This is a genomic window from Neosynechococcus sphagnicola sy1, assembly GCF_000775285.1.
Lineage (GTDB): Bacteria > Cyanobacteriota > Cyanobacteriia > Neosynechococcales > Neosynechococcaceae > Neosynechococcus > Neosynechococcus sphagnicola.
Genome location: NZ_JJML01000029.1, coordinates 57,672 through 115,342, shown reverse-complemented (window position 1 = coordinate 115,342; position 57,671 = coordinate 57,672). Strand labels below are relative to the sequence as shown.

Sequence of the window (57,671 nt, the reverse complement as noted above, 5' to 3'; positions counted from 1 at the left end):
TCATTCATAAGGAGGGTAATATGAGAGTTACTGACCCCGAAGCTGATGGTTTGGTTCTTAACTCTGCATGGACAAATAAGATCGCTTTGCTGATGATGATCTTAGGCATCATTTCGATCCTATTTCCTTTATTTGTTGCTGTTACCTCAATCTTATTATTCGGCTGGGTATTCATATTTGCCGGAATTTCACAAATTCTTTATGCCCTGCAATCAAGAAATTCAGGTCAAGTTGTTTGGAAAACAATCCTAGGTCTGTTGTACCTACTAGCAGGTATTTTCCTGGTGACGAATCCCCTGGAAGGCGTAATTGCCTTCACGGTGGTTTTGGGCATTACAATTTTTGTGCAAGGTATCATTCAAGTATCGATTGCGTTGCAAATGCGGCGATCGTCACTGAACTGGGAATGGATGCTTGCAAGTGGAATCATCGGTATCATTTTCGGTATTTTTGTTTGGTCTAACTTTCCCTTAGGCGCAGCTTGGCTGATTGGTATTTTAATTGGAATCAATCTCTTATTCGATGGATTTTGGATGCTCACCTTTCATTCAGGACGCCGAGGCACATTAGATTAAATCCAGAAACTTGAGCTATAGCAGTCTTCAGTCACTTGTAAATTTTGACTCTTTCTGGGTAAGGATTTTGGGCTGATTTAGTTTGCGACTTATTTAGGGTTGCTGTACCGCACAAACAATTTTTAATAAAGGAACCCCCATGGAACATACACATACAATTCTTGCTCATTTTCCATCCTTTTCAGAATTAGAAAGAGTTGTATTAAAGCTGCAAGAAAAAGGCTTCGATATGCAGAAGCTCTCGATCATTGGTAAAGATTACCAGACCACCGAAGATGTGTGCGGATTTTTTAACCTGGAAAAAAAACAGCCAAAGTTAGTGCCGATGCAGGTAGATATTGGTATAGTTTCGTCGGAGGTATTTTTGGCATTTTAGCAGGGGCTGGAGTGTTGTTTATTCCTGGAATGGCTCCTATCGTCATTGCTGGCCCTATTACTGAAGTGTTGGCGAGTTGGATAGAAGGGAAAAGTACTGGGGGTGATGCTGTAGGAGGTCTGGCGGGGCCATTGGGGGGGCTAGGAATTCCGAAACATGAGATCCTGATGTACGAGGCTCAAATCCATGCAGGCGAGTTCATAATACTTGTGACAGGGAGCGACGAGGATATCATTCAGACCAAACAAATGCTCGACAAAATCAGTTATGAAAATAGCATGTCGGTCACGTTCTAAGAGGATGTTTTAAAAGTCTTTCAGGGTGTGTTTCACCACCCTAGCTACCTAGAAGCTAATACGAGAGAATCAGGGTTCCAGGGTTTGCGATCGCGCCTCTGAGTTGTATTTGAGGCTAAAGCCTACCCTTTTAAAATATCCTCTAAGGGGATGTTTAGAAAGTAATAAATGGCACCTGTATGAAAAAGGCTTCGGAGCTGGCTGGCTGACGCATCTTAGTCAACCATAAGTAACTCAAGGCTTACAGGTTAAAGAGCGAATTCGAGTAAACAGCAGGGCGATGGGGCGTATAGCGATCAATGCAAATACCATATCTCCCTCTAACCGTTCTAAGTCAGTGCGAAGCCCTTGCCCAATGTAAGCACACACCAGAGGTTGATACCCTGAAAAACCAAGCAATGCTGCAACCCGCTTCAAATCCTCAATCACATCTTCGGGAATGCGAATCGTGATCGTGGTCATGGGACGGTTCTTGTCCAGTCGCTTTTTTTCGGAGGCATCGTTCGCGTAGCGTCTCCAAAGGAGAAACCTCACTCAGTTGCCCCTCCTAACTACAGTGCTTGGTTTCCCACAGGAAAAGCTAACCGTTCGCTTCTGTTTTGACGAGTTTGTCCCAACCGAGATCTTTAAGCGAGTTATTCCGGCGTAGCGGCCGGGTCACCAGTTCTAGAATGTCCCGCGCATTTGTGAAGCCATGAATCTGAGCAAAGGTAAACTCCACAGACCACTTGGTATTGATGCCCCGTGCTTCTAGGGGGTTTGCATGGGCCATCCCCGTGATCACCAGATCAACACCCAGTTCTTGGATGCGCTGGATTTGATTGTAGTTGTCAGGCTTTTCAACGATCCGGGGAGTGGGCACTCCCATCTCTTGGCAGGTTTGCTCCAGCAATGTCAGTTCAGCGGCCTGATAGCGCTTATCCATATAGGGGATGCCAATTTCTGGGCAGGTCATGCCGCAACGAATCAGGAAACGAGCCAGGGAAATTTCCAGTAAGTTATCCCCCATGAAGAAGACTGACTTACCCCGGATAATTTTCAGGTAGTCTTCTAAGTTTTCCCAAATCTGTGATTCCCGCTCATCTAAGCCCTTGGGTTCAATGTTAAATACGGAGCAAATCTTTTCAATCCAGGCGCGGGTGCCATCGGGGCCAATGGGGAATGGCGCGCCAATCAGTTTGCACTTCCGGCGACGCATAAAGGTCGTGGCTGTGCGAGATAGGAAGGGGTTGACCCCGATGACGTAATAGCCTTCTTCGACGACGGGTAATTCGGTGTAGCGCTTCGATGGCAACCAGCCAGAGACTTTGATTCCTTGTTTCTTCAGTTCCAGGGTTAGTTGGGTGACCACAGGGTCAGGGAGGGAACCAAACAAAACTAAGGGGGGATGATTCACATACTCAGACTCTTCCGCTTTCACCTCTTCGTGACGACGACCAAAGTTGAGGAGTTTGGAGATGGCATTGCGCTCTTCCCTCTCGGTTTCGGCCACCGGAGTCTTCTCGGGGCAGCGCTGCACCATGGCGGCAAGGACGGTATCTTCCCCTTGGGTGAAGGCATAGTCGAGGCCATTGGCACGGGCAACCACGACCGGAATCCCAATTTCAGCTTCCAATCTGGGAGCTAAACCTTCCAAATCCATTTTGATGATTTCGGTGGTGCAGGTTCCAATCCACACAATGACGCTGGGGTTGCGATCGCGCTTGATTTGTAAACACAGCCGCTTCAGCTCTTCGTAGTCGTTCAGTTGGGCAGAAATGTCCCCTTCTTCCAGCTCTGCCATGGCATAGCGGGGTTCGGCAAAAATCATCACCCCCATGGCATTTTGTAAGAAATAACCGCAGGTTTTCGTCCCAATAACTAAGAAGAAGCTATCTTCAATCTTTTGGTATAGCCAGGCAACACAGCTAATCGGGCAGAAGGTGTGGTAGTTTCCCGTCTCACACTCGAACGTCAGTGCCTGGGGTTGAGTATCAACAACAGATGTCATGGTCTCCCTCTCAAGTTCAGTTCAATCTCTGGTGTAGAATCAGCAGTTTATTCGCGATCATGGACAATTTCAGTGGCTTCTTGGCGACTACCCCGGCAGGCCTCATCCATGGCTGTAGAAAGGCTACTGGCTCTGGTGGTACTGTTAAATGCCACCGCTTGAGCCTCCCCACCTGGTAGGAACCTGACTGATTTGTCCGTCTCAAGTCGATCAACCGAGACTTTCTCTAGCTCTATCTCTGGATTAAAATTCAGACCCAGGACTCGCACAATCCGGTCTGGGTTATGGTTCAGGTCAACAATCAGCGGCAAGATTTGTGTCAGTTGAGGTTCTAAAACCGAGAGGGAGGCCAGGATAAAACTAGAAGATGGACGACGTTGCCCATCACAGTTAACCCACACTCCCATCAGTGCCAACCAGTGGCGATTCTCTCGGTAGTAATTCAACCATTTAATCCTTAGAGATTGGCGAAGCCGTTGAATGTCCACGCAATGCCTCAATGCTTTGAAAGGGGTGCAGCCGAATTATTACAGGCCAACCTCTTGAGTTGTGATGCTGCCTGCAACTATCCGAATGCAGCATGGCGAATCTCCGAGTCATAAGTCAAGCGCTTAAGAACACAACCCCAGACTTGTTCAGGGTTGGGCACCAGAACAACCTCGCTGCTTACCGCCTCACAGTTGCCCCAATTGCCAAGGATCACCATGCCGTTCCCTTTTAAACCATCATCAGGTCGAGTCTTGCTTCTTCCGCCGGAGCGGTCGGCTGGGTCGGATTGAGATAGAAGTCAGACAAGAGGGCAAACAAATCCCGGTCGGGGGAATCATTGGGCACCACCCCTTCCGGTCTGGCCAGAATCTGATCTGCAATGTTCAGGTAGTAGTCGCAAACATAGGTCAGAGAAGGGTCGGTTTCCGCCATCTCAAAGAGGGTCTTACCCTTGACGCGGGACACGCGAATGTCTTCGATCAGCGGCAATATCTCCAGAACCGGCATCGGCACCGATTCAATATACTTGTCGATCAAGTCCCGCTTAGAGGTGCGGTTGCCAATTAGTCCCGCGAGACGCAGCGGATGCGTCCGGGCTTTTTCCCGCACAGAAGCGGCAATGCGGTTCGCAGCAAAGAGGGCATCAAAGCCATTGTCTGTAACGATCATGCAGTAGTCTGCGTAGTTGAGGGGGGCAGCAAACCCACCACAAACCACATCACCCAAAACATCAAAGAGGATGACATCGTACTCATCAAACGCATTCAGTTCCTTCAGGAGCTTGACGGTTTCACCGACAACATAGCCGCCGCACCCCGCACCTGCCGGAGGGCCGCCCGCTTCGACACAATCGACACCACCGTACCCTTTGTAAATCACGTCCTCAGCCCAGACATCCTCATAGTGGTAGTCCTTGGCTTGCAGCGTATCGATGATGGTTGGAATCAGAAAGCCAGTCAGGGTGAAGGTGCTGTCGTGTTTGGGGTCACAGCCAATTTGCAGCACTTTCTTGCCCCGTCGTGCTAGCGCAACGGAAATATTACAACTCGTTGTCGATTTACCGATGCCACCTTTTCCATAAACTGCAAGTTTCACGGGTTGGCTCTCCTAAATAAGGTAGGGATAAAAACAGGGGATTGAATTCAGGGCTGAGTCTTGCAAGTCTGGGTTGATCGTTGCTGCTGGCTGCCCATGCCCTATTCTGCAATGTCTGTCGATGGAAGGGAAGGGTCAGGAAATATGATTTCAATAAGAAAACAGACTTAAATAAATCTATAAGCTTATATTTTTCCTTTAATCCTGACTAATTCTCTCTAAAAGTCTTAAATACTACACAATAATTTTTAAGTTTTATCTATATAAAATAAGGAACAATAAAAATAAATTCGAATCTATGGAATCTATTGATGGGAACGGTCTTTTCAGGGCATCACCCCCAGCTTTGACCCCGTTAGCCACTAAAAATCCCCGACGAGGTGGCCGGGGATCAGTTTTCAGGGGAGAGGGCTCTTCTATGGGCTCCCCAAACTCAGACTTTTGTTAAAAATAGTCAACTTTGTCTGGAGCTGCGACTTCAGCGCTTTGACGAACGGTTAAGACAGGCGGCGTTGGAGCAACGGCTGAATTCCCACTAGGGCGATCGCGTCAAAAACCAAAAGCACCAGCAATGCCCCTCCCATGGTGATGGCACCCCAAGGAGACTGCATCACGACACTTCCCAGGGACCAGTCGCTGTGAATATAGAGGAAACGAATGGCTTCAATGGCGTAACTCAAGGGATTTAAGGTCGCCACCACCTGCAACCAGTGGGGCATAAAGGAGAGGGGAGCTAGGGCGGTGCTGGCAAACAGCAGCGGCAGATTGGTGACAAAAATCACAGCAATTAATTCAATATGCCCAGGGAGGGCAAAGGCCAACCCCAAACTCAAAGCCGTGACACCTAAAACCAGCAATAGCACCACTGCTATCACCACCCCAAGGCCGACTAAATCGGGTAAGCCTGCCCCCAAAAATGCCCCAGTGACCACAATTGCCGCCGATTGCAGCAAACTGAGGGTGGCAATAAAAATGGCGGAAGCCAGCACAATCGAGAAGCGAGAAGCAAGGGGAGCCACTAGGAGGCGATTCAGAAACCCAAATTCTCGATCAAACATCACAGGTAAGCCAGCATTCAAGGCTCCCCCAAAGGCGGTGAACACCAACACCCCAGCACCGAGAAATTGCCCGTAGTTTTGACTGTCCCCAAACAATCCTGGTGGAGCGTTCTGGAACAAGGCTCCAAACAAGACTAGCCACATCAGGGGTTGGATGATGCCAGCAATTAAGGTGGACGGGCGACGCTGTAACTGGATAAACAATCGTCGCGTCAGGGCGATCGTCTCTTGAACAAAATCGCCGACTTGGCTGCGAGGGGCGGACATCTGTCGAGCACTTGCCAGACTCTTATCCCTTGCTTGGGAGGAGGTGACCGCAGGTTGAGGTGTGGTAGTAGGGCTCATCGTAGATCCTCCTTTTTAGAAATTAGGAAAATGACCCGACTGGGTGACGGTAGCGACAACTTGAACCGATGGGTTCTTAAACGATCAAGCACTGCTCCCCGAAGTCTCTGCCGAGATCCTTCCCTGAAGCAGGTACCCCTTATTAGCGCATATTCTGTTTGCGCTCGGCTTTGGGATCGCGGCTACTGGAGGCGGCGATTTCGGCATCTAGTAGGGTGCGTCCGGTTGCCGCCAAGTAAACATCATCTAAGCTCGGTCGAGATTGAGCCACGCCAAAGATCGGCAATCCGGCAGTTTGGAGAGCGGATTGAATGGTTAATAGCGCCTCGCTCTGGGGGGTCACAACCAGATTCAAGGAGTTGCCTTGGGCAGGATTGATGATCACTTCCTGCACTAAGGGCAGTGCCCCCAGCATTTGGCGGGCGGATTCAGCTTCCTCAAGGGACGTAAACTCCCGAATACGGAGGGTAATGCGATCGCCCCCAACCCGATCTTTCAGTTCCGAAGGAGTGCCAAGGGCAATCACCATCCCCCGATCAATAATTGCCACGCGATCGGCCAGGGCATCGACTTCTTCTAAATAGTGGCTGGTGAGCAACACTGTTGTTCCCTGGTCGCGGAGCTGGCGCAAAAAGTCCCAGATCACGACGCGGCTTTCAATGTCCAGACCTACGGTTGGCTCATCGAGCACTAAAACATCAGGTTGGTGGAGCAGACCGGCTGCCAAATCTAGACGCTTCCGCAGCCCCCCCGAGTAGGTGCCGGTCTTTTGGTTGACCCATTCCGTCAGACCCAGCAGTTGCACCATGGTCTGAATCCGCTCCCTGGCTAGGGATCGCGGTAGATGGTAGAGAGCCGCCTGTAACTCTAGAAGTTCCTGGCCTGTGAGCACCTTATCAATGGCAACCTCTTGTGCTACATAGCCTAGGTGTTGTCGGGCAGCCCTGGGATTGTGGATCACAGAAATTCCCGCAACCTCAACGTCTCCGTGATCGGGGGTGCTGAGGCCACAGAGAATCCGTAGGGTTGTGGTCTTACCCGCACCATTGGGGCCAAGTAAGCCGAAAATTTCACCCGGTTGCACTTGAAACGAGACATCTCCCAGGGCGGCTACCAAGCCATAGGATTTGCGGAGACCTTGAATGAAGACGGCCGGAGGCATGGGATTAGAAACAAATCTATACCAGCCTATTCTAAGGGGTAGGGATTCTAAGGCGTAAAACTCCCCGAAATTGGCAGCGCACTGACGAGCATCTGTAAATGATCCGTCAGGCTTGCCGTCAGCCCGTGGACGGCGGGGAGGGTGTCCACGGCCATGCCGGCACAGAGCAACATCAGGTAGAGAATTGAAAACTTAAACACCGATCGGGCCAGGTGGCGATCGCTGGGATCCTGCATCAACCTCCAGGCTTGGTAGATAAACCAACTGCCCAAGAGCACGGCCACCATTGCATAGACGGCTCCCAAGGAGTGGAGGGGGTAGGTCAGCAACAGGGTAACGGGCAGGAGCACCAAAGTATAGTAAAAAACTTTGGCGGGTGGTGGGTGCATCTCCCACTACGACAGGCAGCATCGGCACCCCCACCTGGGCATAGTCATCCCGGATCATGATCGCCAACGCCCAAAAGTGAGGGGGCGTCCAGAGGAAAATAATGGCGAACAAAATCCAAGCCGCCCAGCTTAGCTCTCCGGTGACCGCGGCCCAGCCAACCAGGGGAGGAATCGCCCCTGCGGCTCCTCCAATCACAATATTGAGCGTACTGTGACGCTTCAGCAGATGGGTATAGATGCCGACATAGAAGACAATCCCCGAAAAGGCCAGACAGGCGCTCAGAAGATTGGCGCCGGTGGTGAGTAGGGCGAAAGAGGCTCCCGCAAGGGCAATGGCGAACAGCAGCGCATCCAGGGGTTGCACCCGTCCGGAGGGTAAAGGGCGGTGACGGGTACGCTCCATAATGAAGTCAATATCCCGGTCGTAGAGACAATTAATGGTATTGGCAGAGGCCGCCGCTAAAGCGCCTCCGGTCAAAGTTACCAACAATAAGGCTGGATTTATCTGCCCCTGCGCCGCAACCCACATCCCCCCCGCCGTAGTGATCAGCAGCAACAGAATAATCCGGGGTTTGGTGAGTTGATAGTAGCTCTGAATGACCTGGAGGAAATTCTGATGATGTCGCTGGATCGGAGTCCCAATCGTTTCTTGCATGGAGATTCAGTCCTGAAGATAAAGTCAAAGGGTGGAGTCAGGTTGAAATCGGTCTCTGGGGCGCTGAAAATCCCCAACGCAGGAACCACTGATGCTGAATAACAATGACTATGGCTCCTGGCTCAGTAATGACTCGTCACAGTCTGGAGTCATATCTCGGAGCGCCATCACTGAGAACACGGTCAAGGTTCCCAGCAATGCGGCACCAACAAACTGGTGAGCGACGGTTAATGGTTCAACTTGCAGATGGAGTCGGAAGGTAGCAACTCCCAAGGTAATTTGTGATAGCAACAGCAAACTCACCAAATTCGCCAGGGTGCGCAGCAAGGGGTGCAGTGCGGGTGTCCGCCAAACCGAGACCCCCAAAAACAATATGGCCAGACTGGCCGGAACCACCCCTAGAATGTGGCTATTCATGATTTGGCAGAGTTGAGAAGCATTCAAGCATTGATGTAAGGCCCATTGAGAGGCCACTAAGCCCCCGAGCAGGCTTTGCAGATACACCAGGGCGGCGGCACTGAGGCTAATCCAGGGCAATTTGCCCACAGTACCCATTCCTTGATAAGGCGTCAGGGAGGCCGCGATCGCAACCAGGGTGACAAAGAACAGTAACCCAGTGCCCAAATGGGCCGTCACAATGTCAAACCGCAGCAGTTCTGTGACGGTCAATCCTCCCAAAATTCCCTGGAATACCACCAGACCCAGGACTAAGGAGCTTGCACCAGGGAGCCACCGTGGAAGTTGTTGTCGCTGCCACCAAGACACTCCAAACAGGGCGATCGCCAGAAATCCCATACTCGATGCAATCAGGCGGTGAAACCACTCCAGGAAGACCTGAAGATTCATCTGCTGCTGGGGTAGAAGTTGACCATAGCACAGCGGCCAGTCGGGGCAGGAAAGTCCGGCGTTCATCACCCGAGTGGCACTGCCCAACGCCATCAGAAACAGGGTGGCAGCCGCCATGATCCAAACAAAGTACCGCAATCGCTTCTGTACCAGTGGCTGAGACAGTTTACTTGCTTCTGGGAAGGTGTCTACCAAGGAGGTAACATCAAGGTTCATGGTGAGCGATGAAATTGGATTCAGGACAGAGGAGAAGCTCAGCAGTCAATTGGGAAGCCATGGCTTCAGGATTAAATTCTAGAATCTACTTTAGTCAAGTCATTCCCAGAGTCGAAAACCTTTGGAATTTCTTTGTTTTTGAAGCAGTTTCCAAGAAAATTGTTGCTTTTATAACAAAATTCAAATTTGTTAACATCAGCATGGTTTAGCTCTGATTCAATGATAAGGATAGGTAATTCTCAGCGATACTGGGTATCGAAGGCCGCAGTAGCTGCCACCCCGAAGCCAATTTCGATCCCAAAGAAATGACTAAGAATGGTGAATTCCCATGCTCCTTGGAGTTTGCCTGCTTTAGGGTGTAGGTAGGGTCTAGTGGAAAGTACGGTGACGTTTTGGCGTGTCGTTGCTGTTGCAACTCAGCGTCTTCATCCTCTGAAAGTTTGGCAGGAACCCTGAAGCTGTGAAAATTCCTAGTTCAATTCTGACAATGCTGGCTGGCATTACGCTGACCTTGGTCAGCCTATGGGTTGGTCAAAATCATGGACTGATGCCAACTGAAGCTTCACAAGAGGCCTTTCGGGTCGATCAATTGTTCAACGCCATGATGGTGATTGCCGTTGGTCTGTTCATTCTGGTGCAGGGCACCTTAATTGTGGTAGCGATTCGGTTTCGTCGTCGGGCGGGCGATGAGACGGATGGCTCTCCTGTCCATGGTAATGTCCCCCTAGAAATTCTCTGGACAGCAATTCCCACGGTGATTGTCCTCGCCATTGGGGTGTTCAGTTTTGATGTCTACATGGCTCAGGGGAATGGTCTTGACCCGATGGGACATGGCATGTCCCACCACAAGGCTCCGACCGAGGAGATTGCCCATGGTTCAGGAGCCGCGATCGCAGCTCCCTTGCCCCTAAGTGATGCGCTAGCCCAGACCTCTCCTGCAATGGATGCAGTGCCTAGGAAAACGACACTGACCGATGCACCTCAGCCCTTGATGGTGAATGTCACCGGGTTGCAATTCGCTTGGATCTTTAACTATCCCGACAGTGGGGTGGTTTCCGGAGAACTCCATGTGCCTGTGGGGCGGCTGGTGCAACTGAATCTCTCCGCCAGTGATGTCATCCATGCCTTCTGGGTGCCCCAATTTCGCCTCAAACAAGATGTGATTCCAGGGCGAGAGACCCAGTTACGGTTTACGCCCACTCGCCTCGGTGGCTATCCCGTGATTTGTGCAGAATTATGCGGTTCTTACCACGGTGGGATGAAGACTCAAGTGTTGGTGGAAACTCCTGATGGGTTTAATGACTGGATGCAAAGTCAGCAGGTCGCCAGCAGCGAAGCCCTGGATCAGACCGTGGCCCTCCAACCTGCAACCTCAGCCCCTAGCGATTTTCTGGCTCCCTACGCCGACGAGCTAGGGATTCAACCCTCATCTTTACAGTATCTCTCGACTCCCAGCAGTCATCGATCTCCCAGCCCTCATCTCCACAGTTAGCAGCCTTCAGTAGCATTCATCAGCAGCATTCAGTAGTTGGCACCAACGGCAGACAGAATTCTCTATGACACAACTTGAGATCAAACCCCAGATCGGCACGGGGCAGTTACATCCGCCCCACCCAACCCCCTGGTGGCAGTTCTTCACCTTTAGTACGGACCATAAGGTCATTGGGATTCAATACTTAGTCACCACCTTTTTTTTCTACCTGATTGGTGGATTACTAGCCACTGGCATTCGTACCGAACTGGCAACTCCTGAGGTAGATTTTGTCAGTCGTGAAGTCTACAACAGTCTCTTCACTGTCCATGCCACGGTGATGATTTTTCTTTGGATTGTGCCTGCGGGTACTGGAGGGTTCGGTAACTACTTGGTGCCGTTGATGATTGGTGCCAGAGACATGGCCTTCCCTAAATTAAATGCCGTTGCCTTCTGGATGATCCCCCCCGCAGGCTTGATGCTGATGAGTAGTTTCCTCGTCGGAGCCCCTGGCTCGGGGTGGACATCCTATCCCCCCTTAAGTCTGATGAATGGCAAGGCAGGGGAAGCGATTTGGATTCTCAGCGTCCTGTTGCTGGGAACGTCCTCCATTTTGGCGGCGCTCAACTTCCTGGTGACCATTGTCAAAATGCGGCTACCTGGGATGGGCTTCAATCAGATGCCCTTGTTCTGCTGGGCGATGCTGGCCACTTCGTTGATGGTGTTGATTTCCACCCCGGTGCTTGCGGGGGTCTTTAATTCTGTTGTCCTTTGATCTATTGGCCGGAACCGCCTTCTTCAACCCCGACAGGGGGGGGTAGATCCGATAGTGTATCAGCACATGTTCTGGTTTTATTCCCATCCGGCGGTCTACATTATGATTCTGCCGGTTTTTGGGATGATTTCAGAAATTCTGCCGACCCATGCCCGGAAGCCAATCTTTGGTTATCAAGCGATCGCCTATTCTAGTTTGGCCATCAGCTTTTTGGGAACGATTGTCTGGGCGCATCACATGTTTACCAGCGGCACGCCACCCTGGTTACGCATGTTTTTTATGATCACGACCATGATCATTGCCGTGCCCACAGGGATCAAAATTTTCAGCTGGTTGGGCACCCTTTGGGGGGGCAAGTTACGCCTCAACAGTGCACTGTTGTTTGGGATGGGATTTGTCTCCATGTTTGTGATCGGCGGCATTAGCGGGGTCATGGTTGCCTCCGTTCCCTTCGATATCCATGTCCACGACACTTACTTTATCGTCGCCCACCTGCACTATGTCCTCTTTGGCGGTAGTGTGTTTGGCCTCTATGCTGGGTTCTATCATTGGTTCCCTAAAATGACGGGGCGGATGATGAACGAGACCTGGGGCAGAATTCACTTTGCCCTCACCCTTGTTGGCTTTAACCTAGCGTTTATGCCCATGCACAAGCTGGGCATGGCAGGAATGCCCCGCCGGGTTGCAGAGTATGATCCCCAATTTGCAACCTTAAATCTGGTCTGCACCATCGGCAGTTATATCCTGGCGGTTTCCACCCTGCCCTTTATTGTCAATGCCGTTTGGAGTTGGATGCGCGGCCCTATTGCTGGCGATAATCCCTGGCGAGCCTTGAGCTTGGAGTGGACCACCAGTTCCCCACCCCCCGTTGAGAATTTTGAGGCGGATCCAGTACTTACAGTGGGTGCCTATGATTATGGGGTCGATCTCTTCCATCGCAATCACAATTCCTCGATGGATGGCACAGAGCAGGAAGCCCTCTCAACCAGTTCCTCCACCGTTTAAGCCAAGGGCTGTTAGTTGACGGGGGAATTGCTCACACTTAATGCTGATTGCACCCTAGGTAACGTCCATGCAAAGTCCAACTGTTGATTCATCCAGCTCCACCCTGAATTTTCCTCACACTCAGGAAACCACGGCTGGTCATGCTGGCCATCACCATGACTTCCGCCTCTTTGGGGTGATGGTGTTTTTGGTGGCAGAGAGCATGATTTTTCTGGGGCTGTTTACGGCCTACCTAACCTTTCGAGCAGTGGCTCCCATTTGGCCCCCCGAAGGGACACCGGAACGGGAACTGCTGCTCCCCGGCATTAACACCCTGATTTTGATCTCCAGTAGCTTTGTGATTCACCAAGCGGATACGGCGATCAAGAAGAATCAGGTTTCTGGGTTGCGTAACTGGTTCGCAGCCACCTGCCTTCTGGGGGTCGATTTTCTTGGCGGGTCAGGTGTATGAGTATATGCACCTAGAATTTGGCCTGACCACGAACCTCTACGCCAGTACTTTCTATGTTTTGACAGGATTCCACGGCCTCCACGTTTTATTTGGGTTGCTGCTGATGGTCGGGGTGCTGTGGCGATCGCTCCAACCCGGTCACTACAGCCAAGACAACCACTTTGGCGTTGAAGCAGCTGAACTGTATTGGCATTTTGTCGATGTGGTCTGGATTGTCCTCTTCCTGCTGCTGTATATCCTTTAGGCTCTGTGGTTGAGGGTCAACAGGCAACCCCAAGAAGGTAATATTTCTCTCCCTGCTCTTGGAGGGCTTTAAAGTCATCCTCACCCTTGGTGGGATTGGCATCAGTGCCAACCCGTCCATCCTCAGGCAGGCTGTTCATCCCCATCCCCCCCCGTATCCCAGTCAGCAACGGCTTCCCACCCCAATCCCCGCCGGAGTACCAGGGGAGTTTCTGTCGTCAGCTCTAAAATTGTGGAAACCTGAATCTGGGGTTCAGAACCATCATCGATAATCAAATCTACGAGCTTATCGAGGCGGTCAAACAGTTCGGCACCGGAGATCGGGTGCTCAATTTGTCGCATGGCAGTCTCTGCCATATCTTCATCGGTGGGTAAGTAGGCAGAAGTCGAAATGATCGGGTTTCCCAAGGTCTGCATCAATCCTTGACAAACTCGGTGATCCGGAACCCGAATCCCGGTGGTTTTGCGTTTGGGGTTCATCACTAACTTGGGCACCAATTTGGTGGTTGGGAGTAGGAAAGTGTAGGGTCCCGGAATCAGGTGTTTCATGATCCGATAGGCCGTATTACTAACGATGGCATAGCTGGCAATATCGGACAGGGACGGACAGAGAAACGTTAGGGGCTTGTCGTTGGCTAATTGCTTAATCTGCCGCACCCGAGTGATCGCTGACTTGGCGTTGAGATCACAACCAATGGCATAGACCGTATCCGTAGGATAGAGCATCACAGCTCCATCCTTTAATGCAGCTGTAATCTGCTCCAGGGTGCGGGTCTGGGGAGTTTCTGGATGAATCGTGTAAATCTTCGCCATGGGGGCAATAGGATGTAGGTTAGGTGCCGAGATGCGGCAGTACCTGAAAAAACCTGACAATCCGAATTATGACCAAGCTAGCCTATTTTGAGTGTCCAACTGGGATTGCCGGCGACATGTGTCTGGGGGCACTGGTTCACGCGGGAGTACCCTTAGAATACCTGATTGCACAACTCAGCTCCCTGGGGATCACGGACGAGTATCATCTCTGGGCAGAGCGAGTGCATCGGAATGGGCAGGAAGCCACCAAGGTTCATGTTGATCTGACCCCAGGGGCGGATCACGCGGATCACTTGGGAGCGGTACATGATTCCCCTCTGCCCCATGCCCGACACCTGCCAGAAATTGCCGCGATCATCCGGCGGGCTCACTTACCTCCTCGGGCTGAAGCTTGGAGTCTGGAGGTTTTTGACCAACTCGCAGCGGCGGAGGGGGCGGTGCATGGGATTGCGCCGGAAAAAGTCCACTTCCATGAAGTCGGGGCAACCGATGCCATTGTAGATATTGTCGGTACCTGTCTGGGTCTGGATTGGTTGGGGATCGATCAAATTTACTGCTCCGCCTTGCCTACGGGGGGCGGCACGGTGAAAGCAGCCCACGGGCAACTGCCAGTGCCCACTCCGGCGGTGCTGAAGCTCTGGGAGATGCGCCAGGTGCCAGTTTATAGCAATGGGATTGCCAGGGAATTGGTCACCCCTACGGGGGCGGCGATCGCGACCACGTTAGCAATCAGCTTTGGCTCTCCCCCAGGGATGGCGCTGCAAACCCTGGGCTTGGGAGCTGGTTCCCATTCTCTATCGCTGCCAAATATCCTGCGGCTTTGGATTGGTAACCCCTGTGAGGGTTCGGCAACCCTCGCTCCCGACACGGAAACCATAGCGGTCTTAGCCACTCAGATTGATGATCTGTCTCCCCAAGCGATCGCCTATGCCTGTGAGCATTTGTTCGCGGCGGGAGCGGTGGATGTGTTTTCCCAGGCGATCGCCATGAAGAAGTCTCGCATGGGGGTGTTGCTGACGGTGATCTGTCCACCGGAGCAGATTACTGCTTGTGAAACCGTGCTGTTTCAAGAGACGAGCACCCTGGGAATCCGGCGATCGCTGCAACAGCGAAGGGTACTCCAGCGCTCGATCCAAACCGTAGAAACGGCCTATGGTAAGGTTGGGATTAAAACTTGCTGGCATTGCTACGGATGCGATGGCCGAAGGCTGGTCGGAGACCATCACCAACGTGCAGCCTGAGTACGAAGACTGTGCCAGACTGGCACGACAGCATCACCAACCCTGGCGGGAAATTCATCGACTGGCTTTAGAAGCCTGGTATCAGCAAGGGTACTCCGACGCAAGAAGCATGGGTGGTTGCCACAAAACAACGAATACTCAGGGAATTTGACATGGGTGACCTAGCCTCTCAACCCCCGTTGTATCCCCTCAACCTGGTCAACGCCAAGCTACCTGGAAGCAATGGGTTACACCAGATTCTGATCAATGATCAAGGATTGATTCAGGCGATCTCGCCGATGTCAGCGGTAACCCAGATCCCGTCTCCCACCTTGGATGTTGGGGGAGATTGGATTTCCCTGGGGGGGGTTGGATCTACAAATTAATGGAGCCTTGGGACTGGCCTTTCCTGATCTGACGGCAATGACTGGGGAAAAACTACCGGAAATTTGCCGATTTCTTTGGCACCATGGGATTGATGCCTTCTTACCCACCCTGGTGACGACATCCCTTGAGAAAATCCATCAGGCATTAGCGGTGATTGCCCCTCTGGTCAACCAACCCCCCATGGCTGGTATGGCCCAAATCTTAGGGGTTCATCTGGAAGGCCCTTGCCTCAATCCTGAGAGGCGGGGGGCCCATCCACCGGAGTATTTACTGCCACTGACTTTAGAAACCGTGCAGGCTGTTCTGGGAACCAACGCTGCCATCGTCAAGATCATCACCCTGGCACCGGAGCTAGACCCGACAGGCACGGTGATTCCCCAGCTGCGATCTCAGGGAATGATTGTCAGTCTCGGACATTCTCAAGCCACGGCTGCCCAGGCAAATCAAGCCTTTCAACTGGGAGCTTCGATGGTGACCCATTGTTTTAATGCTATGCCACCCTTGCATCATCGAGAACCTGGGCTGTTGGGGGCGGCGATTCTGGATCCAGAGATTAGTTGTGGTTTGATTGCCGATGGTCAGCATGTGACGCCGATGATGATCGATCTCTTACTCCGAGCCAACGCCTCTGACCAGGGTCTGTTCCTTGTGAGTGATGCCCTCGCTCCCCTAGGACTGCCGGATGGGATTTATCCCTGGGACAGTCGCCAAATTGAGGTGAAGCAGGGAACGGCTCGACTACCCGACGGCACACTAGCGGGTACGACATTGCCCCTCTTGGTTGGGGTGCAGAACCTTGTGGGATGGGGAATCTGTGGGGTTGAGCGGGCGATCGCCCTGGCAACTCAGGCCCCGAGACGGGCGATGGGACAAGCTGGTCTAGCGGTGGGGCAACCCGCCCACTTTCTACGCTGGCATCTGGATGCCATAACTAATGCTCTTTCCTGGAAACGGTTAGAAATGGTTGCTCCAGTCCCGTGACTCGATCTTCCTGAGCGGAAACTGGTCGGAGAGTCCCGAACACCTACATGAACTCTGGCTAGCCTTCCTAGAAGCTAGATTTTAGGGTGGACATATTCACGCTTGAATGGGCGAGGGGATAGGAGATGGCATTACAGACAGTTCTCATGTTCGTCCTGGGGGGATGTCCACCTAGTGAACGGGACTGGCGGGATTCGAACCCTCGACCTATCGCTTAGGAGGCGATCGCTCTATCCATCTGAGCTACAGCCCCAGACAATGGAGCGATTATAGCAGTTGGCTGACGCGATCGCCCTCGATCGTTGCCCATCCGATTCCAGTTGCAAAGGTGAGTCTATGCTACATCTATAAGGAGCAAAGTCTTGTTGGGGAGCATGGCTGAGCTGAGTCGGGGATGCTAGACTGGCGACTCCATGGTTCTAGACGTGTCTGAACTGCTGGCTGCTGCATCGGGGCATTGCAAGGATCAACGATCACTGCTCCATCCAGGAACTCCAGGACGTAGGCAAAACACGTGGCTTCTGAGCTATCAAGCACTCCATATAGTGGTTAAAGCCAGGTTCTGTACACTATTACACTAGGTTCTGCGCAAGTTCTGTCCTAGAGATTTTTGACCCATCGTGATATGAATCCTCCTCCAACCGATTTCCTAAATCACCTCAATCCATCTCAGCGGCAGGCTGTGGAGCATTTCTGTGGCCCTTTGCTGGTGATCGCGGGAGCGGGTTCTGGCAAAACCAGAGCCTTAACCTATCGGATTGCCAATCTGGTACTCACCCACCGCGTTGACCCTGAAAATATCCTGGCGGTGACGTTTACCAATAAAGCGGCACGGGAAATGAAGGAGCGGATTGAAAAACTGTTTGCTGAACAGGAGTCCCTGCGATCCCAAGGTCAGTCCTTAGAGTCCCTGTCCCTTAGTGAACAAACGCGATTGCGATCGCAGGTCTATAAAACGATTACGAAACCCCTGTGGATTGGCACCTTTCACGCTCTCTGTTCTCGGATTCTCCGGTTTGATATCGAAAAATTTCAAGATGAAAAGGGACGTACCTGGAAGCAAAACTTTTCCATCTTTGATGAACCAGATGTTCAAAGCTTGATTAAAGATATTGTCGTTAATCAATTAAATCTCGACGATAAAAAGTTTGATCCTAAAAGTGTTCGCTATGCCATCAGCGGAGCCAAAAATAAAGGCGAGACACCGCAAGTCTTTGAGCAGAACCAGCCCAATTTTCGCGGACGGGTAATTGCCGATGTCTATTCCCGTTACCAGGAAGCGCTGGCCGCCAATAACGCCCTCGACTTTGATGATCTGATCTGGGTGCCGGTACAGTTATTTCAGCAAAATCAGCTGGTGCTGGATTACTGGCATCGTCGTTTCCGTCATATTTTAGTCGATGAGTATCAGGATACAAACCGTACCCAATACGATCTGATTCGGTTGTTGACCACCAACGGCGTGGAAACGGATGCGTTTGAAGACTGGCAGCACCGTTCCATCTTTGTGGTCGGCGATGCCGATCAATCGATTTACTCCTTCCGAGCTGCTGACTTTACGATCTTGATGGGGTTTCAATCTGACTTTGGGGACGGTCTTGCGGACGACGATACCCGCACCATGGTGAAGCTGGAAGAAAATTATCGCTCAACAGAAAACATTCTTCAGGTTGCCAATCACCTAATTGAAAATAATACCCAACGGATAGATAAGATCCTCAGAGCAACGCGGGGTTCGGGAGAGGCAATTTTTTGCTATCGCGCCGATCATGAACTCGACGAAGCTAACTTTGTCGTTGACCAAATGCGGAAGCTGGTGCAACAGTATCCCGAAGCGATTCATTGGGGTAGTTTTGCCATTCTTTACCGCACCAATGCCCAATCCCGAGCCTTGGAAGAAAGCCTGGTGCAATGGAGCATTCCCTACAGCATTGTCGGGGGACTGCGATTCTATGACCGCAAAGAAATTAAAGATGCCATTGCCTATGTGCGGGCGATCGCCAATCCGGCGGATACGGTCAGTCTCTTGCGCGTGATTAACACTCCTCGACGGGGGATTGGCAAAACTACGATTGAGGCACTGGTGGGTGCGGCCCAACAACTGGGGGTGCCGCTGTGGGAAATTTTACTGGATGAAACCTCGGTGAAAACCTTGGCAGGACGTTCCGCTAAAGGGGTGATGAGTTTTGTCCAATTGCTCCTGAAGTGGCAGGGGCAGATCGCCACTGCTGCGGCCTCTGAAATTGTCCGGGGGATGATGGAAGACACAGGCTATGTTGCCGATTTAAAAGCTCAGGGCACTGAAGAGTCTGAGGATCGGCTGCAAAACGTCCTGGAACTCTACAATGCGGTGCTGCAATTTGAAGAAGAGCATGAAGATGCGACGCTACTAACCTTCCTCGCCAGTGCCACCCTCGCCTCTGATCTCGATAGTTTGCAGGAGGGTGAAGCGCGGGTTTCATTAATGACCCTGCACTCATCAAAGGGGTTAGAATTCCCCGTGGTTTTTCTCGTAGGCATGGAACAGGGGCTATTCCCTAACTATCGCTCTTTGCAAGATCCCGCAGCCCTGGAAGAAGAACGTCGCCTCTGTTATGTCGGCATTACCCGTGCCCAGGAACGGCTGTTTATTACCCATGCCCAGGAACGACGGCTCTGGGGTTCCCGAGAAGCCGCCATTCCTTCCCAGTTTTTGCAAGAGTTGCCCAGAGATTTAGTGGAGAGTAATGTCCCCCGTGCCGTTTTCAAAGGGGGATCGCGGGCGGCTACCCCGGCTCAACGTCCCTCTCCATCCTCTAGCCCGCGTCCCAGCCGTCGCCTCCCCACCTCACGACAAATCTGGACTGTGGGCGATCGCCTGGTTCACGATAGCTTTGGAGCCGGACAGGTAACCCACATTTTTGGCAGCGGCGATAAACTCTGTCTGGCGATCAAGTTTGCCGGGGTAGGACAGAAGATTATTGATCCGAAACTTACGGCCTTACATCGGGTTGAGAATTAACCGTGAGGCTCGATGGGATCTCGCTGCTGCAACCTGGTATCCAGGCGTTGCTCTGCGGCCAGACGCTCCAGGTCATAGTCATGGAGATCGACATAGTGCATCTGGGCCACTAAGGTGGGATGAACCTGTTGGATTTGCCGATACATTTCCTGGGCAATTTCCCGGTAGGAGGCATGCCCCTGCCGCCCACTGCGGAGTTCCACAAAATGGTAAACCTCCCGCAGATTTAACTTCATCCGCCAGCGCACCCGATAGGCGAAGGGCACCCCATATTGGGCGGCGGTGGGCAGGTCTGGGTGAATCTGCGTAAAGGTTTCAGCAGCGGCGACCAATGCCTGGTGGTAAGGGTCGGCCAGATTCGCCGCAACGAGCTCGGGGGGAACCACATACCCATGGTTGACGGTGTAAGGCTGGCGTTCCTGGGTAAGCACCCGATGTCGATGTAAATCCCGATAAGCTCCCAGATCCGCCAGGATATCAAAGGTGTAATAGGTTTCTTCAAAGGCGCGACCCGGACGATCAAATCGGGAACCGCGATCGCCGATGTAGGTCTGAATAATCGCCTCTTTCTCCCCACTCGACAGCTCGGTGACAATGGTTTGCAGCTGCTCCAAGGTCAAATCGGTATGGGGGTAAAGAATTGCTGCCACCACCTTGGCTTCGGCTGCCGGATCGGATTCCACGAGTTGCACCGTCACGGGGGAGGCGGGTTGTTGCTGCCCGCATAACTGTTGGGCCAGGTGTTGGCTGCGATCGCGATTGGTTGATAAATAACGGGCATAGTTCTGCCCCCGCTCCGTTTTTGCCCGCTTGACGAAGGAAGGAATCATTTGGTCTAACTCCTGTTGCATCGCCCCGCCCAGGGTACGAACCTCGCCATGGGGTGAGGCGGCCAACTTCACCAGCAGATATTCAAAGGCACGTCCATTACCAAACAAACCGACATTCGTCAGGGTTGCCATGGGCAGTAACCCCCGCAGCAGATCCAGCGCCTTGGCGCGAGTGGCACTGTTGTAAGCGCGCTCCGAAGTGCTTGGATCTTGGGGTGTCACCCTTTTGATCCAACCCAGCAAGGGGTCAATCAATGCCGTGTAGGTGTCAAATAAATGATCCAGGGTGGTCTCGTAGGCGGTGGCATGGGGAGAGGCCATGATCGCGGGTTCCCGGTAGTAGCGATAGCGGCCATTGAGTTTACGATTGAATGGCACGTACCGGGTTGACTTCTCCAGGGGAGAAATTCCTAAGCGGCTATCCTCCAGCGCCTTGGCGGCAATATTACTAATGCCTTCACAGGCAAGATGCGCCCCCCCCCAATTCGGCCACCGAATCATCGCCATAACCAATTAACACCCGATCGTAAAAGGCTTCGGCCTGGTGAATCGCGACGAATTGATCGGTGTGATGGTTCGTAGACTCCCCAACAATTCGGGCAAATTCAGCCTCTGGAGCCTGGATAAATTCATCCAGCAAAATGCGGCGCAATCCCTTGTCACTGCGGCTATAGCGGGAGAAGAGGGCACCTTTGACCACTTCTGGTAGATTTCGCAGGCCAAACACGGGGCGATCGACATTGGTCACAAAAGGCTGGAGCAAATTGCCCTCTTGATCAGTTAGTGACGGCTCCTGTGCCTCTTTCATATCGCGCGACTGCATCCCGTGAACTACAACAAAGCTTGATCCCAGGCGATCAGGACTGCGGGTTCCCCATGTCGTCCTCGACCGAGGTGAGGCCCGTAGACCCAAACCCCCCACTGCCCCGTTGAGATGGGGTGAGGTGATCCACTTCTTCAAATTGACCCCAGACCACTGGTGCCACTACCATCTGAGCAATTTTTTGCCCCCTGGCGATCGCAACGGCTTCTGAACCTAGGTTGAGCAAAATCACCTTGATTTCACCCCGATACCCTGCATCCACCGTCCCAGGAGAATTCAACACTGTCACCCCCTGTTTCAGCGCCCAGCCACTGCGGGGGCGTACCTGTAATTCAAATCCAGGGGGCACCTCGGCGGCGATCCCCGTGGGCACCGCCAACCACTGCATCGGTTGGATCGTGCATTCAGTTACCGCTACTAAATCTGCGCCGGAGTCACCGGGATGGGCATACTGGGGCAGTTTGGCCTCCGGGTTGAGTCGCTGAATTTTGATCCTCACGGAATGATCGTCAGTCATGGGGGACGTTAGGGTTGAGGGGTAGTAAGTTTCACAGTTGTTGCTGATGCACTTCAGATTTGAACTGGCGGTCTCAACCGCTGGCAATGTTTCAGGCGATACGATCCGCCGCTATATCGACACACAAAGGACTAGATAGTTGTTCGCCTACGACTCACGTCGCTTAAAGCTCGTTCCTGTAAACCCTCGTCAAGCTATCCGCGTTAGCCAAGTATTTCATAAAATCCGCTACAATGGAAAACGCTGTCTTCACTCCGGATTTGGTTACATGGCTAAAAAGAGCATGATTGAGCGGGAAAAAAAATCGTGAGCGCCTTGCAGAAAAATATGCTGACAAGCGTCAAGAACTGAAAGAACAGTTCGCTCAAGCAACCACCCAAACTGAGAAAATTCTGATTCACCGTAAACTGCAACAACTCCCCCGCAACAGTGCTCCTACTCGCCATCGCAATCGCTGTTGGGCCACGGGTCGTCCCAGAGGCTTCTATCGCGACTTCGGCCTGTCTCGCAATGTCATCCGAGAAATGGCTCACGAAGGGTTACTTCCTGGGGTTGTCAAGTCTAGTTGGTAGGTTGGGAGCAGTCCCAGGCAATATTGCTCCACGGATCTGCCCAGGTTGTATCGGAGGGCTGTGGGTGACTTCCACATAAATATGCTCTAGACGCACCGGCTGCCGGGAGATCGAAACCAGGGGAATGCCGTCAAAACACTGGAGAATTTCTCGCAGCTCTAGAACGGAGGGCAGCCAGAAGCAAAGGTCACCGCCATAGTAGCGGTGGGTAAAGCCGTAGGTTTGAGCCCGTGCGATCGCCGCAGCTTCATCGGTGGTTTGAATGGTAACAACTTCTGCGGCAGGCACCCACTGACAGAGTTCTGAGAGGGTTCCCTCTGCCAAGATTCGACCTTCCTTGAGAATGCCGATGCGATCGCACAGACGTTCGGCTTCTTCTAATAAATGGGTGGTCAGTAACACCGTAATACCCTGATGCTGAAGCTCTCGAATCAGGTGCCAGATTTCATAGCGAGCTTCAATATCCAGACCTGTAGTAGGCTCGTCTAAGATCAGCAACTTGGGTTGGTGAATCATGGAGATCGCCATACTTAACCGGCGTTGCATGCCGCCACTGAGGGTTTCTGCCAAAGTGTTTGCCCTAGACCTGAGGCTAACTGCTTCCAGGCAAGCCCAGACTCGCCGCGATCGCTGTCGTCCCCGCAAACCATAGAGACTGGCAAAGAAATTGAGGTTCTCGCGGCAACTCAGCCCCCGGTAAATTAAATTTTCTTGGGGAGAAACCCCAATCAGTCGCTTACTACTTTGAGACACGAGCCGTCCCCCGATGCGCACGATTCCCCGGTCAGCGCGAACGAGATTGCCAATAATATTAATCGTTGTGGTCTTGCCAGCGCCATTAGGCCCCAGCAGTCCATAGATTTCACCCGGCCAGATGTGTAAATTTAAATCCTGGAGAACCTGCTGTTTGCCGTAGGTCTTGTGGAGGTGTTCGATCTCTAGCACGAGTTGAGGCATCTCCAATAGGGAGGATTGAAGTCCATTAACCCATGGTCGGGAGGACTTGTCACCGTCATTACAGCCGCCGCTCCACCCGGAGCATCCGCCGATAGGACAGCCAGCCAGCGATCACCATCGCCAAGGTAAACCACACCAAAAACCAGAAGTGGTAACCAATCTCTGTCAGACTCCGGCCATCAGCAGAGACTTGCAGCAAGGCTTCATTCATATGATAGATGGGGTTAAACCGTGCCAGATCCAACAGGACTTTGGGAAACAAAAAAGCAGGGACAAACGCCCCTCCCAAAATCAGCAAGGGAACGCCAAACGCAGCTACCAGCGCATTGACATCTTCGGTACGGCGCGCCAGTTGCGTTCCCAAGATAAACCCCACCCCCACATAAGCTAAAATACTCAAGATGACAATGACGATGCCTAACAGCACTGAGCCGTGGAACCTTGCTCCCCAGAGGCTTGCTGCACCGTAGACGAGGAGACTCTGCCCCAGACCAATACAACTATGGGCCAGAAAAATGCCCAGAAAGTAAGAGAGCCCGCTCAGGGGGGTGAGGAATAACCGCTTCAGCGTCCGTTGCTCTCGTTCAGCCACCACCGTTGCCACGCTCCCCCCCGAAGCAACTGAAGAACAGTGCTGCCCCCACCAGAGTGGCTGGCGCTGCATTGGCAAAGGCTTCAGCCGTAGAAATCTGGGCTCGTTCGGCAAAAATGTACCCATTGAGCATCAGCACCGAAATCGGGAAAATGCTCCACAGGATCAGCGATCGCCGCCGCCGGATCAGTTCAATGAGAATCCGTTGGGCAACGGCCAGGGTCTCATGCCAGTATTTCATCGACGGTTCGCGTTGCTTAATATGAGGATTGCCATTATCTTATCTCTCAGACTTCAACCTCGGTCACGGGCCTAAAATTTACCGGAGTTGAGTAAAATACCAGCAGTTTTGCCCAGGTGTTAAGGATCGAAGCTGCTGACAAAGTGTGTGTGAGGATCTAGCTGTCTGCCCATGAGTCCACTATCAAATTCATCGCTGCTGCAACCTCTGTCTCGCCGCGCAGCGCTCAAATTATTTGGCATCGGGACGATCGCCGGAGTCCTGGGGTATTCCCGGTTTTCTAAACCAGAGCCCTATGTGTTCCAGAGCGATGCCTTGGATCTCCCCCGCCGGGTAGATCAGTCCCTCCAGGTGGTGGTCGTGGGGGCAGGTTTGGCAGGTCTGGCCTGTGCTTACGAACTCAGTCAACGCGGTTTCAAGGTCACCTTACTAGAACGGGCACCCCAACTCGGGGGTAAAGTTGCCAGCTGGCCCATTCAGGTGGGCGGTGAAACCATGATGATGGAGCATGGCTTTCATGGGTTTTTCCCCCAGTACTACAACCTCAACAATCTGGTAACGGAACTGGAGATTGAGAATAATTTTCAGTCTTTGAAGTCCTATGCCGTTGTCTACAAAGATGCCAAGTACGATCCAGAAGTCTTTCGCCCCAGCCACTCAGCCTTTCCCTGGAATGTTGTCGATCTGACCGTATCCTCCCCCAATCGTCTCAAGTGGGGTTTAAATCTGACCAAGCAGGAACACTGGCAAGTGTTTCGAGAAATCACTGCTTTTCAAGCCCAAAGTAGTTACCAACGGCTCGATCACCTCTCGGTGGTCGAGTGGGTGCAGCAGGGGTTCCCCCAGGGGCTGTTTGACCTCTATTTTCTGCCCTTTGCCAAGTCAAGTCTGAATGCCCCGGATGTGCTGAGCGTCGGAGAATTAATGCAATTTTTCCACTTCTATTTCTTCGGAAATCCAGAAGGGCTGGCATTTCGGGGAACTCGCCAGGATATGGGCCGGAGCTTAGTGCAGCCGATTGCAGAGGCGATCCTTCGTAACGGTGGCAGAATTGTCACCGAGGCAACGGTGAGTCAGGTTGCCTGGAGTCAGGGACAGATTGCCTCCATCCACTACCAGCAGGGAAATGCCGTTAGTGAGGTGCCGTTTTGGGTGCAGCGAAGCGCTGTGCTGACGGATCAACCCCTGGAACATTTTGGGGCCAGTGATCAAGTATTTGCCCTCGCCCCGGATGGACAGGAAGCTATTTCCCTTACCTGTACCCACCAGGGTTGTACGGTACAGCAAACGGTGGCGGGTGAATTTCATTGCCCCTGTCATGGTGCCGTCTTCGACCGCGAGGGACGGGTGATCCGGGGGCCGGCAAAGGGCAATTTACCCCGATTGAAAGTCGCCCAGCGGCAAGCGGATCAGGTACAACTGGTGACCAACACCACCTCGTCGGTTCACAGCTCCACCCCTCCTGGGGAGACGTTGCAGGCCGATTACTATGTATTTGCTACAGATGTGCCGGGGGTGAAACATTTGTTGAGTCTGTCAACGGGGGAGGTGAATCCCCAGATTCAACAGCAAGTGCAAGGGTTGGCGATCGCCGATCCCTTTGCTGTAGCTCGCTTCTGGTTTGATCAAGACTTTCCCTGGGAACACAGTAACTTTACCTCCTTGTCGGGCTATCGCCTCACCGATAGCATTACCCTGTACCATCGCATCCAGGATGAATACATCGCCTGGGCGGAGAAAACGGGGGGCAGTGTGGTGGAACTCCATGCCTACTGTTACAAAGAAAAAGAATTCCCCACACAAGAAGCCCTCTTGACCACCTTTGAGGCGGAGCTATACCAGGTGGTACCCCAACTGCAATCGGCAACCCTGCTGCATCGAGAACTGGTCAATCAAAAGAATTTTTCTGGTTTCCCCCCTAACAGTCACGCCAATCGCCCCGAAACCGGAACCCCAGCCGCTAATCTGCTCTTTGCCGGGGATTGGGTAAAAACTGCCCTTCCCCTGTGGTTTGATGGAACGGGCCATCAGTAGTGGGTTATTGGCCGCCAATACCATCCTGCAACAGGAAAGTTTACAACGTCGTCCCCTCTATTCGGTAAATCCAGAGGGCGTGCTGTCCTTTATTGCCCCCCGTGAAACCTAGGTGAGCATGAGTGCAATGGACCCGGCTGTCTTTTCCCCAGATTCCAAGCGCGACGGCACCTCTGCCCCCAAGAATGACCCGACACTGTCTCAGGTCACATCCAGTCACAACATACGCCGACAGGGGATCAACCTCAATCATTGGTATGTGTTGGCTCGCAGCTTTGAGGTGCAGGCCCAACCCCTGGGACTGACCCTTTGGCATCAGCCCATTGTGCTGTTTCGCGATACCCAGGGTCACATTCATGCCCTGGAAGACTGCTGTCCCCATCGGCTGGTGAGAATGAGTCATGGCATCGTCGCCGGGGATCAGCTGGAGTGTGCCTATCACGGTTGGCGATTTGATGCAACGGGACGGTGCAGCTGGGTGCCCCATTTGGCCGAGCATCAAAAATTGCCAACCTGCCGCCTCCGGAGATACCCCGTTCGGGAGCAGGATGGTTTCATCTGGGTATTCCCTGGAGAACCCGCCCTGGCGGAACAGTGCTCTCCCCTGGGGATGCCCGAGTGGGAGGATTTAAACTACATTGCCACGGTGTCATCCATTGATTGTCCAGGGCATTTCTCTTACTTGATTGAGAATCTCATGGACATGCACCATGGGCATCTTCACCAGGAGTTTCAAGCCTGGGCTGAGGCGACCCTAGAGAGCCTGGAGGAGTCTAGCACCCGTGTCGATGCCCACTATCAAGCCCAGAGCTACTATCGCATCGATCGAATGTGGTCGGTGGCGCAACTGTTTATCCCAGCCTTGCGGCAGTTGCATCCTGAACCCCTGGATGTTAGCTATGTCTACCCCCATTGGATGGCAACCCTCGGTCAAGACTTTAAGATTTATTGTCTATTTTGTCCTGTGCATGAAACCCAGACCCGAGGGTATCTGATTCACTTCACCTCCTTAAATCGCTTTCCAGAATTGCTTTACCTACCAAAATGGTTTCGCCGTTTCCTCAAAAATAGGCTGTTTGGGGCAGCCCAACACCTCTTGGATGGCCTAGTCAAGCAGGATGTCCAGATGATTCGTGACGAGCAACAAGCCTATTTGCAGCATCCTGAGCGGCGGATTTATGAGTTAAATCGGGCGTTAGTGAGTGTACAGCGGTTAATCCGCACCCAAGTAAATCCCAGCGGGGAGTCAACGATCTCCTCCGAAGTCAACCTACAATAACGAAGGGAGACGTAGTATCCCAGTAGCTCTAGCAGGTTCATCTCAAGGAGTTTTTTTTGCGGCTATGCGTAAGACCAACGATCTGCATGTGGTAGAGACCCGACCACTGCTGGCTCCGATGACCATTAAGACAGAACTTCCCATTACTCAGGCCGTTGCCGATCTGGTCGGGGGCACCCGCGATCGCATTCGGACAATTCTGAATAGGGAAGATCCCCGGTTATTGGTGGTGGTTGGCCCCTGCTCGATCCATGATGTTGAGGCTGCCTACGAATATGGGCAGCACCTGTGTCAGTTGCGTTCCGAACTGGCTGACCACCTGGAAATTGTCATGCGCGTCTATTTTGAGAAACCGCGCACCAATATTGGCTGGAAGGGGTTGATCAACGATCCCCTCTTGGATGAAAGTTTTGATATTAATCTAGGGCTGCGATTGGCCCGGAAACTATTGTTGGATCTGGCCGCTTTAGGACTCCCAGCCGCCACAGAATTACTCGATCCCATTATTCCCCAGTACATTGCCGATGTGGTTTCCTGGACAGCCATAGGGGCGCGTACCACTGAAAGCCAAACCCACCGCGAGATGGCCTCTGGACTATCGATGCCCGTAGGCTTTAAGAATGGTACCGATGGGCACTGTGATTCCGCAATCAATGCCATGCTGTCGGCCCGCCAACCCCACCGTTTTCTGGGCATCAATGCCCAGGGACTGGCCAGTATTGTTACGACAACGGGCAATCCAGACACGCACCTCGTGTTACGGGGGGGCAAGGGAGGGCCGAACTATGATGCCGCCCATGTGGAAAAAGCCGCCGCAGAGCTGACCCGTCACGGTTGTAATGCCCGGATGATGGTGGATTGTAGCCATGGCAATGCCCTGAAAGACCACAACCGTCAGATCTCAGTGTGCCGAGACGTAGCAGCTCAAATTCGCAGCGGCTCCCGACACCTGATGGGGGTAATGGTTGAGAGTCATCTGGTTGCGGGTAAGCAGTCTTTGAAGCCCGATCTCAACCACCTTGTCTATGGTCAAAGTGTCACGGATGCCTGTGTGGATCTGGCTACCACCACCCAGATGTTGCACGAATTGGCTGATTCAGTCCGGCAGCACCAAGCACTCCCCCTCGCCATTGCCCACGTTTGAATGCTTACAACGCCCCTGTGGAATAGGAGTTAAATTCTTCCTCCAGGGAAGGAACCTCCATGGGTTCGGCAGCGAGGGCTTGGAGTTCCTGAATCTGGGTCTGGAGGTGGTTGATTCGCTCTTGCAGACGCTCTTGAATGCCAGGTACGCCCATGGCAATGCAGGGACGACAAACTTCGCCACACACCTGCCCTTGGGCGTTATAAACCACAGCCAGTAAGTAATGGCTCCCTCGCAGTCGGATGGGATGGGCGCGATCGCCACAGATGGCACAACGTACTGGGGCATTGCCTACGTAAACACTGGGTTCCCACTGAATTTTCACATTCCCCCCTTGCTTGGGATTGCGGGTGATTTCCGACATCACCGTCCCGAGGACTCCTAGTTAATAAAATCTGAAGCTACAATCATTGAGCCAATCCCAGCATCCGTGAAGATCTCTAATAGCAGCGCATGGGGAATTCGGCCATCAATGATGTGGGCTGCCTTCACTCCCTGCGCCAGCGATCGCACACAACAGTTGACCTTGGGAATCATGCCCCCACTGACAATCCCGGATTCAATTAGCCGTCGGGCTTCCTGAATATCTAGTTTGGGAATCAGGGTGGAGAGGTCGCGATAGTCCTTCAAAATTCCAGCGGTATCGGTGAGCAAAATCATCTTTTCTGCCCCCAGGGCTGCTGCCAATTCCCCCGCTACCGTATCCGCATTGATGTTATAGGCCTGCCCTGTGTCATCCGCTGCCACACTGGAGACCACCGGAATATGGCCGCGTTGAATCAGGGACTCTAACAGTTGGATATCCACCGTTGTCACTTCCCCGACAAAGCCAATCCCCTCTCGACCATCGGGGCGAGCTTGGAAGAGGTTGCCATCCTTGCCACACAGCCCAACGCCAGAGCCGCCCGCCTGATTAATCAGGGAGACAATTTCTTTATTCACACGCCCCACCAGTACCATTTCCACCACATCCATGGTGGCGGCATCGGTGACCCGGAGGCCATTCTTAAACTGGGGTTCGATGCCCAGCTTATCCAACCAGGTATTGATTTCGGGCCCCCCCCCGATGCACCACCACCGGGCGCATGCCCACGGAGGCAAGAAAGACCACATCCCGAATTACCTTGTCTTTGAGGAGGGAGTCCTTCATCGCTGCTCCCCCGATATTTGACCACCACCGTGCGTCCCGCGAATTGCTGGATGTAGGGCAGGGCTTCGCTGAGAACTCGAACGCGGGTTGCTTCTGCCTTCAGGATATATTCGCTGTTGTAGTCGTATTCCATGGGTCAACTGCAAATTTGCCTCGTTGAGATTGAATGCAGTTTAGAAGAGCTTGGCGTGATCCACAAGGCCAAGTCTTAATTCAAAGCATTCTCAATCTGGGATAAATCTGGGCGATCGCTCTGGGATTTTAAAATCTTTGGTAAGGTGTGCAGCAGCCGATCGACCACCTGGACAGGGGTTTCTCCCAAGGTCACCGCAAGGCGAATATCCGCTTGGGCATAGCGTGACTGCCGTTGCTCCAGCAGGTGGGTGAGGGTGGCAACCGGGTCTACACCCTGTAACAGGGGTCGATGGCGATCCTGGTTGAGGCGATCGCACAGCACGGAGACGGGGACATCGAGCCAGACAACAATGCCATGGTGTAAATAGCTCCAGTTCTGACGACGCAGGACAATGCCGCCCCCCGTTGCGATCGCCAACTTTTGACAGGCATAGGCAGACAGTTCTGCTAACACCTGGGTTTCGAGTTGCCGGAAGGCCGCTTCTCCCTCTAGGGCAAACAAATCGGCGATTGACTGACCCGCAATTTGCGTAATCAAGGCATCGGTGTCGATAAAGCGATAGCCCAACTGAGTCGCCAACTGTTGCCCAATGGTGGTCTTGCCAGATCCCATCATGCCAATCAGGTAAATATTGATGCCTCCGAGGGCATCCTGCAACGGGTGGTTCAACACGTTTCTATCCCTGAACTCAAATCTTTTTTCATGATCTCACCGTTGCGATCCTGGAATCGACAGCAACCAGCGACCTCATCTGTCACACCCTGAAAAACAGGTGCAAATTACCTACAATTGTTAAGATAACGTAATCCTTCGCTGAAATTTTGATACGTGCCTTAATGTTGGCAGGAGCCATTCCGTGCAGTCCCAGTCCCTGAAGCTCTCCCCTTCCACCCTGGCTTTGATTGCCCCCTTTGCCCTTTGGGGAACTGCCATGGTGTTTATGAAGGGAGTCATTCCCCACACCACGCCACTGTTTCTGGCCGGAATCCGGTTGTTGCCAGCAGGCATCTTAGTGGTGGCAGTGGCGCTGCTGATGGGGAGACCCCAACCCCAAGGGTGGCGTGCCTGGTTGTGGATTAGCCTGTTTGCCCTGGTAGATGGCACCCTCTTCCAAGGATTTCTCGCCCAGGGACTGGTGCGTACCGGAGCCGGACTGGGATCGGTGATGATTGACTCCCAGCCCCTCGCTGTGGCTCTCCTAGCGCTGTGGATATTTGGGGAACAGATTGGTCTGTGGGGGTGGGTCGGGCTAGCCCTGGGGGGAGTGGGCATTAGCTTCATTGGTCTCCCCGATGCTTGGATTTTAAGCTGGGGACAAAAACTGCAAGCTGCGATGCTGCATAGCCTAGCGACGGTCGTGTCCTGGGTGCCGACCCTGAATCCTGCCCCGCTGGATGGGCCAGCACTTCTGCCCCAGTTGTTCCAAAGTGGCGAGTGGTTGATGCTTCTGGCAGCCCTCTCCATGGCCGTGGGCACGATTTTGTTGCGGGTGATCTGTCGCTATGCCGACCCCGTGAGCGCCACTGGCTGGCATATGATTCTGGGTGGATTGCCCTTGCTGGTTGCCTCCGCTGGGGTTGAATCGGAGCAGTGGATCAATCTCAATGCAATGGATTGGCTAGCCTTAGGCTATGCAACGGTCTTTGGCAGCGCGATCGCCTATGGGTTGTTCTTTTACTTCGCAGCCAGTGGTAGTCTCACAAGTTTGAGTTCTCTGACGTTTTTGACCCCTGTTTTTGCCCTCTGCTTTGGCAATTTGTTGCTGGCAGAAGTGTTGACTCCCATCCAATGGCTAGGGGTTTGCTGTACGTTAATCAGTATTTATTTGATTAACCAACGGGAGAAGCTGACCATGAGTTGGCGACGTTCCGCCCAAGTGTCTCAGCTGCTTCTGAAACCGACAGCGGTGCCAGTGATCAAGCTCCATCATTCCGACCTCTCCCGTCCCGAGGGGGTGACAAAGCCCATCATCAGTGTTGCTATCACCGTTCCAGACTCCGATGCAGAGGTATCTAGCTAACTCCAGACTGTGTGAAGATTCCAGGATCAAGCAACGTCAAATTACATCGGTGAGCTAAATCCACCCAGCATCATGTCTACTGACTATTTCTACGCAGATTTACCCGTCCTGACCAGTTTTCTGGATATTACCAATCCCCAGAACTTCACTTCAGTACCTCGGGACTGGTACATCTTAATCACGGATGTTGTGGGTTCGACCCAAGCAATTGAAAGTGGCCGCTATAAAGAGGTCAACCTCCTGGGTGCCTGCTCCATCATTGCCATCTTAAACATTGCCGAGCAGCTAGAAATCCCCTTTATTTTTGGCGGGGATGGAGCTTCGATCCTAATTCCACCGGGGTTATTCGCCCCAGCCCAGGCAGCATTACTGGCCACTCGCCAATTAGCTCAGGACTCCTTCAATTTGAATTTACGAGTCGGCGCGGTGCCCGTCGCGGTGGTCAAGGATGCCAATTATGATGTCAAGATTGCTAAGTTAAGAATCTCTGAGAACTATGTGCAAGGAAATTTTACCGGGGGCGGGCTGACCTATGCCACCGACTTACTGAAGCACCCCGACACTACCCAAGGCTACTGTTTTCAGGAAGGGGCAACCGATGTTAACGCAGATTTTTCGGGGTTGGAATGTCGCTGGCAGGATATTTTCAGCCAGCACGGCGAAACCGTGAGTTTAATTGCCATGGCCTTGGCGGATTCGGAACCGGAGAATGATTTGATCTATAAAAATATTCTGGAAACTCTGAGCGTGATCTATGGCAGTGAGCAGAATTTTCATCCTGTGGCCGCCGATCACTTACACCTGTCCTTTAAGAATCAAAATCTTGCGGGGGAAACCAAGGTGCAGGTGCGATCGCAGAATTTTTGGCACCAACAATTTTACCTGCTGAAAATCAAGCTGGAAAATTTACTGGGTTGGCTATTCATGCGCTTTCGGATGCAAGTAGGTTCCTTCAATTGGGGCGACTATCTGCTGATAGTCGCCGCCTCAACGGATCATCAGAAGTTTGACGATCTGTTACGGATGGTGATTGCCAGCACCACTGTCCAGCGACAGCAACTGACCGATTTCTTAGAGCGGCAGTACCAAAACGGCAGCCTAGTGTACGGCCTTCATGTCTCCGACCGAGCTTTGATGACCTGTCTGGTGTTTGAGCGCAATGGCCGCCAAGTGCATTTTATTGATGGTGCCGATGGGGGCTATGCCCTGGCAGCGAAGGCCATGAAGGCCAGACTCAACCAGCGACGATCATGACGACAGAATGGCTGTATCGCTACCCACCCCTATTGCCAGGGACGTTGTTAAAACGCTACAAGCGCTTCTTTGCCGATATTCAGTTGGCCTCGGGGGAGGTGATTACGGCGCACTGCCCCAATACCGGCCCGATGACGTGCATTTCGACGGTTGGCAGTCCGGTGCAGGTGTCCCAGAGCGATCGCCCGCATCGCAAATTACCCTATACATGGGAGATGATTCAGGTCTGTGATCCCCTTGCTATAGCGCCCTCGGGTGAGGTTTTAGAACCCGGTGTCCCCACATGGGTGGGGGTGAATACAGCGCTGCCCAATCGAGTGGTCAACCTCGTCCTCGAACAACACCTGCTGCCGCAGTTAGGCAGCTATGACGAAATCCAGCCAGAAGTACCCTACGGCTCCGACGGCAAGAGTCGCATTGATTTCCGTCTCCTAGGGGGCGATCGCCCCATCTATGTGGAGGTTAAAAGTACCACCTGGGTGGAGGGCAAATTTGCCCGCTTCCCCGATACCGTGACCAGCCGTGGCCAGAAACATCTGCGGGAACTGATGGCGTTGTTACCAGAGACGCGAGGGGTGATGCTGTATTTCATCAATCGTGGCGATCGCGCCAACTTTGCCCCCGGCGATCAAACCGATCCTGTCTATGGGCAGTTGCTCCGGCAGGCCATTACCCAGGGCTTAGAGGTGCTGCCCTGTCGGTTTGAAATTACCCCGGTTGGCATTCGTTACTTGGGTCTAGCGACCCCATGCTTAGCGTAAATCCCCACTGATCACGTTGCTGAACCAGATGTCCTCCCCATTGTTACCGAGGCTCAAACCAGGCTGCGGACTTTGCCAGATGAATCGGAAACTGTAAGCTGGATGTAGCTCCTAGGGCTGTCCTAATGTTGTGGTAAACATCAGACTATCCCTATGATCTTCTCCTGGGAAGATCTCTGGGTGATGCAGTTCACACTTGCATGGGCGCTTTCAGGTTGAGCGTTTTATAATTAATTCCCCCTAGCTACTGACCTCGGAGGAGACGTTGACGGATGTTGGTGCGGTTAATACTGATTCCCAGTTTATTGGGGCTATGGATGGCAGATGTATCAGCGGCACAGGACTCCCCCTGCTCGATGGTGGATGCCTCGGGGAGGGTGGTGAATCTTGAAAGCCTGTGTAATGTGCCCCGGCCAGTTCCCTCACGGTTGCCAAAAACGACCCCAGAATCACGACACCAGGAACCTGCGAACGTTGTTTGCACCCTTCCAGCTTACACGGTGAAAATCTGGGTTCCTCATGGCATGGTGTCACCCAGTTGTTTCAGTAAGTTGGTTCGCAGAGTGGCAACCTATGAACCGGGTTATCACTCCTTAGAGGGCTATGAGTTCGAGGTAATCGAAGGCTACTGATGGTTATCCGGCTGCGCAGAGCGCCATGAAGGTTACTTCCCAGACCAGTCGCGGCTGGGCATAGGCACGCAGCGACTGCTTTGCTCGTTCCAGGAAGTGCAAGGATTGAGACCTGCGATTCCCTATCTGCCAATAACCGTGTTGCAGATAGTCAACCACCCAGAGTTGGGCTTCGGTATCCAATGCCTGATCAATTTGACGTGCGAGATCTAGTGCCTCACGTAGGGAGGACTGGGGTAGATGGGTGAGTGCTTGTAAGAGATCCGCTGGGATGTTCTGAAGTTGATGCCAACTGGCGATCGCGGCTCCGGGACTCCCCTGGGCGATCGCCAAAACTTGGGGATGCTGGAGGATTTCCTCCCGCCCCACCTGAGTCAGCACCTCAGCCATGACGGTGGATGGTAAACGATAAAACGGAATCCGCTGGCAACGGGAAACCAGGGTCGGCAGCAGAGATTCTCCGCCCCCCGCCAGCAAAATTAAGGTGGCTTGTCCGGGTTCTTCCAGGGTTTTCAACAATCCATTGGCCGCTGCTTCCGCCATGGTTTCGGCCTGTTCAATCACCACCACCGAGCGCGATGCTTCCAGCGGCGGACGACTGAGGAAGCGGCTAATCTCACGAATCTGCTCAATGCGGATCTGGGGAGGGGCTTTGCGCTTCACCCCAGCGGCGGCGGCTTCTGCTGCTGAAAGACGCTGCCCCTGATGCAGGTAGCTGGGTTCTACCCACAACAAATCGGGGTGATTCTGCTGTTGTAGCCGAGGTGAACGGGTTTTTCCTGGTATTGCCGTTGAATGGGAAAACAGCAGCTCAATGAAGCAATGAGCTGCTAGACTGCGCCCCACCCCATCAGCTCCGGCAAAAAGGTAAGCCGGAGCGAGGCGATCGCGGATCACAGCTTGGGTCAGTAGTTCAACAGCCTGGGACTGGCCCAGCAGAGGGGCGAATACAGTAGCTGGGTTCAAGGTCACGTCAAGGTTGGAGTCTAATCGTGAAGACATAGCGATGACCCTGCTTGACTGACAAAACTCAAACGAGCTGAAACAAACGCTAGGGAGACGTAGAGCGTGATTGAAGCTGCGAAGTAACCACACAAACTCAGTTCAATCTATGCCTCCTACTTCCCGTCTTTATGATGCCCTCTCCCAATTTTTGAGTCAATGCGAGATTCAATCGCGAGATGCTCGTCACCTCAAAACTCTCTGCTGGATGATGCTCAGCATGATCCACGGTCAAAATGTCCATCTCAACGGCTTCGGGATGTATGGGGTCAGCATTTTGAAAGATTTGTACAGTATGGCTTTCAAGGTCTTGCAAGTATTTCATCAACTCAGTAACCGCTAGATGCAGCAGTCAACTACATTGCCAAAAGAACCAGCCATCAGGTTTTTCAGAGTGATGTCGAAGAAAAATGTAGCCTATTCCTCCATCTCCGAAATTAGGACCCTCGCAAGCCCAATAGTCTGAAGATGGATAAACATAGACATTACTTTGAGGAGAAGGTTCCTGAATAAATTTGTAGGAATCACTAAGCTGGCCGATGAAGACCCAACCTTCACCGGGTGCTTCGCTGGGACTTTGTAACCACTCTGGAACGCTTCCAAGTTTTGTCTGGGGATAAACTCTGTCCCGCATTTCATCCTGTAGATCCCAGAGTTGCTCATCATCATAAAATGCAGATATCTCATCGGGAGCGATGCCGTCATCATGATCAAGCCACCCAATGATACGAGCTTCAGGCTCAATGATTGGAAAATCTGCTGGCATCGGTGTGAGATTTTCTGAAAGTTGATCTGGATCAAGAACAAAACACGCATTAGCTCCAGAGCCACCTTCCCAAGTGGGACAGCCTCCTGGGTTGTGATTACATTGAAACACCAGGAGAGTTCGACCAGATTTACCTAAATCAAGTCTCTCTGAGTTGTGAACGAATTGAGCCAGGAGCGATTGGCTTTTTCCACAATGCCGACACATAGGGTACTGTTCTGGTTTTAAGCCCCAGGGTATCCCTCCAAACTTGTCTTCTAATTTTTCTTGAGGTGGAAGATCAACACTTAGCTTTAGGTTGGGAACAAAATATTTCAAAGCTTCTCTCTCTTCTGTAATTGATCTTTAATTAGAATACCAAAAGGTAGCATTACACGACATCTTAGTCAGGGACTCAAGTTGCATAACGCACTTGAGTTGAGCGGTGCTGAAATCGATTATAAATCGCTCTGTGACGTTGCATCCGTTCGAACATTGGCTGTAGCGTCACCATCATTAAAGCCAAAGTGTATATACAATGCTCTCATCACTTTTTTGGGTGTGCCTGAGGAGTTCAAACTGCTGCCAAAACAACAGGGTCAGCTCAAGTCGTGAGGTTTAACACCACTGCTGATCCACCCCAATACGGGTACAGAGGGGCAGCCCACTGGGAAGTTAACAAACGCATTGATGCGTTGATCACCCAACTGGAAATACACCCATGATCATTCGAGCAATTTTAGAGTGGGATGATGAAGCCCCAGCCGACTCAGCATCCTGTCCAGAACTCAACTTGGTTTCGGCGTTGCTGATTAGCGGGATGAATCTACTCTTTCTGGCAATCACAAAATTTACCAATACCTGGCTTGTGGCATTGTCAAGATCTTCGATTCATACTTGGATTAAGCAACGCCTTTGTTTTCTCTTTGGGTGAAATGACAGATTCAGCGGCTCAGCAACATCGATGGCAATACTGGCTCATCCTAGGGCTGATCTGGTTAATTGGAGCAGTGGGCGATCGCTGCTGGTTTGCCTACGATCGCTCCGTCCCTGCCTGGGATCAGGCGGAGTATCTCACCAGTACCTTGAACTACTGGCAAATCTTGCAGCAGCCCCAGTGGGCTTCAGCCACTTGGTGGATGAGTTTCTGGCAATTGACCTCGAAATTTCCGCCGCTGACCTTTATCAGCACCGTGCCGTTTTTCAATGGCTGGGGACGGGGAGAAGCCCAAGCAACCCTGGTTAATCTCGTTTTTTAGTGCCCTGCTGCTGGTAGCTGTCTATGGCCTAGGGGTAAGGCTATTTACCCCTAGGGTCGGGTTGTGGGCCGCAGGGCTGTGTCTGTTACTTCCGGGGTTGTATCTCGCCCGCCTAGACTTTTTGCTGGATTACCCCCTTGTGGCCATGGTGACGCTGTGTTTTTGCTGTCTCACCTACTGGCGCTACAGTACGACTCGTCTGGGAGGCTGGCTGTGGGCGATCGTCGTGGGACTGACCCTAGGTCTGGCGCTAATGGTCAAGCAACCCGCCTTATTTTTTCTGTTCACACCCTTGGTTTGGGTGAGCCTGAGTTGGCTGAAACAGCGGGCTTGGGAACGCTGGGCGCAACTGATGGTGAGTCTGGGAGTGGCAGTGCTGGTCTTCGGTCCTTGGTATCGTACCAATTGGTTGTTGATGTTCACCGCTGGGAAACGAGCCACGATCGATTCAGCGATCGCCGAAGGCGATCCGGCTCTCAATACTCTGGGGGCTTGGACCTATTACTGGCATGAGTTCCCTAAACTGGTTTCCTGGCCCCTGCTGCTGGTTCCCCTGGTCGGTTTGCTGCTGCACTGGCTGAGTAGACGCTGGCCACTTCCAGGCTTTACGTCTCAAGGAGGGGTGGGGTGCAACGGCAAACCTGGATCTGGCTGGCGGTCTTTTGGGTCGGGGCTTACCTGCTGAGTTCCCTGAACATCAATAAAGATAATCGCTACGTCGTTCCCTACCTCCCAGTGGTGGCAGTGGTTTTAGCCTATGGGCTGACCTGTTGGCCGCAACGCTGGCGGTACGTACCTTGGGGGGGGATGGCGACGGCCTGCTTGCTCATGGGGTTAAACCTCTTTGCCCCCGATGGGGCAGCGATCAATGGGCTGACGAATACCCTCAGTCCCGTCGCTCGCCATCCGGTTTATTGGGGCCCCGATTGGCCTCACCCCCAGGTAATTGCTGAGATCCAGCGCACGGAACCTTACTTGCAAACCACCTTGGGAGTCTTACCTTCCACCGCAACGGTGAATCAGCATAACTTCAACTTCTACGGAGCCCTGGCAGATTTTCAGGTCTATGGCCGTCAGGTGGGAACCCGTCGGGAACAGGTGGCTGAAGATTTGCGATCGCTTTCCTGGTTTTTAACCAAATCCGGGTTCCAAGGCTCGATTCAATCTGCCAAGAGTGCCGCTCAAGCGACTCTGGTTCAGGCAATTCAAAACAACCCTGACTTTGAGGTCAAGACGTGGCCCTTACCCGATGGCGATGATTTGCAGCTTTACCATCGGCGGCACGCACCAATTCAGGTAACACCCCTACCCAACCCAAGACTGGAACGGGTAGAACTTAAGGAGGTACAGGTGGTGTCTCAAGCGCCCCCCGGCCAGCCCTTGGCAGTCACCTACACGTGGACGGGCAACTGGGAACAACTTCAGTCCGGGTTAGTGTTACTGACTTGGGAACGGGTGCAATCCCCCACCGCACCGCAGGAAGCAGCCCCAGCCCAGTGGTTCCACGACCATGCCCTTGGCCTCGGCAGACTCTACCATCAGCCAGCGATCGCGGATCAGTCCTTTCAGGTGGTGGAACAAACCGCCACCTTGCCCCCAAGAGATCTAACACCTGGTACCTATCGACTGCAGGCGACCTACCTCAATCGTCAAACTGGATCTCGTTCTCCCATCAGCACCCCTGAGGTGCAGGTAATGATTGATCCCTCGGCCCTCCCTCAGCCTGCACCCGAGCTAGATTATGTGACGCAACTGCGTACCCTCGCCGCCACCCTCCCCCAAGGGATTACAGCCTTTGATGCCCTGTTTGCCAAGGTCGGGCAGATCAATCAATATGACCCCACTCAGGACTACACCCTGCAAACGCAGCAGAGCTTGACCGAACGGCTTCGGCAGGAACCCAAGAACCTAGAATTCGCCTATGGGCTTACCCTTGCCTCCCTGTTACAGCGGCAGGTGCAACCTACGATCGCAGCACTCCAGCGGGTCATTGATCTCGATGCCCAAAATCCTTGGCCCCACGCTTACCTGGCCTTTGTCTATCTGTATGATTTGTCCCCTAGAGCAGCTCAAATCGCTCTCCAGCCAGGGCTGGTTCTCCTCCCCCAGCAACCAGAACTGCGGGCAATGAAGGGGATTGCTGACTTGATGCAAGGAAATCTCTGGGGAGCATGGCAGGAGGCTCAGGGGTTCCTGGCTACACACCCTGCTACCAGTAAGATAGAGACAGAATACCAGTCCAGTCTCCTGGTCATGCCTTGATGAAAAAATGTGCTTTGAAAATTCACGGGTCTGCGATCGCCCTAGCCGTGATCCTGATGGCTGCCGGTACGGCAGCAGCTGCCCTCACCCCCCCTACCAGTCAGACTGCGGGCACAAGTAGGGAACCAGTGTTAACCATCCGTCCTAGATCCCTGATCGCACAGCGCAATTCCAACTGGTTCATTGCCCCGATTGTCAAACGAGAGGGCGGGATTCCGGTGATTCAAGTGACCTTTAACAATGGGGAACGATATCCAATGATGGTGGATACTGGAGCCAGCATCACCACCATTACCCCAGAGATGGCAAGGGTCGTCGGCTTCCGGCAGACGGGCACGGCTAATTTAACCCTAGCCCACGGCGGCATGATTAAGGCCCCCGCAGGGATTGTACCTTCGATTCGTGTTGGCGGTGCAGTCATGACTAACTTTGATGTTGTGGTCATTGACAGTTCGCCCCTGTTGGGCCAGAACTTCTACCGCTCCTTTAATATGACCATCCGCGAAAAGGCAGTGATTTTTCGCCCTCGTCAATAGGGCAATGAAAATGGAGGAAAAGCCTATGGACCCGGTGAAAGTAGAGCCCTGAAGGAGCCAGATCAATCCTTGCTTCGGACGGGGGAATCTCCTGGTAGAACCAGGGGCAAACGGGGCGAAGTCCATCGGAGCAATGGATGTGATCGGGAACCAGGGAATTAATTCTCAATCAGCAACAGGCGTCTTAGTAACCAACTAAAGCGGATTTGCGCCAGATCGAGATTATCTAAAACACTGGGATTGATCTCTGCTTCTGACTCTGATCCACTCAAGGACTGATCGGGGTCATAGCCCAAGCGACTAACAGTACCCCGCAGGCGATCGCAGAGAAAAACCGCTAGGGCACGGTAAAAACGAGACGCAAAGCCCACATCTTGATGCAACTTGGTCACTAGGTGTTTGCGGGGAATCGACCACACCAGGGAATCTGCAATGGCCTTGACGGTTGCCGACGGGGGACGGGCATCCAGGAAGGACATTTCACCGACCACTTCACCGCTGCTGAGATGGGCGATCACAGGCCCCTCGGCAGATCCCATGAAAACCCCCAGGTCTCCTCCAAGCACAATGTAGAACTTATCAATGGGGTTCCCCTGCTGAATCAGGATGGTGCCTGCTGGAATTTCTTCTTTGCTCCCATTGGTTAGCATCCAGTCAAAGTCATCATCGGTCAGCTCCCCTAGAATGAATAATGCTTTTTCCATAGCTCCCTGTGTTCTGACAACCGGATGATACCCTGGCGATCTTCAATCCTGATACTCTTCGATCCTCTGTTTAACGATTGTGGATGATATTAATTGGGTTGGCCACGTCGCAAGGTCAGTTATGCAGCGCGGCACAGTACTCAATCGCCAGTTTATCTCTCAAGGGAAGGGAAGTGATAAGAACAAACGCACTGCAACGGCGATCTCCACGGGCTGCATCCCCTGGATCAAACGAAGGATTGGGTGTAGAAGTCCGCTCCGCCATTGCTAGGTTGACTGTAGTGGGCTTGCGATCGCGGGTCAGGAAGTTCCCCAAAATTAATGTCTAGAAGTTTGAGTTTGTTTGAGTCGATTAATTTACCAACACTTGTTATGAAGAAGTACATGAGCTTCATGTTGACATATCAGCCTTGGTTGTTGAGTTTGATTACCGTTGCAGGCATCATCTATAGCGGTTTGACACCGTTGGTTCTGATTTCCTCCAAAGCCTATGCATATAGTGAGAAGCCGAGCGTATTTGCTCCAACCTTCTCTAGCAGTAGTCTCAACTCTACCAATGGCGATACAGATCCACGTCTAACTCCAACCGAAGATAATTTGATTTCTAGAGCATGGGTGGGTTGGTCAGAAGTACCGGGTAGACGAAAAACAAATGTCTCCCCATCAGCAACCACATTCAATGGTCGTCTATATCTGATTAATAAGGAATTGGGAACCAATCGAGTCTATAAAAATGTCTTCAATGGTTCTTCCTGGGAAGGTTGGTCAGAAGTTCCTGGCAATGGCATAACAGATCTACCTCTAGCGTCCATTTCCTACGAAGGTCGGCTCTATATTTTTAGAAAAGGCTTGGGGGGGTAATAGTGTGTCTGTCAATGCCTTTAATGGCTCTTCATGGACGGGTTGGTCAGAGGTACCAGGTGGGAGCGAAAACAGATGTATCCCTATCAGCAACCACTTTCAACGGTCATCTATATCTCATCATGAAAGGATTGGGAACTAATCGAGTCTATAAAAATGTCTTTAATCGTTCTTCTTGGACGGGTTGGTCAGAGGTACCTGGCAATGGCACAACTGAGGAAGCTCTAGGCTCGATGTCTTATAATGGTCGGCTCTATATCTTTAGAAAAGGGATAGGAGGCAATCGTGTGTCTGTCAATGCCTTTAATGGCTCTTCATGGACGGGTTGGTCAGAGGTACCAGGTGGGGGGAAAACCAATATTTCTCTATCAGCTAAAACCTTTAATGGCAAGCTATATCTCATTAGCAATGGAGTGGGAGAAAATCAAGTGTCTGTGAATATTTTTAATGGTTCTTCATGGACGGGTTGGTCAGCAGTACCCGGCAATGGCATGACGGAACTGCCCCTAGCTTCTGCTTCTTTCAATGGTCGGCTCTACATTTTTGGTAAAGCCTCCGGTGGAAATCAGATATATATGAATTTTCTGACCCCTTAGCCTTGCTGGAAAAAGTTTGGATATTTTTTGTTTTGCAAAGGTGAGATCTCATGCATCGTCGCTGGGCGATCTGAAGGTGAAGCATTTTTGCAGGCAGTCGAGAAGTGAGAACCGTTAACATCATTATGAGAATTTGTGTAGGAACCCACCTAGCTGATGACTGAATCAGCTACATTAAAATCACAAAACCTTACTCACTTGATCCGGAGGATGCACTCTTGAAGGACCGAGATTACACCTTAATTCTCGATAAAAGCGGCAGCATGTCTGCTCCGGATCAGCTAGGTGGCAAGAGTCGTTGGCAAGCGGCTGAGGAATCGACTCTGGCCCTGGCTCGGAAGTGCGAACAGTTTGATCCAGATGGGATTACAGTCTATATGTTCTCCAGCCGCTTCAAGCGCTTTGACGATGTGACGGCCAGTAAGGTGGCGCAGATTTTTATGGAAAATGACCCGGTTGGCTCAACGAATCTGGCAGTTGTACTCCAAGATGCGACGAATTCCTACTTTCAACGAAAGGCTGCTAGGAAGACCAAACCAGCCGGAGAGACAATTCTGGTTATCACCGATGGCGAACCAGACGATCGCAGAGCGGTAATGGAAGTGATCATTGATGTCACCCGCCGAATGGAAAACGATGAAGAACTCGCCATCTCATTTATCCAAGTGGGGAACGATCCGGGGGCAACGAAGTTTCTGAAGGCATTGGATGAACAGCTTCAGGAGGTGGGAGCCAAGTTTGACATCTGTGACACGATTACAATCGATGATATGGCAGACATGAGTTTAGCAGAGGTGTTGCTGAGCGCCATCAACGATTAGCCAACACTCGAAGCCTGATCGTGGAAGCAGAGGTAGGCGTGGGTAAGGTTTGAGGCCTGACGACAATTCGATATTCCGGAGTGGGAGATGGACTCGGTTGATAATCTCTTAGCAAAACTGAAAGCGGAACAGGATCAGCAGCCATTGAGCGGATCAACACAGGACTCCTCACCCCCTGAAATTCATCATCTGCCTGCGGTTCCCCCCCTGCGATCGCTGAACGATCTTCTAGGTCAACTTGATGAAGCAACCCGGCGATCTGCACGGACAGAGCTTTCCCAACCGGATCCGGTTGATCTGAGGCAACCTCTCGCCCCTTTATCCCCTCAAGATCGTCAATTGGCCCAACAGGGGCGATCATCAGAGCCAGATTGGCTGTTCTCTAACCATCAAGGGAAATCAACGAAGGATGGTCGGAGGTCGGCCTTTGACCATCATCTGCTCTCCGATCTCAAATCCCACGATGAACATCAAACTCAGGCAGAGGCAGCGAAACAGCAGCAGGAATTGCACAGGGCTGAACTCCGACAGCAACAGCAGGAGCCAGAGCAGCAACGCCGCCTGGAACAGGCTAAGACAAAACGGCGGGAAAAATTGGCAGAGCAGGCAAGAACGTGGCTAAAGTCCTTCAATCCTGACTCTGAAGAAGGACGCTGGTTTGAGGAATTTTCTGCTTCCTATGACTCCCAGTTAGAGGCAGCGATCGACTATCTGGAGGCACTTCAGTCTGTTGACCACAATCGATAAGCTTCCCAAGCAGGCAGACTCAGTTAGCCGCTGTAGAGCAAGGCATTGACCATCCAGGCAAGGGGCTTCAAGGGGTACATATCTATAGCTTGACTATGTTGACGCAAAAAGGCCAAGCATTGACCCTACAGAAGGGGAGTGCTTGACATGGTTACTGGGCTATTTGTGTGGCAACTATAGCCTCTCATGTCTTTCTACCCTTCTCCTCCTTGTTCCCTTCCTTATTCCCTCTGCACTTCGCTTTCAGCTACTTTTGTCAGGCAGGCCGGCCCCTGACTGGTAGACCGGAAAGTCAATGTAGCCCTCTGAGCCAAAGGAATACCAGTCTTTCATCTCTGCTGGAGGATTGAGCGGCCAGTTATGGGTGAACCGTTCCACGAGGTCAGGGTTGCTGATAAAGGGACGACCAAAGGCCATTAAGTCCGCTGCGCCACTGAAAATAGCAGCTTCAGCCTGCTCTTTTGTGTAGCCACAGTTGCCAATCAATGGCCCCTTAAATACCTGGCGGAACTCGGTCAAGGTCATCGGGGTACCCAATTCGTGAAAACCAAAACCCAGACCATCCAGCAGATGGAGATAGGCCAGACCGTAGATATTTAGTTGCTCAGCGGTGTAGAGAAATGTTTCCCGATAGTCGGGTGAACCCATATCGTTATATACCCCGTTGGGAGAAAGCCTCACCCCCACTCGGTTGGCCGGCCATACGGTTAAGATTGCCTCTACCACTTGCTTGAGAAAGCAGTAGCGATTTTCCACCCCACCGCCATACTGATCCAATCGCTGATTGGTTTTAGATTGCAAAAAGGTGTCGATCAGATAACCATTGGCTCCATGAATCTCAACCCCATCGAAGCCAGCTAGCTTGGCTCGCGCTGCTGCTTGTCGATAAGCTTCTACAATCAGGGGAATTTCACTGGTTTCCAGGGCGCGAGGCGTTTCGTAGGGTTGAGAACCAATCGGGGTATGAATCTGATCTCCATTGATCTTGATGGCTGAGGGTGCCACCGGCAGCTGGCTATTTTCTTGAAAACTACTGTGAGAGGCGCGGCCACAGTGCCAGAGTTGCAGGAAGATGGGAGTTGATTGGGCATGAACTGCCTCAACAATCTGAGTCCAGGCTTCCCCCTGGGCCTCCGTATAGATGCCTGGTGTATTTTGCCAGCCATTGGCCTGGGTAGATATCACGGTGGCTTCGGTAATGATCAATCCAGCACTCGCGCGTTGAGCGTAATACTGGGCCATCAGTGCATTGGGCATTCTTGTTGCACCGGCTCGGGCTCTTGTCATCGGAGCCATGACGACCCGGTTACTTAAGGTAATATCCCCTAAGTCAAAGGGGTTGAGGAGGGATGATGGCGCTATTTGGGTATTCATTTAGGTCATTGTGAGGCCAACAGCTTCAGTATATCCATCCCGATTGGGTGATTTGAGTTGTTGCCAATACATCAGAAGTGCAGAGACCTATGGGCAAGGTAGCACCCTCAACCCAGTTTGCTCACCTCTCAACTTGATATTCGGTTCGGGTAGGCTTTCGGGTTCTGATGAGAGACATGCATTCACGGGTGATCGTACATCGTTCCTCAAATTCTAAGTATTTCTGCTGGTGGTGAGGTAAAATTTGAATTTTTAAATTCTTAATTTAACTGGGTTTAAGTACACTCGATTGGAATGGAAATTGCGATATGGGAAAATTCCAATTGGATTCATTTCATCCTTAGAGGATATTTTAAAAGTTCCCTCGACCTATTTTGATTACCTCAACTACTGAGAAATTTCTACAATGACATGGGGATTTTAGGCTTCGTGGCCTTCTGCTTAAGTAGCTTTTAGAACTTAACTTGACCCATTTAAAACATTCTCTGATAGTGTTCGAAGAAAATTCTAAAGAATTTGTACTAGTTTTAAGTAAGTTAAATCTGATAGTCTATGGTAAACGATTTTAAAATATCAATCTTCATACAAAATTTCAATTCTGAGCCTTCGTCTTAATATGAGGTTCTTATATTATGGTCAAGCGATCGCTTCAAGCCTCTGCCTCCGGCATTCAAAAGGCTAAACGCTCGTTTAGCATCAAGGGATGGACTCAAGAAAATCTGGCAGGGGAGGTGAACCTCAAGACCCGTCAACCAATCTGGCGATTTTTCACCGGACAACCCGTTGATCGCCAGGCTTTTATGGAAATTTGTTCAATTCTGGATTTGGATTGGCGAGAGATCGCCCTTGAGCCGCCCGCAGAATTTCCGGAGCCGGGAGAGCGTCCTGAGACTTCTCCGCTGGATATTGCTGTTCTGGTGCAAGAGGTGCGATCGCAACGCCGAGACACCATTCAAAACCAGTGCGGCATCTTGCAACTATTAGATATTAGCCATCCGGTCAATATTGATGACATTTATGTAGATGTCAATATGTTGGAGGAAATTGCCAGTCAGCAGTGGGTTGAGATTTCTGACCTGGAAAACATCAAACTGACGGAATTTGATCGCATTGGTTTGGGAGCGGTTGCACAGAAGCAAATACCGGGAATGCAGGCCGTTAAAACTTACACAAAGCTCAGAGTTCTGGGTAAACCAGGGGTTGGCAAAACCACCTTTTTGCAACATCTTGCGATTCAGTGCAATCGGGGTGAGTTCGCTGCCAATCAAGTGCCGAGTTTTTATTGCATTGAGAGAGTTCGCCGAAGCATCGCGACGCAGGGGTGAATTTAGCCTGTTCAATTACATTCGTCAGGGGTTTCTCTCCTCTGGCGTTGCCAACCCGTCAGTGCTTGAAACCTTGCTGCAAGCGGGTCAAGTCCTGCTGTTGATGGATGGCATGGATGAAATTCTGAACCAGGACATTACCACAGTTCTGAGGGAAATTCGCAAACTCTCGGATGTTTACCACAAAAATCGATTTGTAGTAACCTGTCGCACCGCTGCCCAAAAACTAGGGCTGCGAGGCTTCACCGATGTGGAAATTGCGCCCTTTACCCAAGTTCAAATTAACACCTTCGCGCAACAGTGGTTTGTGGTATTGAGCAGAACGACGGATCCATCGGGGCAGGATCAGTCTGCCCAGTTTCTTCAGAAGTTGGATCTGCCGGAAAATTGGCAGTTGCGGCAACTGGTAGGCACCCCCCTGTTTTTGCATCTTGCCTGCTGGGTATTTCATGGTCAAGGGAAATTTCCCACCAAGCGGTCTGAGTTTTATAAACAGGGGTTGGATTTACTCCTGGGCCAATGGGATGAAGCCAAAGGGGTCGAACGCGATCAGGTGTACCGGGAGTTTCGCTTGTCCCAAAAGCTGAAGTTGCTGAGTCAGATTGCAACGATCCTGTTTGAACAAGGTCAGTACTTCTTTGAAAAACGGGTGATTGCGCAGCATATTGAGGACTATATTCAGCATCTGCCCGATGCATCAACGGATGCCGAGGAACTGCAACTCGTTAGTGAAGCGGTGCTGAAGGCGATTGAGTCGCACCATGGATTACTAACCGAACGAGCGCGGGGTATTTTTTCCTTCTCCTATCTGGCGTTTCAAGAATACTTGACAGCGCGAAACATCGTTGCCAGTCATAACCTCCAGGCACTGGAGCAAGCGCTGGGTCGCCTCGTGAATCATATTACCGATCCTCACTGGCGGGAAATCTTCTTGTTGACAGCTGCCATGTTGCGCAGTGCAGATTCACTCGTACAGTTGATGAAGCAAAAAATTGATGCATTAGTCGCTAAAGACCCCTATTTACAAGAGTTCTTGCTGTGGGCCAGCGAAAAATCGCAGCCGATCCCAGCCGCAACAAAAAATGCAACGGTGGGAGCCTTTTACCTGACATCAACTCCAACGCCTCACATAGGGGTTGATTTTCCCCTTGGCTGCATTCTAGACGAGAAGAGTTTTAGGGATGTCACCTGGGATAATTTGCCGCATAATCAGTGCCATCGATCAACACCTAGACTTTGTCCCTGTTCATCTTTGTGGCAATCGACTCAGCAACATTTTGGGGAGGGTTCTCAGGGTTGGCTGGCACAAATCACAGCAACAAGGCCAGCAGCAACTCCCGAACTTGATCAAAACCAGGAACGATTTCAGGCTTGGCCCGCCTATCCCCCTGCAACCTGGGTAGAACTGCACAAGACTGGAACCCACAATTATGGGCGCATGCACCATCACTGGGAATTTAGCCCCGAGCAACAGCATACATTGCAACGCTACTACGCTGCCAATCAACTGCTACTGGATTGCTTGCATAGCAACTGTGAAGTGACACCAGCAATTCGGCAGCACATCGAAGCCACATTATTCTTGCCTCAGATCCATCTGGAAGCAGAGGAATGGCAATAGATCTGGCTGGACAGGTGGTTGAGGGCAATCCCCTGCTGACACGCGGGCAGGTCGCCTAGAATTGTGAAGGTTGCTCAGGGGTATGCATGGCTTCTCCTTCCTTTGTCTCCCGCACATCGTTCAAGCAGTCCCCACCAGACCCCCCCCCCAGTTGACGGTCAACGTCGTCACTTCCAGAAGCTCTTGGCCTATCTCCGACCTCACTGGCGTCAAGCCACCTTGGGGGTGTTGGCACTACTGATTGTCAATGGGGTGGGTGTCTACATCCCATTGCTGATTCGGGGTAGCATCGATGATCTACAACTTGCCTTTGACTTCAGCCAGGTCTTAATGGATGTGGTGCTGATTTTTATCCTGGCATCTTTGATGTGGGCTTTTCGGGTTGGTTCACGACTGTTACTGTTCGGGGTGGGTCGCCAAGTAGAATTTGACCTGAAGCAACGCATTTTTGAACACCTTCTCACCTTAGAACCCGCCTATTTTGCCACCCATACCATCGGTGATTTAATCAATCGCGCTACCAGCGATGTGGAAAATATTCGGCGGCTGCTGGGATTTGCTGTCCTCAGTGGAGCTAATACGCTGTTTGCCTATGCCCTGACGCTGCCCGTGATGCTGTCCATTAACACGCGGCTGACCCTACTGGCGCTTTCGGTATATCCTGTGATGCTGGTATTGGTTCAACTCTCTAGCAACCAGTTACGGCGGCAACAACTGACGGTGCAACAGGAGTTGTCGAACATCAGCGAACTGGTACAAGAAGATATGAGCGGTATGGCGCTGATTAAAATCTATGGTCAAGAAGCCAATGAGCGTCAGGCATTCCAGGGACTGAACCAACGATTGCTCGAGGCCAATCTGGCTCTGGCACTCACCCGCAATATGCTCTTCCCGGTCATTGGGGGGCTTGCCTATGTCAGCTTGTTATTGGTGTTATGGCTGGGAGCTGATGCGATCGCCAAAGGGGTGATTGGGATTGGTGACTTTATTGCCCTGATTCTGTACGTGGAACGCCTCGTCTTTCCCACAGCGTTGTTGGGATTTACGATCACTGCCTACCAGCGAGGGGAGGTCAGCATTGATCGCATTGAGTCGATTCTGATGATCGAACCCAAAATTCAAGATCGGCAAGGGGCGATCGCCTTGCCCCGTGACCAGGTGCGGGGGGAACTGACGGCCAAGTCCCTTAACTATACCTATCCAGGGGCAAAGACCCCTGCCCTCCAGTCCGTTAACTTCACCATTCATGCCGGAGAAACCGTTGCCATTGTTGGACCCATTGGCTCGGGGAAATCAACTCTGGCCAATGCCCTCCCCCGACTGCTAGAGATTGCACCAGGACAGTTATTTCTCGATGGCTACGATATCACCCAGATTCGGCTCCCAGATTTGCGGTCTGCGATCGCCTATGTCCCCCAGGACAGCTTTCTCTTTAGTGCTTTGATTAAAAACTAATATCCGTTACGGTGCTCCCATAACCGGGCAAGAGGCCGTCGAGCAGGCAGCGCAGCAGGCACAGATGCACGCTGAAATTCTCAATTTTCCCCAACAGTACGACACTCCCGTGGGGGAGCGCGGTATTACTCTATCAGGGGGCCAACGACAACGCACCAGTCTCGCCCGGGCTTTGATTATGGATAGCCCAATTTTGATTTTGGACGATTCCCTCTCCAGTGTGGACAACCAAACCGCCCTCAGAATTCTGGAGTATTTAGCGTCGGGCACCCAGCGGAAAACGGTGATCTTTATCTCCCATCAACTCTCTGCCGCTGCGACAGCGGATCGTATTCTAGTGATGGATCAGGGACAGATTGTTCAATCAGGCACCCATGGGGAGCTAATTGAACAGCCGGGACTGTACCAAACTCTCTGGAATCAGCACCAGCTAGAAGCCCTCCTCTCTTGAGGGAATTTACGTAAGTTTCATGTTACCTTAGATGCACCATTGTTGTCAGAGTCCTGGTGAGCGAAAAAGCGCATCTGATTTTTCTCAAACAGGGAGTAACTGCCTGGAACCAATGGCGGTTCAATCAACCCCACCTCCGTCCTGACTTGAGTTCAGCCTTTCTGAAACTGGCGGATCTGCGCGGGGCGAATCTCAAGAAAGTCAATCTCAGCATGGCCGATCTGAGCGAAGCCGATCTCAATGTCACCGATCTCACGGGGGCGAATCTCACTAAAGCCAATCTCACCAAAGCCAAGCTCTACCATTCCACCCTCCGCCTGGTAATTTTGCGCGAAGCCAACCTGTCCCAGGCAATCCTGATTCAGGGCAATCTTGCCAATGGGGATCTGACCCAAGCCAATTTGACCCTGACCAATTTGTCCAAGGCTAACTTGAGTATGGCCAATTTAAGTGGAGCCAATCTCAGGGGAGCGAATTTGAGTGGAGCCAATCTCTGCCAATGCAATTTAGAGTCTGCCAACTTGCGTGAGGCCGATCTGACACGGGCGGATTTAACCCGCGCTGACCTGAGTGGAGCCGATCTCACGGATGCGAGTTTATCCAAAGCTGACTTAACAAAGGCCAATCTCCAGGGGACTCGGATGCCCGATGGCAGGCTCCACGGCTAAACAGACGTGCCCACAATCGGCAGGCAGACTAGAATGTGAAATTATGATGCAATGTCTCGAGAACCCATGATCTGGCCGTTTAAACCCCGATTCAAAAACAAATCGCTCGGATTGAAATTACTGGCGCGATCGCTGGGCCAACCCGCAAGCGTGTTTTAGAAGCATTGAAAACCATTGAAGATAGGCGTTTCCCGGCTCTTTTGCTGCGCATCGACAGCCCAGGGGGAACCGTGGGCGACTCCCACGAAATTTACAGTGCCTTGAAGCGTTTGCGCGACAAAATCAAGATTATTGCCAGCTTTGGAAATATCTCTGCCTCCGGTGGGGTTTACATTGGCATGGGAGCCGAACACATCATGGCCAATCCCGGCACGATTACGGGCAGCATTGGGGTGATTCTGCGAGGGAATAACCTGGAGCGGCTGCTGGAGAAGGTTGGGGTCTCGTTTAAGGTGATCAAATCAGGCCCTTACAAGGATATTCTGGCCTTTGACCGTGAACTCACGGATCCGGAGAAAGATATCCTTCAGGAACTCATTGATACCACCTATCAACAATTTGTGCAGACCGTTGCGGAAGGCCGCAATTTGGCGATTGAAACCGTCAGAAGTTTTGCCGATGGCCGCATTTTCACGGGTCAACAAGCCCTGGAACTTGGGATAGTTGACCGTCTGGGAACGGAAGCTGATGCCCGTCGCTGGGCAGCAGAACTGGTGGGCTTAGACCCTGAAAAGACCCGTTGTCATACCTTTGAAGAGCGCAAACCCCTGTTGAGTCGCCTGCTCTCGGGGGGGCAACAATCCCTGCTCTGCCGTCAGGGACTACCGGGTCTGGCGGCGGGAGCAGATTGGTTAGAGTTTGAAATGTCCACTGCTGGCCTGCCGCTGTGGCTCTATCGACCTTAGAGCAGCAGACCTTTTACCAGCATAAAATTTGAGTTACGGTATCCACTGAAGGTATCTGAGCTCAGGTATTGGGTTGCTCCTGAGAGGCAATCGGAACATTACGGCGAAATAACAGTGTCAAACCAGCAGGAGGACAGGAGCGTGCAGTGGAGAGTGCGGGCAATTCGTGGGGCAACAACTGCCGGAGAAAATTCAGTTGAGGCCATTCGAGCAGCAGTTCATGAATTACTGGATGAATTGGAAGCTCACAATCAACTTGATCCCGATGAAATTGTCAGTGCGACGTTTACAACCACTCGCGATTTAGATGCCATCTTCCCAGCCCAGGTTGCCCGCGAACGCCCTCACTGGAGCAACGTTCCGCTGTTGGATGTACAACAGATGCATGTCGAAGGTAGTCTCGAACGATGCATCCGCTTTCTCATCCACTTTAATACCCCCAATCCCAATCTGGAGATTCATCACCCCTATCTCCAGCAGGCCAAAAACCTGCGACCCGACTGGACCTTGGCATCGGCAACCTTAACCTCGACCTCTACCGTGCAGTCTCACCTTTCTTGAGTCGCCCTTGCTATGAATTCTCCCGTTTTGACCTCCACCTTTTTTCTCACCCTGCTGCTGGTCATCGGTCTGGTTTTCTTTATTCGAGCCTCGGTGAAAGACCGTATCCAAGCCGTTAAACTAGTGGCTGAGCAGTCTGAGTCCTCTCTGTTGGAGCAACTCCAAGACTACCTTACCCAACGCGCCTACCGCATTGCCGCAGTGGATGCGACCCAGAACCAAGTCACCTATGTCGGCATGGTTCGCCCCAGTTGGTTTCTGGCTATCTTTCTCTCACTCCTAGCAGCGGTCGGGTTGCTGTGTCTGACGCTGGTGCTCGCGATGTTAGTTCCGGACTGGGCAGCGGTGTTGTTAGGACTCCCCCTGTTATCTCCCATGGCGGGGGTGTTTTACTGGCGAAACGCAGGTCGCCCGGAGCAAGTGTGTCTAAGGGTTGAACCTCGGCTAGGGACTGCCTCCCCTCATTGCTGGATTACGGTGATTGCCCACCGGGATGAGTTGGCAGCCCTGCAGCAAGCCCTATTGCTCAAAGTTTGTGAGGAGTAAGCGACAACGCCAATCCCCATTGCCCTTCTCAAGCCACAGGTTCCCTGAGACAACTTTGAACCGTGGATACCACCGATTCAGCCAAGGCGTTGAAGTCATAGCCCCCTTCCAGACCAAGCACTAGGCGGCGAGTCAGTTGCAGGCACCTCTGGGTCATGTAACCAAAGTCTTGAGGCTGGAGGGCCATACTGGCAAGGGGGTCATCGGTATGGGCATCGTACCCAGCACTCACAATCAGGAGATCGGGCTGAAATCGCTGTAAAAACGGGCATCACTTGCTGCTCAAAGGCTGGCTGATAGTGGGCGAAGGTGCTTCCTGGAGCCATGGGTAGATTCAGGACATTCCCATAGGCACCCGTTTCAGTTGCATGCCCGGTGCCAGGGTAGCAGGGAGACTGATGCAAAGAGCAATAGGCAATTTGGGGATGAGTTTCGACGATCGCCTGAGTACCATTGCCGTGGTGAACATCCCAGTCAAGAATGGCAACGCGCTGGATGCCGGGTTGTTCCAGGGCATAGTGAGCCGCGATCGCCGCATTGGAAAAAATACAAAACCCCATGCCGCGATCGCCGAGGGCATGGTGTCCGGGGGGACGAGCAAGGATAAAGGCAGGTTCACCCCGGTTGAGGACTGTATCCACCCCATCTAACCAGGCGCTGACGGCCAGCAAGGCAACCTCATAACTTTGGGCCGACACCGGGGTATCCCCATCCAGATACCCCCCTCCCTGCTGTGCCAAGTGCTGTACCTGCTGAATATAGTCCAGGGAGTGTACCCGTTGCAGATCTACCAGCAGGGGTCGTTGCTGAACCGGAGTCGGCGATCGCCACATTAATTGATCCGCCTGGGGCATCGCTTCCAGAGCCTGCTTAACGGCGGTGAGTCGCTGTGGTTTTTCCGGGTGCCCATAGCCCGTCTGGTGTTGCAAAAATTCGTCGGAATAGAGAATCACTAACATTGGGGTGCAGGGTCACGGGGAGATCAAAATCGCGGTAGCCACCAATTCCATCGACCCATGAGGTGCATTGTAGCAGGCACGAGAATGGCTCGAATTAACGTTGCATCGATGGCAATGGCGATCGCACTTCCCAATCCCAAGGCTTTCACCAAAATAATACTAGTAAAGGCAAATGCTCCCGTGACCACTATCATTAACAGCGCAGCGCTGGTAATAATCCCGCCCGTATGCTCTAATCCTTCGATAATACTTTCAGAATTATTACCAGTGCGATCATATGCCTCCTGGATGCGGCTGAGAAGGAAGACTTCATAGTCCATACTCAACCCAAAAAGCACACAAAACAGCACCACAGCTAACAAAATATCGATGTATCCCACGGGGGTGAAATTCAACCAGGTCTGAAAGTGACCTTGCTGAAAAATAAACACCAGGGAACCAAAGGAGGCACCGATGGACAATAGGTTCATCACAATCGCCTTCAAGGGTAAAATAATTGAACGCAACAGCAGCCCCAAGGTCATGAAGGTAGCCAGCAGCATCGCTGCCAACACTAGGGGAAAGCGTTGCTCAATAACTTCAATGGTATCGAGGTCACTGGCGATCTGGCCGGAGACCTGAACCGTCAGCCCCGCTAACGGCTGCGATTTCAGATCTTGCACTAGCTTTCGGGATGCGGCATCATGACTGTCGCTGCGGCTTTTGACAATCACTAGGGTGGTGGCAACACTGCTGAATTGGTGAACGGCCTGGGTAAGCTGCGGCTGGGGAATTTGTTGGGGGTGTCGATACAGTTGCTGATAGTCTTTGAGGCTTAACTGGGGACTCAGATTCACCAGACTGTTGACGCTAGCAACCCGTTGATCTACCTCCAATTGATGAACAAAATTGAACAGGGTTTGAAGGTGCCGTTCGGAAAGAATCTGATCGCCGGGAGTGGGGGTCTGAATTGCTAGAAAAATTGGGGCGGTTTCTCCCACCCCAAACGCTTGTTGCACCACTTCAATCCCTTGGCGCGCAGGTAAGGCTTTGGGGAGAATATCGGCATTCGGCAGCCCAAATCGAGCCATGAAGAAGGGGGCGGTGAGGCCACCCACCAGGATGAGGATGCTCAGAAAGGCGGCGAAGCTGTGGCGAGTCACCGTGCGGGCGATCGCCGCCCAAAAAATTTTTCCCCTCGCCCCAGTCGGCGCGCTGGATCCCCTGGGATTAATCCGATGCCCCACCAATCCCAGTAACGCCGGCAAGAGTGTCAAAGCTGCAGTGACGGACAGCAGTACCACAATTGATCCAGCAATTCCCAAGGATTGCAGTAACAAGATGGGGAAAAGCATCAGACAAACCAAGCCAATGCAAACCGTCAGCCCTGAGAAGAAAACCGATCGCCCTGCGGTTGCTAAGGTTCGAGTGATCGCCTGCTCCACCGTCCCGGATGGCAATTCTTCTCGAAACCGACTGACTATCAGCAAGGAGTAGTCAATCCCTAACCCCAACCCCAACATCGTGGTGAGATTGAGGGCAAAGATCGAGACGTTCATCTGGAGCGTCACCAGGTACAAAATCCCAAAGGTGACGGAAACCGTCATCATTCCCATGGCAACGGGCATGGTCGCAGCCACAACGGAGCCAAAGATCACCAAGAGTAAGCCCAGCGCCAGCGGCAGGACAAATAATTCCACCCGACTCAGATCCGCTTTGCTAATGCGTTGGACTTCGCGATCGATGGCAGGCTTCCCCGTGAGAAACGTCTTTAAATCTTGAGGCGTCTGTTGGTTCAAGATTTGGGCGATCGCTGCGATCGCCCCATCTTTTTCCCGATCACGTCCCCGGAGTTGAATCAGACTGTACGCCGTTTGTCCATCAGCGCTGCGATATTCTGGATGGTCGGTGGGACTGACGACGGAACTCACCGATGATAAGCTACGAATTTGCTTCAGGAGTCGGTCAACCTCTCGCGAATCAATGCCTGCCGGCAGGTTTTTTTGCCGCTGAAACACCAGAATTAACGGATCGGGAATCACCTTGAGTTCTTGCTGCAAAAGTTGCTCAGCCTGATAAGCCGATCCCCCTTGGTAAACCGCCCCTGTCTCTTTCAAGGCATTTTCTAACAGCGGGGTGACCCCGAGGCTGGCGATCATCAACAGCCCCCAAAGGACAATGACCCAGATACGGTGGCCGTAAACCCAACGCCCTAACTGGGTCAATGGGGAGGAGCGTATCGGCTGCTGTAAGTCCGGAGTAGAGTTTTTCAACGGATTTGAAGTCACTAAAAAAGCGCCAGTCAGGCAGATAAGGACAGGATCAGACTGTCAAACGCCAACTCTGGAAGATTGCTTAACACGCCATCCCCCAAAGGCTTGTGCCGATGGCTGTCATTTCTGATGCTAACCCCGATCCCTGAAACCGGAAGGACACAAAAAATAGGGTGAGCCATGCCCACCCTATCAAAATCATCCCATCCGCTACAGAATCTTAGTAGCGGTAACCGCCGCCGCTGGTACCGGGCTTATGCACAATAAAGCTCATTACCTGGCATTGCTTGACGTTATCAAAGGCAACCACACGTATGTAGCAGTTACCGTACTCTGAGCGACACTGTTGCACTTCGGCCAAAACCTCTTGGGGAGTGGTGCAGTTGAACAGGGGCAGCTTCCACATCGTCCAGTAGTAAGTTTCTGCGGCAGAGTCTTCGTTGAACTCCACGCAAGGAATGAAGCCATTTTCAATCGTGTATTGAATCTGGCGGGCGATCTGAGCATCGCTGAGGGGAGGCAGGTAGGAGAAAGTTTCGTAACGACGCTCTTTGGGTAGAGTTTTCATGGATTCCTCGGTAATTTTTAGGTTTTACAGATGGAGTTCAGGGGTGGGAAGCCTTAAGCGCCTTCCGTCTCTGCGTCAGGCTGGGCCTCCGGAAGCATGGGAATATCAGGACGAGGACTGGCCTCTAGAACCTCAGAAGTCACTTGGGTCATCCGTTCCAACTGCTGGGTGCGCTGTTGTAAATTGGCCTGTTGGATACCCGTGCGAACCATTTCTGGTAGATAATCGGCAATTTCCTCAGCGATATGCTCTCGCACCGTTAGGATGCGGAATGCTAATCGCTGCTCTTCTTGGAAGAGGGCTTGCAGATAGTTCTCACCATCTTGAATGCTCACCCGATAGGAGAACTGGCGTAACCAGTACGCTCGTTTCGGCTCGGTTTCATCCAACTGTGCAATCACAACCCGCAGCGCCTGATAGGTCAGATAGCTGATCAGCGTTTTGGTCGTGTCCTTCGCAATCTGCTTGAGATCCATAAGGCAAGGCAAAAGTAAAAGGAAAAGGCAAAAGAAAATTTCACTCTTTACCGCTGACTTTTGCCCGTGGCCCTATATTTAGATGGTGTCCTGTGCCTCAAACTCGAACTTGATTTCCTTCCACAGTTCGCAGGCCGTTGCCAATTCAGGACTCCAGCGGCAGGCTTCACGAATGATGTCGCCGCCTTCCCGCATC

46 protein-coding genes, 1 tRNA gene and 14 pseudogenes (1 of these 61 only partly in view) are annotated in these 57,671 nt (G+C 52.2%); 33 read left to right on the top strand and 28 right to left on the bottom strand.

Going from position 1 to position 57,671, the window contains the following annotated elements; genetic code table 11:
* Positions 1-20 precede the first annotated feature (20 nt).
* The 3 genes from DO97_RS13380 to DO97_RS25215 all read left to right on the top strand — a co-directional run bounded on the left by DO97_RS13380 (position 21) and on the right by DO97_RS25215 (position 1,247).
* A complete protein-coding gene (locus DO97_RS13380) occupies positions 21-575 on the top strand; it encodes an HdeD family acid-resistance protein (protein ID WP_036534203.1) in 555 nt (184 codons plus the stop codon).
* A gap of 139 nt (positions 576-714) precedes the next feature.
* Entirely contained in the window at positions 715-951 is a 237-nt protein-coding gene (locus DO97_RS25220; protein ID WP_204368627.1) for a hypothetical protein, read from the top strand.
* A gap of 11 nt (positions 952-962) precedes the next feature.
* A complete protein-coding gene (locus DO97_RS25215) occupies positions 963-1,247 on the top strand; it encodes a hypothetical protein (protein WP_204368626.1) in 285 nt (94 codons plus the stop codon).
* 234 nt (positions 1,248-1,481) lie between these two features.
* On the opposite strand, the gene DO97_RS13370 is transcribed toward DO97_RS25215, so the two are convergent.
* The 8 genes and pseudogenes from DO97_RS13370 to DO97_RS13335 all read right to left on the bottom strand — a co-directional run bounded on the left by DO97_RS13370 (position 1,482) and on the right by DO97_RS13335 (position 9,492).
* Positions 1,482-1,709, bottom strand: a complete 228-nt coding sequence (locus tag DO97_RS13370; RefSeq protein WP_052128723.1) for a hypothetical protein — start codon at positions 1,707-1,709, stop codon at positions 1,482-1,484.
* Positions 1,710-1,827: 118 nt separating this feature from the next.
* A complete protein-coding gene (locus DO97_RS13365) occupies positions 1,828-3,237 on the bottom strand; it encodes a ferredoxin:protochlorophyllide reductase (ATP-dependent) subunit N (RefSeq protein WP_036534200.1) in 1,410 nt (469 codons plus the stop codon).
* A 47-nt stretch (positions 3,238-3,284) separates the two neighbouring features.
* Positions 3,285-3,683 carry a DUF5331 domain-containing protein gene (locus tag DO97_RS21170; RefSeq protein WP_052128722.1) on the bottom strand — a complete coding sequence of 133 codons (399 nt, stop codon included), beginning with the start codon at positions 3,681-3,683 and terminating at the stop codon, positions 3,285-3,287.
* Positions 3,684-3,954: 271 nt separating this feature from the next.
* The gene (gene bchL / locus DO97_RS13355; protein ID WP_036534198.1) at positions 3,955-4,821 is read right to left on the bottom strand and encodes a ferredoxin:protochlorophyllide reductase (ATP-dependent) iron-sulfur ATP-binding protein; all 867 of its coding nucleotides are present in this window, start codon (positions 4,819-4,821) and stop codon (positions 3,955-3,957) included.
* 497 nt (positions 4,822-5,318) lie between these two features.
* Positions 5,319-6,224 (bottom strand): ABC transporter permease, encoded by a 906-nt coding sequence (locus tag DO97_RS13350; RefSeq protein ID WP_036534196.1) that lies wholly within the window; start codon positions 6,222-6,224, stop codon positions 5,319-5,321.
* Positions 6,225-6,366: 142 nt separating this feature from the next.
* The gene (locus DO97_RS13345) at positions 6,367-7,386 is read right to left on the bottom strand and encodes a daunorubicin resistance protein DrrA family ABC transporter ATP-binding protein (protein WP_036534194.1); all 1,020 of its coding nucleotides are present in this window, start codon (positions 7,384-7,386) and stop codon (positions 6,367-6,369) included.
* A gap of 47 nt (positions 7,387-7,433) precedes the next feature.
* Positions 7,434-8,430 (bottom strand): annotated as a pseudogene (locus DO97_RS13340) (heme o synthase).
* 108 nt (positions 8,431-8,538) lie between these two features.
* Positions 8,539-9,492 (bottom strand): COX15/CtaA family protein, encoded by a 954-nt coding sequence (locus tag DO97_RS13335; protein WP_052128721.1) that lies wholly within the window; start codon positions 9,490-9,492, stop codon positions 8,539-8,541.
* 460 nt (positions 9,493-9,952) lie between these two features.
* Here DO97_RS13335 and DO97_RS13325 point away from each other — a divergent pair, with 460 nt between their 5' ends.
* From DO97_RS13325 to DO97_RS31260, 3 genes and pseudogenes are all read left to right on the top strand, one after another.
* Positions 9,953-10,984, top strand: coding sequence for a cytochrome c oxidase subunit II (locus tag DO97_RS13325; RefSeq protein WP_036534190.1), 1,032 nt, complete (start codon positions 9,953-9,955; stop codon positions 10,982-10,984).
* A gap of 64 nt (positions 10,985-11,048) precedes the next feature.
* Positions 11,049-12,743: pseudogene (gene ctaD, locus DO97_RS13320) on the top strand (cytochrome c oxidase subunit I).
* Between the two features lie 67 nt (positions 12,744-12,810).
* Positions 12,811-13,438: pseudogene (locus DO97_RS31260) on the top strand (cytochrome c oxidase subunit 3).
* A gap of 16 nt (positions 13,439-13,454) precedes the next feature.
* On the opposite strand, the gene DO97_RS27735 reads toward DO97_RS31260, so the two are convergent.
* Both DO97_RS27735 and DO97_RS13310 read right to left on the bottom strand, forming a co-directional pair.
* Positions 13,455-13,577 (bottom strand): hypothetical protein, encoded by a 123-nt coding sequence (locus tag DO97_RS27735; protein ID WP_275575026.1) that lies wholly within the window; start codon positions 13,575-13,577, stop codon positions 13,455-13,457.
* Complete coding sequence (locus DO97_RS13310) at positions 13,561-14,250, bottom strand: L-threonylcarbamoyladenylate synthase (protein ID WP_036534189.1); 690 nt, start codon at positions 14,248-14,250, stop codon at positions 13,561-13,563. Before DO97_RS13310 ends, DO97_RS27735 begins: the two co-directional genes overlap by 17 nt.
* Before the next feature lie 68 nt (positions 14,251-14,318).
* Between DO97_RS13310 and larC the strand changes: the two are divergent.
* A pseudogene (gene larC / locus DO97_RS13305) lies at positions 14,319-15,642 on the top strand (nickel pincer cofactor biosynthesis protein LarC).
* A 1-nt stretch (position 15,643) separates the two neighbouring features.
* Positions 15,644-16,838: pseudogene (gene nagA, locus DO97_RS13300) on the top strand (N-acetylglucosamine-6-phosphate deacetylase).
* Positions 16,839-17,017: 179 nt separating this feature from the next.
* Here the strand turns inward: nagA and DO97_RS13295 are convergent.
* A tRNA-Arg gene (locus DO97_RS13295) sits at positions 17,018-17,091 on the bottom strand.
* Positions 17,092-17,463: 372 nt separating this feature from the next.
* On the opposite strand from DO97_RS13295, the gene pcrA reads away from it, so the two are divergent.
* A complete protein-coding gene (pcrA, locus tag DO97_RS13290; RefSeq protein WP_036534187.1) occupies positions 17,464-19,839 on the top strand; it encodes a DNA helicase PcrA in 2,376 nt (791 codons plus the stop codon).
* On the opposite strand, the pseudogene DO97_RS13285 reads toward pcrA, so the two are convergent.
* Together DO97_RS13285 and dut are read right to left on the bottom strand one after the other, a co-directional pair.
* Positions 19,836-21,477: pseudogene (locus tag DO97_RS13285) on the bottom strand (FAD-dependent thymidylate synthase). The gene pcrA and the pseudogene DO97_RS13285 overlap by 4 nt on opposite strands.
* A 49-nt stretch (positions 21,478-21,526) precedes the next feature.
* Positions 21,527-21,991 carry a dUTP diphosphatase gene (dut, locus tag DO97_RS13280; RefSeq protein ID WP_036534243.1) on the bottom strand — a complete coding sequence of 155 codons (465 nt, stop codon included), beginning with the start codon at positions 21,989-21,991 and terminating at the stop codon, positions 21,527-21,529.
* A 286-nt stretch (positions 21,992-22,277) separates the two neighbouring features.
* Here dut and rpsN point away from each other — a divergent pair.
* A pseudogene (rpsN, locus tag DO97_RS13275) lies at positions 22,278-22,581 on the top strand (30S ribosomal protein S14).
* Here the strand turns inward: rpsN and DO97_RS13270 are convergent.
* Together DO97_RS13270 and DO97_RS13265 are read right to left on the bottom strand one after the other, a co-directional pair.
* Positions 22,549-23,526 (bottom strand): ABC transporter ATP-binding protein, encoded by a 978-nt coding sequence (locus tag DO97_RS13270; protein WP_081980750.1) that lies wholly within the window; start codon positions 23,524-23,526, stop codon positions 22,549-22,551. The pseudogene rpsN and the gene DO97_RS13270 overlap by 33 nt on opposite strands.
* Before the next feature lie 70 nt (positions 23,527-23,596).
* Positions 23,597-24,371, bottom strand: a pseudogene (locus DO97_RS13265) (ABC transporter permease).
* Positions 24,372-24,542: 171 nt separating this feature from the next.
* On the opposite strand from DO97_RS13265, the pseudogene DO97_RS13260 reads away from it, so the two are divergent.
* The 3 genes and pseudogenes from DO97_RS13260 to DO97_RS13250 all read left to right on the top strand — a co-directional run bounded on the left by DO97_RS13260 (position 24,543) and on the right by DO97_RS13250 (position 28,828).
* Positions 24,543-26,517: pseudogene (locus DO97_RS13260) on the top strand (FAD-dependent oxidoreductase).
* A gap of 6 nt (positions 26,518-26,523) precedes the next feature.
* Positions 26,524-27,684: an aromatic ring-hydroxylating dioxygenase subunit alpha gene (locus DO97_RS13255; protein ID WP_239651721.1), complete on the top strand. Its 1,161-nt coding sequence runs from the start codon at positions 26,524-26,526 to the stop codon at positions 27,682-27,684.
* A gap of 64 nt (positions 27,685-27,748) precedes the next feature.
* The gene (locus DO97_RS13250) at positions 27,749-28,828 is read left to right on the top strand and encodes a 3-deoxy-7-phosphoheptulonate synthase (protein WP_036534185.1); all 1,080 of its coding nucleotides are present in this window, start codon (positions 27,749-27,751) and stop codon (positions 28,826-28,828) included.
* 4 nt (positions 28,829-28,832) lie between these two features.
* Here DO97_RS13250 and DO97_RS13245 read toward each other — a convergent pair whose 3' ends face one another.
* The 3 genes and pseudogenes from DO97_RS13245 to DO97_RS13235 form a co-directional block, all read right to left on the bottom strand.
* Positions 28,833-29,192 (bottom strand): hypothetical protein, encoded by a 360-nt coding sequence (locus tag DO97_RS13245; RefSeq protein ID WP_052128720.1) that lies wholly within the window; start codon positions 29,190-29,192, stop codon positions 28,833-28,835.
* Positions 29,193-29,209: 17 nt separating this feature from the next.
* Positions 29,210-30,111, bottom strand: a pseudogene (argB, locus tag DO97_RS13240) (acetylglutamate kinase).
* A 75-nt stretch (positions 30,112-30,186) separates the two neighbouring features.
* Complete coding sequence (locus tag DO97_RS13235; protein WP_338038689.1) at positions 30,187-30,786, bottom strand: shikimate kinase; 600 nt, start codon at positions 30,784-30,786, stop codon at positions 30,187-30,189.
* Between the two features lie 184 nt (positions 30,787-30,970).
* Between DO97_RS13235 and DO97_RS13230 the strand changes: the two genes are divergently transcribed.
* The 4 genes from DO97_RS13230 (at position 30,971) to DO97_RS13215 (ending at position 34,781) form a co-directional block, all read left to right on the top strand.
* The gene (locus tag DO97_RS13230; RefSeq protein WP_275575023.1) at positions 30,971-32,134 is read left to right on the top strand and encodes a DMT family transporter; all 1,164 of its coding nucleotides are present in this window, start codon (positions 30,971-30,973) and stop codon (positions 32,132-32,134) included.
* Positions 32,135-32,206: 72 nt separating this feature from the next.
* Complete coding sequence (locus DO97_RS13225; RefSeq protein ID WP_036534183.1) at positions 32,207-33,388, top strand: DUF3095 domain-containing protein; 1,182 nt, start codon at positions 32,207-32,209, stop codon at positions 33,386-33,388.
* Positions 33,385-34,149 (top strand): DNA/RNA nuclease SfsA, encoded by a 765-nt coding sequence (sfsA, locus tag DO97_RS13220; RefSeq protein WP_036534180.1) that lies wholly within the window; start codon positions 33,385-33,387, stop codon positions 34,147-34,149. Before DO97_RS13225 ends, sfsA begins: the two co-directional genes overlap by 4 nt.
* 272 nt (positions 34,150-34,421) lie before the next feature.
* On the top strand, positions 34,422-34,781 hold the full coding sequence (locus DO97_RS13215; protein WP_036534178.1) for a hypothetical protein: 360 nt from the start codon (positions 34,422-34,424) through the stop codon (positions 34,779-34,781).
* 3 nt (positions 34,782-34,784) lie between these two features.
* Here the strand turns inward: DO97_RS13215 and DO97_RS13210 are convergent, their stop codons facing one another.
* Complete coding sequence (locus tag DO97_RS13210) at positions 34,785-35,783, bottom strand: DNA polymerase III subunit delta' (protein ID WP_052128719.1); 999 nt, start codon at positions 35,781-35,783, stop codon at positions 34,785-34,787.
* A 109-nt stretch (positions 35,784-35,892) separates the two neighbouring features.
* Here DO97_RS13210 and DO97_RS13205 point away from each other — a divergent pair, with 109 nt between their 5' ends.
* Positions 35,893-36,126 (top strand): hypothetical protein, encoded by a 234-nt coding sequence (locus DO97_RS13205; protein WP_036534176.1) that lies wholly within the window; start codon positions 35,893-35,895, stop codon positions 36,124-36,126.
* A 9-nt stretch (positions 36,127-36,135) separates the two neighbouring features.
* Here DO97_RS13205 and DO97_RS23960 read toward each other — a convergent pair whose 3' ends face one another.
* Entirely contained in the window at positions 36,136-36,867 is a 732-nt protein-coding gene (locus DO97_RS23960) for a hypothetical protein (RefSeq protein WP_156120567.1), read from the bottom strand.
* Between the two features lie 382 nt (positions 36,868-37,249).
* On the opposite strand from DO97_RS23960, the gene DO97_RS25205 reads away from it, so the two are divergent.
* Genes DO97_RS25205 through DO97_RS13185 form a run of 5 tightly spaced genes read left to right on the top strand, consistent with a single transcriptional unit; the run spans position 37,250 to position 40,585 of the window.
* Complete coding sequence (locus DO97_RS25205) at positions 37,250-37,462, top strand: hypothetical protein (RefSeq protein WP_036534171.1); 213 nt, start codon at positions 37,250-37,252, stop codon at positions 37,460-37,462.
* Between the two features lies 1 nt (position 37,463).
* A complete protein-coding gene (locus DO97_RS25200; RefSeq protein WP_072016446.1) occupies positions 37,464-37,787 on the top strand; it encodes a hypothetical protein in 324 nt (107 codons plus the stop codon).
* Positions 37,735-38,472: an ArnT family glycosyltransferase gene (locus DO97_RS25195; protein ID WP_072016445.1), complete on the top strand. Its 738-nt coding sequence runs from the start codon at positions 37,735-37,737 to the stop codon at positions 38,470-38,472. The genes DO97_RS25200 and DO97_RS25195 overlap by 53 nt, the downstream gene beginning before the upstream one ends.
* Entirely contained in the window at positions 38,415-40,049 is a 1,635-nt protein-coding gene (locus DO97_RS25190) for a tetratricopeptide repeat protein (protein ID WP_072016444.1), read from the top strand. Before DO97_RS25195 ends, DO97_RS25190 begins: the two co-directional genes overlap by 58 nt.
* Complete coding sequence (locus DO97_RS13185) at positions 40,049-40,585, top strand: retropepsin-like aspartic protease family protein (RefSeq protein WP_052128718.1); 537 nt, start codon at positions 40,049-40,051, stop codon at positions 40,583-40,585. The genes DO97_RS25190 and DO97_RS13185 overlap by 1 nt, the downstream gene beginning before the upstream one ends.
* Before the next feature lie 158 nt (positions 40,586-40,743).
* Here DO97_RS13185 and DO97_RS13180 read toward each other — a convergent pair whose 3' ends face one another.
* Positions 40,744-41,289 carry a cyclic nucleotide-binding domain-containing protein gene (locus DO97_RS13180; protein ID WP_036534168.1) on the bottom strand — a complete coding sequence of 182 codons (546 nt, stop codon included), beginning with the start codon at positions 41,287-41,289 and terminating at the stop codon, positions 40,744-40,746.
* Between the two features lie 227 nt (positions 41,290-41,516).
* The gene (locus DO97_RS24425) at positions 41,517-41,684 is read right to left on the bottom strand and encodes a hypothetical protein (RefSeq protein ID WP_162182996.1); all 168 of its coding nucleotides are present in this window, start codon (positions 41,682-41,684) and stop codon (positions 41,517-41,519) included.
* Between DO97_RS24425 and DO97_RS13175 the strand changes: the two genes are divergently transcribed.
* From DO97_RS13175 to DO97_RS21165, 4 genes are all read left to right on the top strand, one after another.
* Complete coding sequence (locus tag DO97_RS13175; protein WP_036534166.1) at positions 41,683-42,150, top strand: hypothetical protein; 468 nt, start codon at positions 41,683-41,685, stop codon at positions 42,148-42,150. The two genes, DO97_RS24425 and DO97_RS13175, sit on opposite strands and share 2 nt — an antisense overlap.
* Positions 42,151-42,437: 287 nt before the next feature.
* Positions 42,438-42,746 (top strand): hypothetical protein, encoded by a 309-nt coding sequence (locus DO97_RS13170; protein ID WP_162182995.1) that lies wholly within the window; start codon positions 42,438-42,440, stop codon positions 42,744-42,746.
* Between the two features lie 218 nt (positions 42,747-42,964).
* On the top strand, positions 42,965-43,567 hold the full coding sequence (locus tag DO97_RS13165) for a vWA domain-containing protein (RefSeq protein WP_036534161.1): 603 nt from the start codon (positions 42,965-42,967) through the stop codon (positions 43,565-43,567).
* Positions 43,568-43,654: 87 nt separating this feature from the next.
* Entirely contained in the window at positions 43,655-44,314 is a 660-nt protein-coding gene (locus DO97_RS21165; protein ID WP_052128717.1) for a salt stress protein, Slr1339 family, read from the top strand.
* 243 nt (positions 44,315-44,557) lie between these two features.
* Here the strand turns inward: DO97_RS21165 and DO97_RS13155 are convergent, their stop codons facing one another.
* Complete coding sequence (locus tag DO97_RS13155) at positions 44,558-45,688, bottom strand: alkene reductase (RefSeq protein ID WP_036534157.1); 1,131 nt, start codon at positions 45,686-45,688, stop codon at positions 44,558-44,560.
* A gap of 632 nt (positions 45,689-46,320) precedes the next feature.
* On the opposite strand from DO97_RS13155, the pseudogene DO97_RS13150 reads away from it, so the two are divergent.
* The 6 genes and pseudogenes from DO97_RS13150 to DO97_RS13125 all read left to right on the top strand — a co-directional run bounded on the left by DO97_RS13150 (position 46,321) and on the right by DO97_RS13125 (position 53,220).
* Positions 46,321-48,634 (top strand): annotated as a pseudogene (locus DO97_RS13150) (NACHT domain-containing protein).
* 183 nt (positions 48,635-48,817) lie between these two features.
* Positions 48,818-50,540, top strand: a pseudogene (locus DO97_RS13145) (ABC transporter ATP-binding protein).
* 56 nt (positions 50,541-50,596) lie between these two features.
* Positions 50,597-51,208, top strand: coding sequence for a pentapeptide repeat-containing protein (locus DO97_RS13140; protein ID WP_036534154.1), 612 nt, complete (start codon positions 50,597-50,599; stop codon positions 51,206-51,208).
* Between the two features lie 66 nt (positions 51,209-51,274).
* Positions 51,275-52,113, top strand: a pseudogene (sppA, locus tag DO97_RS13135) (signal peptide peptidase SppA).
* A 141-nt stretch (positions 52,114-52,254) separates the two neighbouring features.
* Positions 52,255-52,674 (top strand): chorismate mutase, encoded by a 420-nt coding sequence (gene aroH, locus DO97_RS13130; RefSeq protein ID WP_036534152.1) that lies wholly within the window; start codon positions 52,255-52,257, stop codon positions 52,672-52,674.
* 12 nt (positions 52,675-52,686) lie between these two features.
* Positions 52,687-53,220 (top strand): cofactor assembly of complex C subunit B, encoded by a 534-nt coding sequence (locus tag DO97_RS13125; RefSeq protein ID WP_036534150.1) that lies wholly within the window; start codon positions 52,687-52,689, stop codon positions 53,218-53,220.
* 28 nt (positions 53,221-53,248) lie between these two features.
* Here the strand turns inward: DO97_RS13125 and DO97_RS13120 are convergent.
* From DO97_RS13120 to DO97_RS13100, 5 genes and pseudogenes are all read right to left on the bottom strand, one after another.
* Positions 53,249-54,179: pseudogene (locus DO97_RS13120) on the bottom strand (histone deacetylase family protein).
* Between the two features lie 23 nt (positions 54,180-54,202).
* Positions 54,203-56,431: an MMPL family transporter gene (locus DO97_RS13115; protein WP_156120564.1), complete on the bottom strand. Its 2,229-nt coding sequence runs from the start codon at positions 56,429-56,431 to the stop codon at positions 54,203-54,205.
* 220 nt (positions 56,432-56,651) lie between these two features.
* Entirely contained in the window at positions 56,652-56,999 is a 348-nt protein-coding gene (locus tag DO97_RS13110) for a ribulose bisphosphate carboxylase small subunit (RefSeq protein ID WP_036534148.1), read from the bottom strand.
* Positions 57,000-57,052: 53 nt separating this feature from the next.
* Positions 57,053-57,475 carry a RuBisCO chaperone RbcX gene (gene rcbX, locus DO97_RS13105; RefSeq protein ID WP_036534147.1) on the bottom strand — a complete coding sequence of 141 codons (423 nt, stop codon included), beginning with the start codon at positions 57,473-57,475 and terminating at the stop codon, positions 57,053-57,055.
* 78 nt (positions 57,476-57,553) lie between these two features.
* Positions 57,554-57,671, bottom strand: partial view of a form I ribulose bisphosphate carboxylase large subunit gene (locus DO97_RS13100; protein ID WP_036534144.1) — the 3' portion only. Its footprint extends 1,313 nt past the window's final position; only the last 118 of its 1,431 coding nucleotides appear in the window; its start codon lies off the right edge, out of view — the gene reads right to left on this strand; it ends in the stop codon at positions 57,554-57,556.

Bases quoted from the DNA above. Each gene is read 5' to 3' on its own strand.
- DO97_RS13380 (WP_036534203.1), top strand. From the start codon at position 21: ATGAGAGTTACTGACCCCGAAGCTGATGGTTTGGTTCTTAACTCTGCA.
- DO97_RS25220 (WP_204368627.1), top strand. From the start codon at position 715: ATGGAACATACACATACAATTCTTGCTCATTTTCCATCCTTTTCAGAA.
- DO97_RS13370 (WP_052128723.1), bottom strand. From the start codon at position 1,709: ATGACCACGATCACGATTCGCATTCCCGAAGATGTGATTGAGGATTTG.
- DO97_RS13365 (WP_036534200.1), bottom strand. From the start codon at position 3,237: ATGACATCTGTTGTTGATACTCAACCCCAGGCACTGACGTTCGAGTGT.
- DO97_RS13350 (WP_036534196.1), bottom strand. From the start codon at position 6,224: ATGAGCCCTACTACCACACCTCAACCTGCGGTCACCTCCTCCCAAGCA.
- DO97_RS13345 (WP_036534194.1), bottom strand. From the start codon at position 7,386: ATGCCTCCGGCCGTCTTCATTCAAGGTCTCCGCAAATCCTATGGCTTG.
- DO97_RS13335 (WP_052128721.1), bottom strand. From the start codon at position 9,492: ATGAACCTTGATGTTACCTCCTTGGTAGACACCTTCCCAGAAGCAAGT.
- DO97_RS27735 (WP_275575026.1), bottom strand. From the start codon at position 13,577: ATGAACAGCCTGCCTGAGGATGGACGGGTTGGCACTGATGCCAATCCC.
- DO97_RS13310 (WP_036534189.1), bottom strand. From the start codon at position 14,250: ATGGCGAAGATTTACACGATTCATCCAGAAACTCCCCAGACCCGCACC.
- pcrA (WP_036534187.1), top strand. From the start codon at position 17,464: ATGAATCCTCCTCCAACCGATTTCCTAAATCACCTCAATCCATCTCAG.
- DO97_RS13255 (WP_239651721.1), top strand. From the start codon at position 26,524: ATGAGTGCAATGGACCCGGCTGTCTTTTCCCCAGATTCCAAGCGCGAC.
- DO97_RS13250 (WP_036534185.1), top strand. From the start codon at position 27,749: ATGCGTAAGACCAACGATCTGCATGTGGTAGAGACCCGACCACTGCTG.
- DO97_RS13245 (WP_052128720.1), bottom strand. From the start codon at position 29,192: ATGTCGGAAATCACCCGCAATCCCAAGCAAGGGGGGAATGTGAAAATT.
- DO97_RS13225 (WP_036534183.1), top strand. From the start codon at position 32,207: ATGTCTACTGACTATTTCTACGCAGATTTACCCGTCCTGACCAGTTTT.
- sfsA (WP_036534180.1), top strand. From the start codon at position 33,385: ATGACGACAGAATGGCTGTATCGCTACCCACCCCTATTGCCAGGGACG.
- DO97_RS13215 (WP_036534178.1), top strand. From the start codon at position 34,422: ATGTTGGTGCGGTTAATACTGATTCCCAGTTTATTGGGGCTATGGATG.
- DO97_RS13210 (WP_052128719.1), bottom strand. From the start codon at position 35,783: ATGTCTTCACGATTAGACTCCAACCTTGACGTGACCTTGAACCCAGCT.
- DO97_RS13205 (WP_036534176.1), top strand. From the start codon at position 35,893: ATGCCTCCTACTTCCCGTCTTTATGATGCCCTCTCCCAATTTTTGAGT.
- DO97_RS25205 (WP_036534171.1), top strand. From the start codon at position 37,250: ATGATCATTCGAGCAATTTTAGAGTGGGATGATGAAGCCCCAGCCGAC.
- DO97_RS25200 (WP_072016446.1), top strand. From the start codon at position 37,464: ATGACAGATTCAGCGGCTCAGCAACATCGATGGCAATACTGGCTCATC.
- DO97_RS25195 (WP_072016445.1), top strand. From the start codon at position 37,735: ATGGCTGGGGACGGGGAGAAGCCCAAGCAACCCTGGTTAATCTCGTTT.
- DO97_RS13185 (WP_052128718.1), top strand. From the start codon at position 40,049: ATGAAAAAATGTGCTTTGAAAATTCACGGGTCTGCGATCGCCCTAGCC.
- DO97_RS13180 (WP_036534168.1), bottom strand. From the start codon at position 41,289: ATGGAAAAAGCATTATTCATTCTAGGGGAGCTGACCGATGATGACTTT.
- DO97_RS13175 (WP_036534166.1), top strand. From the start codon at position 41,683: ATGTTGACATATCAGCCTTGGTTGTTGAGTTTGATTACCGTTGCAGGC.
- DO97_RS24425 (WP_162182996.1), bottom strand. From the start codon at position 41,684: ATGAAGCTCATGTACTTCTTCATAACAAGTGTTGGTAAATTAATCGAC.
- DO97_RS21165 (WP_052128717.1), top strand. From the start codon at position 43,655: ATGGACTCGGTTGATAATCTCTTAGCAAAACTGAAAGCGGAACAGGAT.
- DO97_RS13155 (WP_036534157.1), bottom strand. From the start codon at position 45,688: ATGAATACCCAAATAGCGCCATCATCCCTCCTCAACCCCTTTGACTTA.
- DO97_RS13125 (WP_036534150.1), top strand. From the start codon at position 52,687: ATGAATTCTCCCGTTTTGACCTCCACCTTTTTTCTCACCCTGCTGCTG.
- DO97_RS13110 (WP_036534148.1), bottom strand. From the start codon at position 56,999: ATGAAAACTCTACCCAAAGAGCGTCGTTACGAAACTTTCTCCTACCTG.
- rcbX (WP_036534147.1), bottom strand. From the start codon at position 57,475: ATGGATCTCAAGCAGATTGCGAAGGACACGACCAAAACGCTGATCAGC.